At 48.4% G+C, this 56687-nt stretch carries 58 protein-coding genes, 2 pseudogenes and 1 other annotated feature (1 of these 61 running past the window's edge); of the genes and pseudogenes, 8 read left to right on the top strand and 52 right to left on the bottom strand.

What is annotated here, in order from left to right; translation table 11 throughout:
• The 3 genes and pseudogenes from ACKTSF_RS06255 to ACKTSF_RS06245 all read right to left on the bottom strand — a co-directional run.
• A protein-coding gene (locus tag ACKTSF_RS06255) for an FAD:protein FMN transferase (RefSeq protein ID WP_407887651.1) crosses the window boundary here: on the bottom strand, positions 1 to 187 show its beginning. Its footprint begins 572 nt before the window's first position; the window shows 187 of its 759 coding nt (coding positions 1-187); its start codon is at positions 185 to 187; the stop codon falls past the left edge of the window.
• A 3-nt stretch (positions 188 to 190) separates the two neighbouring features.
• Positions 191 to 655, bottom strand: a pseudogene (locus tag ACKTSF_RS06250) (FMN-binding protein).
• Between the two features lie 225 nt (positions 656 to 880).
• Positions 881 to 1453 (bottom strand): TetR/AcrR family transcriptional regulator, encoded by a 573-nt coding sequence (locus ACKTSF_RS06245; protein ID WP_407887649.1) that lies wholly within the window; start codon positions 1451 to 1453, stop codon positions 881 to 883.
• Positions 1454 to 1605: 152 nt separating this feature from the next.
• Between ACKTSF_RS06245 and ACKTSF_RS06240 the strand changes: the two genes are divergently transcribed.
• Positions 1606 to 2265, top strand: coding sequence for an HXXEE domain-containing protein (locus ACKTSF_RS06240; protein WP_407887647.1), 660 nt, complete (start codon positions 1606 to 1608; stop codon positions 2263 to 2265).
• Positions 2266 to 2366: 101 nt separating this feature from the next.
• Here the strand turns inward: ACKTSF_RS06240 and ACKTSF_RS06235 are convergent, their stop codons facing one another.
• The gene (locus ACKTSF_RS06235) at positions 2367 to 3368 is read right to left on the bottom strand and encodes an NADP-dependent oxidoreductase (RefSeq protein WP_407887645.1); all 1002 of its coding nucleotides are present in this window, start codon (positions 3366 to 3368) and stop codon (positions 2367 to 2369) included.
• A 189-nt stretch (positions 3369 to 3557) separates the two neighbouring features.
• Between ACKTSF_RS06235 and ACKTSF_RS06230 the strand changes: the two genes are divergently transcribed.
• Positions 3558 to 4100 carry a TetR/AcrR family transcriptional regulator gene (locus ACKTSF_RS06230; RefSeq protein ID WP_407887643.1) on the top strand — a complete coding sequence of 181 codons (543 nt, stop codon included), beginning with the start codon at positions 3558 to 3560 and terminating at the stop codon, positions 4098 to 4100.
• 170 nt (positions 4101 to 4270) lie between these two features.
• On the opposite strand, the gene ACKTSF_RS06225 is transcribed toward ACKTSF_RS06230, so the two are convergent.
• From ACKTSF_RS06225 to ACKTSF_RS06185, 9 genes and pseudogenes are all read right to left on the bottom strand, one after another.
• A complete protein-coding gene (locus ACKTSF_RS06225; RefSeq protein WP_407887641.1) occupies positions 4271 to 6730 on the bottom strand; it encodes a phosphoketolase family protein in 2460 nt (819 codons plus the stop codon).
• Between the two features lie 700 nt (positions 6731 to 7430).
• The gene (locus tag ACKTSF_RS06220; RefSeq protein ID WP_407887639.1) at positions 7431 to 7895 is read right to left on the bottom strand and encodes an Rrf2 family transcriptional regulator; all 465 of its coding nucleotides are present in this window, start codon (positions 7893 to 7895) and stop codon (positions 7431 to 7433) included.
• Between the two features lie 11 nt (positions 7896 to 7906).
• Positions 7907 to 8482: an NAD-dependent epimerase/dehydratase family protein gene (locus tag ACKTSF_RS06215; protein ID WP_407887637.1), complete on the bottom strand. Its 576-nt coding sequence runs from the start codon at positions 8480 to 8482 to the stop codon at positions 7907 to 7909.
• Between the two features lie 209 nt (positions 8483 to 8691).
• Positions 8692 to 9318 (bottom strand): annotated as a pseudogene (locus ACKTSF_RS06210) (NAD(P)-dependent oxidoreductase).
• A gap of 12 nt (positions 9319 to 9330) precedes the next feature.
• A complete protein-coding gene (locus ACKTSF_RS06205) occupies positions 9331 to 9729 on the bottom strand; it encodes an SRPBCC family protein (protein ID WP_407887635.1) in 399 nt (132 codons plus the stop codon).
• Between the two features lie 14 nt (positions 9730 to 9743).
• Positions 9744 to 10361 (bottom strand): NAD(P)-dependent oxidoreductase, encoded by a 618-nt coding sequence (locus ACKTSF_RS06200; RefSeq protein WP_407887633.1) that lies wholly within the window; start codon positions 10359 to 10361, stop codon positions 9744 to 9746.
• A gap of 191 nt (positions 10362 to 10552) precedes the next feature.
• Positions 10553 to 11134 (bottom strand): TetR/AcrR family transcriptional regulator, encoded by a 582-nt coding sequence (locus ACKTSF_RS06195; RefSeq protein ID WP_407887631.1) that lies wholly within the window; start codon positions 11132 to 11134, stop codon positions 10553 to 10555.
• A 21-nt stretch (positions 11135 to 11155) separates the two neighbouring features.
• Positions 11156 to 11881, bottom strand: a complete 726-nt coding sequence (locus tag ACKTSF_RS06190) for an SIR2 family NAD-dependent protein deacylase (RefSeq protein ID WP_407887629.1) — start codon at positions 11879 to 11881, stop codon at positions 11156 to 11158.
• Positions 11882 to 12238: 357 nt separating this feature from the next.
• A complete protein-coding gene (locus ACKTSF_RS06185; RefSeq protein WP_407887627.1) occupies positions 12239 to 13129 on the bottom strand; it encodes a LysR family transcriptional regulator in 891 nt (296 codons plus the stop codon).
• A 149-nt stretch (positions 13130 to 13278) separates the two neighbouring features.
• Between ACKTSF_RS06185 and ACKTSF_RS06180 the strand changes: the two genes are divergently transcribed.
• Together ACKTSF_RS06180 and ACKTSF_RS06175 are read left to right on the top strand one after the other, a co-directional pair.
• Positions 13279 to 13761, top strand: coding sequence for a GNAT family N-acetyltransferase (locus tag ACKTSF_RS06180; RefSeq protein WP_407887625.1), 483 nt, complete (start codon positions 13279 to 13281; stop codon positions 13759 to 13761).
• Positions 13762 to 13895: 134 nt separating this feature from the next.
• Complete coding sequence (locus tag ACKTSF_RS06175; protein WP_407887623.1) at positions 13896 to 14042, top strand: hypothetical protein; 147 nt, start codon at positions 13896 to 13898, stop codon at positions 14040 to 14042.
• A gap of 122 nt (positions 14043 to 14164) precedes the next feature.
• On the opposite strand, the gene ACKTSF_RS06170 is transcribed toward ACKTSF_RS06175, so the two are convergent.
• From ACKTSF_RS06170 to ACKTSF_RS06110, 13 genes are all read right to left on the bottom strand, one after another.
• Complete coding sequence (locus tag ACKTSF_RS06170) at positions 14165 to 14803, bottom strand: matrixin family metalloprotease (RefSeq protein WP_407887621.1); 639 nt, start codon at positions 14801 to 14803, stop codon at positions 14165 to 14167.
• 327 nt (positions 14804 to 15130) lie between these two features.
• Positions 15131 to 15769: an HAD family hydrolase gene (locus ACKTSF_RS06165; RefSeq protein ID WP_407887619.1), complete on the bottom strand. Its 639-nt coding sequence runs from the start codon at positions 15767 to 15769 to the stop codon at positions 15131 to 15133.
• 30 nt (positions 15770 to 15799) lie between these two features.
• A complete protein-coding gene (locus ACKTSF_RS06160) occupies positions 15800 to 16615 on the bottom strand; it encodes a Cof-type HAD-IIB family hydrolase (RefSeq protein ID WP_407887617.1) in 816 nt (271 codons plus the stop codon).
• 136 nt (positions 16616 to 16751) lie between these two features.
• Positions 16752 to 16943, bottom strand: a complete 192-nt coding sequence (gene rpmF, locus ACKTSF_RS06155) for a 50S ribosomal protein L32 (RefSeq protein ID WP_020090091.1) — start codon at positions 16941 to 16943, stop codon at positions 16752 to 16754.
• Between the two features lie 67 nt (positions 16944 to 17010).
• Positions 17011 to 17565, bottom strand: a complete 555-nt coding sequence (locus tag ACKTSF_RS06150; RefSeq protein WP_407887615.1) for a YceD family protein — start codon at positions 17563 to 17565, stop codon at positions 17011 to 17013.
• Positions 17566 to 17652: 87 nt separating this feature from the next.
• On the bottom strand, positions 17653 to 18786 hold the full coding sequence (locus ACKTSF_RS06145; protein ID WP_407887613.1) for a nucleotidyltransferase: 1134 nt from the start codon (positions 18784 to 18786) through the stop codon (positions 17653 to 17655).
• Between the two features lie 2 nt (positions 18787 to 18788).
• Positions 18789 to 19532, bottom strand: a complete 744-nt coding sequence (locus ACKTSF_RS06140) for a class I SAM-dependent DNA methyltransferase (RefSeq protein ID WP_407887611.1) — start codon at positions 19530 to 19532, stop codon at positions 18789 to 18791.
• Positions 19529 to 19891, bottom strand: coding sequence for a ribosome silencing factor (gene rsfS, locus ACKTSF_RS06135; protein WP_407887609.1), 363 nt, complete (start codon positions 19889 to 19891; stop codon positions 19529 to 19531). The genes ACKTSF_RS06140 and rsfS overlap by 4 nt, the downstream gene beginning before the upstream one ends.
• Before the next feature lie 128 nt (positions 19892 to 20019).
• Complete coding sequence (gene yqeK, locus ACKTSF_RS06130) at positions 20020 to 20622, bottom strand: bis(5'-nucleosyl)-tetraphosphatase (symmetrical) YqeK (RefSeq protein WP_407887607.1); 603 nt, start codon at positions 20620 to 20622, stop codon at positions 20020 to 20022.
• The gene (locus ACKTSF_RS06125; RefSeq protein WP_407887605.1) at positions 20615 to 21247 is read right to left on the bottom strand and encodes a nicotinate-nucleotide adenylyltransferase; all 633 of its coding nucleotides are present in this window, start codon (positions 21245 to 21247) and stop codon (positions 20615 to 20617) included. Before ACKTSF_RS06125 ends, yqeK begins: the two co-directional genes overlap by 8 nt.
• A 14-nt stretch (positions 21248 to 21261) precedes the next feature.
• A complete protein-coding gene (gene yhbY, locus ACKTSF_RS06120; protein WP_407887603.1) occupies positions 21262 to 21585 on the bottom strand; it encodes a ribosome assembly RNA-binding protein YhbY in 324 nt (107 codons plus the stop codon).
• 4 nt (positions 21586 to 21589) lie between these two features.
• Positions 21590 to 22732, bottom strand: coding sequence for a ribosome biogenesis GTPase YqeH (gene yqeH, locus ACKTSF_RS06115; RefSeq protein ID WP_407887601.1), 1143 nt, complete (start codon positions 22730 to 22732; stop codon positions 21590 to 21592).
• Entirely contained in the window at positions 22713 to 23255 is a 543-nt protein-coding gene (locus ACKTSF_RS06110) for a YqeG family HAD IIIA-type phosphatase (protein WP_407887599.1), read from the bottom strand. The genes yqeH and ACKTSF_RS06110 overlap by 20 nt, the downstream gene beginning before the upstream one ends.
• A 153-nt stretch (positions 23256 to 23408) precedes the next feature.
• Here ACKTSF_RS06110 and ACKTSF_RS06105 point away from each other — a divergent pair, with 153 nt between their 5' ends.
• The gene (locus tag ACKTSF_RS06105; protein ID WP_407887597.1) at positions 23409 to 23579 is read left to right on the top strand and encodes a hypothetical protein; all 171 of its coding nucleotides are present in this window, start codon (positions 23409 to 23411) and stop codon (positions 23577 to 23579) included.
• Positions 23580 to 24320: 741 nt separating this feature from the next.
• Here ACKTSF_RS06105 and rplT read toward each other — a convergent pair.
• The 20 genes from rplT to ACKTSF_RS06005 form a co-directional block, all read right to left on the bottom strand.
• Positions 24321 to 24680, bottom strand: coding sequence for a 50S ribosomal protein L20 (rplT, locus tag ACKTSF_RS06100; protein WP_020090101.1), 360 nt, complete (start codon positions 24678 to 24680; stop codon positions 24321 to 24323).
• Positions 24681 to 24749: 69 nt separating this feature from the next.
• On the bottom strand, positions 24750 to 24944 hold the full coding sequence (rpmI, locus tag ACKTSF_RS06095; protein ID WP_045806761.1) for a 50S ribosomal protein L35: 195 nt from the start codon (positions 24942 to 24944) through the stop codon (positions 24750 to 24752).
• Positions 24945 to 24998: 54 nt separating this feature from the next.
• Positions 24999 to 25499 (bottom strand): translation initiation factor IF-3, encoded by a 501-nt coding sequence (gene infC, locus ACKTSF_RS06090; protein ID WP_027826028.1) that lies wholly within the window; start codon positions 25497 to 25499, stop codon positions 24999 to 25001.
• Positions 25500 to 25555: 56 nt separating this feature from the next.
• Positions 25556 to 25696: a sequence feature (ribosomal protein L20 leader region), on the bottom strand.
• A gap of 202 nt (positions 25697 to 25898) precedes the next feature.
• Positions 25899 to 27377 carry an MDR family MFS transporter gene (locus tag ACKTSF_RS06085; protein ID WP_407887595.1) on the bottom strand — a complete coding sequence of 493 codons (1479 nt, stop codon included), beginning with the start codon at positions 27375 to 27377 and terminating at the stop codon, positions 25899 to 25901.
• Positions 27378 to 27601: 224 nt separating this feature from the next.
• Positions 27602 to 29545 carry a threonine--tRNA ligase gene (gene thrS / locus ACKTSF_RS06080; protein ID WP_407887593.1) on the bottom strand — a complete coding sequence of 648 codons (1944 nt, stop codon included), beginning with the start codon at positions 29543 to 29545 and terminating at the stop codon, positions 27602 to 27604.
• A gap of 426 nt (positions 29546 to 29971) precedes the next feature.
• A complete protein-coding gene (gene dnaI, locus ACKTSF_RS06075; RefSeq protein WP_407887591.1) occupies positions 29972 to 30898 on the bottom strand; it encodes a primosomal protein DnaI in 927 nt (308 codons plus the stop codon).
• 3 nt (positions 30899 to 30901) lie between these two features.
• The gene (locus tag ACKTSF_RS06070; protein ID WP_407887589.1) at positions 30902 to 32284 is read right to left on the bottom strand and encodes a replication initiation and membrane attachment family protein; all 1383 of its coding nucleotides are present in this window, start codon (positions 32282 to 32284) and stop codon (positions 30902 to 30904) included.
• A gap of 3 nt (positions 32285 to 32287) precedes the next feature.
• A complete protein-coding gene (gene nrdR, locus ACKTSF_RS06065) occupies positions 32288 to 32788 on the bottom strand; it encodes a transcriptional regulator NrdR (protein WP_407887830.1) in 501 nt (166 codons plus the stop codon).
• Between the two features lie 226 nt (positions 32789 to 33014).
• A complete protein-coding gene (coaE, locus tag ACKTSF_RS06060; RefSeq protein WP_407887587.1) occupies positions 33015 to 33650 on the bottom strand; it encodes a dephospho-CoA kinase in 636 nt (211 codons plus the stop codon).
• On the bottom strand, positions 33643 to 34503 hold the full coding sequence (mutM, locus tag ACKTSF_RS06055) for a bifunctional DNA-formamidopyrimidine glycosylase/DNA-(apurinic or apyrimidinic site) lyase (protein ID WP_407887585.1): 861 nt from the start codon (positions 34501 to 34503) through the stop codon (positions 33643 to 33645). Before mutM ends, coaE begins: the two co-directional genes overlap by 8 nt.
• 21 nt (positions 34504 to 34524) lie before the next feature.
• Positions 34525 to 37188, bottom strand: a complete 2664-nt coding sequence (gene polA / locus ACKTSF_RS06050; protein ID WP_407887583.1) for a DNA polymerase I — start codon at positions 37186 to 37188, stop codon at positions 34525 to 34527.
• Between the two features lie 750 nt (positions 37189 to 37938).
• Positions 37939 to 38643 carry a Bax inhibitor-1/YccA family protein gene (locus ACKTSF_RS06045; protein ID WP_407887581.1) on the bottom strand — a complete coding sequence of 235 codons (705 nt, stop codon included), beginning with the start codon at positions 38641 to 38643 and terminating at the stop codon, positions 37939 to 37941.
• Positions 38644 to 38842: 199 nt separating this feature from the next.
• The gene (gene pnuC, locus ACKTSF_RS06040) at positions 38843 to 39568 is read right to left on the bottom strand and encodes a nicotinamide riboside transporter PnuC (RefSeq protein ID WP_125701633.1); all 726 of its coding nucleotides are present in this window, start codon (positions 39566 to 39568) and stop codon (positions 38843 to 38845) included.
• 46 nt (positions 39569 to 39614) lie between these two features.
• The gene (locus ACKTSF_RS06035) at positions 39615 to 40340 is read right to left on the bottom strand and encodes a nucleoside phosphorylase (protein ID WP_407887579.1); all 726 of its coding nucleotides are present in this window, start codon (positions 40338 to 40340) and stop codon (positions 39615 to 39617) included.
• Positions 40341 to 40342: 2 nt separating this feature from the next.
• A complete protein-coding gene (locus ACKTSF_RS06030; protein ID WP_407887577.1) occupies positions 40343 to 41005 on the bottom strand; it encodes a Crp/Fnr family transcriptional regulator in 663 nt (220 codons plus the stop codon).
• Between the two features lie 789 nt (positions 41006 to 41794).
• The gene (murC, locus tag ACKTSF_RS06025) at positions 41795 to 43126 is read right to left on the bottom strand and encodes a UDP-N-acetylmuramate--L-alanine ligase (RefSeq protein WP_407887575.1); all 1332 of its coding nucleotides are present in this window, start codon (positions 43124 to 43126) and stop codon (positions 41795 to 41797) included.
• 163 nt (positions 43127 to 43289) lie between these two features.
• Positions 43290 to 46325, bottom strand: a complete 3036-nt coding sequence (locus ACKTSF_RS06020; RefSeq protein WP_407887573.1) for a DNA translocase FtsK — start codon at positions 46323 to 46325, stop codon at positions 43290 to 43292.
• Positions 46326 to 46644: 319 nt separating this feature from the next.
• Positions 46645 to 47295, bottom strand: a complete 651-nt coding sequence (gene ytpR, locus ACKTSF_RS06015; RefSeq protein ID WP_407887571.1) for a YtpR family tRNA-binding protein — start codon at positions 47293 to 47295, stop codon at positions 46645 to 46647.
• Positions 47296 to 47315: 20 nt separating this feature from the next.
• The gene (locus ACKTSF_RS06010; RefSeq protein WP_407887569.1) at positions 47316 to 47648 is read right to left on the bottom strand and encodes a thioredoxin family protein; all 333 of its coding nucleotides are present in this window, start codon (positions 47646 to 47648) and stop codon (positions 47316 to 47318) included.
• A gap of 388 nt (positions 47649 to 48036) precedes the next feature.
• Positions 48037 to 49491, bottom strand: coding sequence for a MucBP domain-containing protein (locus tag ACKTSF_RS06005; protein WP_407887567.1), 1455 nt, complete (start codon positions 49489 to 49491; stop codon positions 48037 to 48039).
• Positions 49492 to 49823: 332 nt separating this feature from the next.
• On the opposite strand from ACKTSF_RS06005, the gene ACKTSF_RS06000 reads away from it, so the two are divergent.
• Complete coding sequence (locus tag ACKTSF_RS06000) at positions 49824 to 50150, top strand: hypothetical protein (protein WP_407887565.1); 327 nt, start codon at positions 49824 to 49826, stop codon at positions 50148 to 50150.
• 199 nt (positions 50151 to 50349) lie between these two features.
• Here ACKTSF_RS06000 and ACKTSF_RS05995 read toward each other — a convergent pair whose 3' ends face one another.
• The 4 genes from ACKTSF_RS05995 to pepV form a co-directional block, all read right to left on the bottom strand.
• On the bottom strand, positions 50350 to 50973 hold the full coding sequence (locus ACKTSF_RS05995) for a DUF2812 domain-containing protein (protein ID WP_407887563.1): 624 nt from the start codon (positions 50971 to 50973) through the stop codon (positions 50350 to 50352).
• A gap of 14 nt (positions 50974 to 50987) precedes the next feature.
• Positions 50988 to 51299, bottom strand: a complete 312-nt coding sequence (locus ACKTSF_RS05990; RefSeq protein WP_407887561.1) for a PadR family transcriptional regulator — start codon at positions 51297 to 51299, stop codon at positions 50988 to 50990.
• Between the two features lie 222 nt (positions 51300 to 51521).
• Positions 51522 to 52019 carry a universal stress protein gene (locus tag ACKTSF_RS05985; RefSeq protein ID WP_407887559.1) on the bottom strand — a complete coding sequence of 166 codons (498 nt, stop codon included), beginning with the start codon at positions 52017 to 52019 and terminating at the stop codon, positions 51522 to 51524.
• Positions 52020 to 52052: 33 nt separating this feature from the next.
• Positions 52053 to 53453: a dipeptidase PepV gene (pepV, locus tag ACKTSF_RS05980; protein WP_407887557.1), complete on the bottom strand. Its 1401-nt coding sequence runs from the start codon at positions 53451 to 53453 to the stop codon at positions 52053 to 52055.
• Between the two features lie 149 nt (positions 53454 to 53602).
• Between pepV and ACKTSF_RS05975 the strand changes: the two genes are divergently transcribed.
• Positions 53603 to 54433 (top strand): NAD(P)H-hydrate dehydratase, encoded by an 831-nt coding sequence (locus ACKTSF_RS05975; protein ID WP_407887555.1) that lies wholly within the window; start codon positions 53603 to 53605, stop codon positions 54431 to 54433.
• Positions 54434 to 54603: 170 nt separating this feature from the next.
• Complete coding sequence (locus tag ACKTSF_RS05970) at positions 54604 to 54936, top strand: Cif family virulence factor (protein ID WP_407887553.1); 333 nt, start codon at positions 54604 to 54606, stop codon at positions 54934 to 54936.
• A 487-nt stretch (positions 54937 to 55423) separates the two neighbouring features.
• Here the strand turns inward: ACKTSF_RS05970 and ACKTSF_RS05965 are convergent, their stop codons facing one another.
• Complete coding sequence (locus ACKTSF_RS05965) at positions 55424 to 55990, bottom strand: TetR/AcrR family transcriptional regulator (protein ID WP_407887551.1); 567 nt, start codon at positions 55988 to 55990, stop codon at positions 55424 to 55426.
• Positions 55991 to 56176: 186 nt separating this feature from the next.
• The coding region (locus ACKTSF_RS05960) for an IS3 family transposase (RefSeq protein ID WP_407887549.1) at positions 56177 to 56687 on the bottom strand (511 nt) is incomplete at its 5' end.

Here is a 56687-nt window from a genome sequence, read left to right as displayed (position 1 = left end):
ACAGGATCGATGTCGACTTGAATGGGGAAAAGACTTCATCGACGTGTCTCAATTCACGATTGATCGCCATTACGACCTGATCGAATTGATCCTGAGACCACTGATTCTCTGGTGACAGAACAACTTTGATGGAAAATGGCATCGCCATCGCTTGAATCACACGCGTTTTGATTTGATAGGCTTCCATAGGCTAAGCCTCCGCTTGATCTAATGCGCTCTGTAAGGACCCGGTAAAGCCCTTATAGGTCTCGCTGGCTCCGGACACCAATTGAATCTTAGAACTTTGTTTTTTAATTGCCTCTGACTTATAGACGGGGAGCGCTTGCGCATTGATCTGCTTATCATGGCCATTGTCATTGGGGTATTCGAGAACGTTGACCTGTGTAATCTTTCACGCTTTGATGACAGCCTGCACTTGCACATCCCCCCACTGCGTCGATGTCGCCTTACCGGTAAACGACCCATTTTGATATTTCTGTTTACTGCTTGCTGCAGAACTGATCGACGAACTGTCACTAGACTGACTGGGTGCACTTGAACTGGAACTTGCGGTTTGGGTTACGACCCTCGACTGGCGGAAAAAGAGCAGGTAGCCATCAATAACCATGGCACAGACTATCGCAACCGCTAATAGCCACCGTATGATATGCTTCATTCGAACCACCTCGTTTTGTCTTGAAGTATAGGCAGCAGGCGTGAAGAAAAGATGAAGAACACCTTGTAATGTGTCTACGTTTGTTAAGAAAGTAGGTGAACTTTATTGTCAGGAGGCGGCATAGCAGCAAACCGAGTGGTGTTAGCCCACCGCACGTTTGTTGACTGCGATTGCGACTTTCAAAAAGGCCGATTCCGTCATTGGAATCGGCCTTGCTCGCCTTTCTCACATTGATGTCGTCAGATTATCCGGCACAATCTGCTTGAAGATCACCGCTAACTCTGCTGGTGACTCTCGCTTGCCGGTCGTCAACCACGCCTGCACCACCCCAAAGATAGCACTGGTCCAAAAGATAATGAGGTAGTCGACTACCGTCTCATTAGTCATATCAATGCCGGTCGTATTGAGGTGGGCTAACATCTTTGTTCGAAAGATCTGACGCATCCCCTGCTTGAATTGATTCTGAATTGTCAATGTTCCATTATCCGATAATAAGCGGCCTAGAAGCGCCCCCTCGCTATCCAAAAACGGCATGAGCTGCGAGAGAAAGTACGTTGGATTATAGTCGTTATGACGAACCACCTGAACGATTCGGGTCATGACCCCCTGTTGATAGACCGCGACCAACGCAGTAGTATCCGCAAAATGATGGTAAAACGTGGCCCGGCTAATGTGCGCCGCCTGGGCAATTTCCGAGACACTGATTTGATCAAAACGCTTCTCCACCAGTAGCTCTGCTAAGGCGGAAAATAACTTTTGTCGCGTCTTTACGATCCGTAAATCCTCAAAATCTGCCATGGTTAAACCCTCCTCAAATTTTACTGTACAGTTTTGCCAGATGTGAAGTACAACCTCATAAAGTGATTGCAAGCTCACCTGACACTTGTATACTGAGCTTATCGAAAGAAATTATACACTTTGTACAATAAAAGGAAAAGAGGTCATGACTTATGACATTTCTCAGAAATCATTGGTACGATATTGGTGGCGTGGTCGGTGTCTGCATGGCACTTATTATCTGGCACAACTGGGGGAGCATGTCGACTTTACTTAAAATTGCGGTCCTAAACTTCTTTGTCATTCTCTGGCATGAATTTGAAGAATTCCGCTTTCCTGGCGGCGAACCAGCCATCACCAACCTTGCCATGCAACCGAGCACTGACGGTCCCGCAGACCGATACCCGCTCAACCAGAATAACGCCATGGTCATCAACGTCGTCGCGGCCTACGTCTGTTACCTACTGCCGGTCTTCTTTCCAGAAATAATTTGGCTCAGCTTCATGCCTATTGTCTTCGGACTGACTCAGCTAGTCATGCACGTTATTCTCACACCCATCAAGATTCATGCTCTGTATTCTCCTGGTGAACTCGCGGTCGTCTTTGGCCACCTACCACTAGGCATCTGGTGGTTCGTCTACACCATCAGTAATGGTCTATTGGGATGGTTGGACGTGCTCTTCGGTCTTCTCTATATTGTGGCTTTCATTGGCATCTTCATGTTGAAGATCGGCTACGGTATCCTCCAGTCCACCAGTTCTCCATACGTTTTCCCTAAAGCAGAGTTTGAGCGCGCTGGCTATGCGAAACGGATTCGGAATCAAAAAAAATAATAATTTACGCAAAGAGAATGGCCACGAGCGGATGCTTTCCGTTCACGGCCATTTTTGAAATAATCTTATTTAGGGACTTGCATCACCAAGTGTATGGTTAGCTAAAATCGAATCAATACTTTCCCCTTCGGATGACCAGTTGCGACTAATGCTAGCGCCTGGTTGATGTCGGCTAGTTTGAATGGCGTCGAGTCGATGGCGGGCACGATATTTTCACGTTCCACTAACTGAGTAATCTTGCGGAGTTGATTGCCATCGCTACGGACAAATAGAAACCGGTACTGCGCGCCAATGCGCTTGGTTCGGCGATCTAACCGTGCACCCGCTAGAGAGAAAAGTATCGTCTTCCACCAGGAAAGGTGCTGGTCCTGCGCAAACTGGCGGTTTGGCCCCATTCTTAGTGAGAGCAGCTTACCACCAGGCTTTAAGACTTGGCGTTCGTGGTCCAGTTCCTTGGAACCAATCGTATCGATCACGTAATCTACCGGCGCAAGCGCCTCCCAGTAATTTTCCTGGCGATAGTCAAAATATTGGTCCACGCCGTTTGCCAGGGCAGCACTCTTGCTTCTGGCGTTACCACTCACGCTAACATTTAGACCCATTTCACGCGCGATTGGAATCGCCATTTGACCAAATGATCCAGATCCGCCGGGAATCATCAGTCGTTCCCCGGGTTGGGCGTGAAGTTCCTCGTGCAAGCCCTGGTAGGCCGTTAAACCAGTCAATGGCACCGCCGCACTGTGAGCAAAGTCCAAGTTCTCAGGCTTCAAGGCAACTGCATGCTGATCGATCGCAACAAATTCCGCAAAAGCACCAATCTTACCTAAAGGCAGTCGCGAATAGATGGCATCTCCCACTTGAAAGTCGATGACGTTAGTCCCAACTTCGGTCACGACCCCTGACAGTTCATTGCCCATCGTCGTTGGGAGCTTGTAGTCCTGAATCAACTTGACGCTACCAGTACCAATCAGCATCTCCAAGGGATTGACGGCGGCAAACTTGACTTGTACCAAGACCTCGTCGGCCGTGGGCGTGGGCATCGGAATATCGTTGACCTCGAGTTGAAAATCTTTATCATATTTGTGTAATTGCGCAGCTTGCATAGTGGCTGGTCCTCCTCTAGCAGTGGTCATTAATTTTTCGTCTGTTTGAAACTTCTTCATGAGTTTACCAAATCAGGTTACAAAATACAAATAAAGTTACTTATTGACCATTTGTGGTACAATAATAAAAATAATACCGAAGGAGGCGAACCGCCAGAACCTCTGCTCAGTGAGATTTGGCACCCTAAAATGACATTAACCACTCGCGATAAAATTCTCAGTACGGCTGAACGTTTGATCCAAGAGACTGGCAACGCTGAGGTAACTTTGGCGCAAATTGCCACGGCACTAGGCATGACCCATGCCGCTCTCTATAAACATTTCAAAAACAAGCAGGCTCTCTGGGAGGCGGTAGCGACAGCTTGGTTCCAGCGCGAAATCATCGACCAGATTCACTGCGCACCAGCAACACTAGCGCAGACACAGTTGCACGACTGGTTGTGGGCCTTCGTAACGGCTAAGAAACACGCGTACAATACCGATCCACAGATGTTTGCGCTCAATACCCGCTACGTCGACAACAATCCCAAAGCGTTACGCGCCGTCTTGACCCCTGCTTACCAAGTTGTTTCGCAAATCATGGACTACCATGATCCGCACGACGAAAAGGCCGAGGCTATCCTAGCCGCCTTCGCCATCTTTACCCTTCCGAGCTTCAGGGAAACCTGGAACGATGCGGACTACGCGCAACGTTTCGAACGTATCTGGTACTTGATCAAGGCTGGCGTCTAACCCAGGCTACTTGACTGGCAACGTAAATAACGACTACGTCTCTCACACGGATGTGGTCGTTATTTACGTTCCGCGAACGCTGATGTTGGCGGCGGTACCCTACTTCGTAAAAAAAAGAGGATTGCCCCCACAGTTGGGAGCAATCCTCTTTTGAATTCAGATTGAAGAAATTACTTCTTCAATGGTGACCATTGCCACTTAGTGAATTCTTCGATATCATGACCTTCGTCACGAGTGATCTTCATGTGCTTAGCTAAGATAGTGTCCATCTTGGCGTCAAAGGTCTTACCGGCAGCTTCGTCGATAATGCCCTTAGCAATCAAGGTGTTAACCGCATCCTTGGCTTGGTGGAACCGGTCTAATTCGGAGTATACACGCATGTCGTAAGCAGTCGTGATATCACCATCTTCACGGTAACCATGAACGTGCAAGCCTAAGTGTTGACGTTCGTAGAAGAATGATTCGATCAAGTCTTCGTAACCGTGGAAGCCAAACATAACTGGCGTACCAGATTCGCCGAAGAATGACGTGAATTCAGCATCGCTCAATGCACGTTCGTCGTTCAGAGGGCCGTTCTTCTTTTGAAGACGTTCCAATTCAACAACGTTAACGTAACGCATCTTAACGGCTGGGAAGGCGTCGTTGATCAAGCTAAGAGCAGCAAGCGTTTCGATGGTTGGTTCAACACCGGCAGAAGCAAAGACGATATCAGCATCTTCACCTTCAGCAACAGTGGAAGCCCAGTCGATCGTCTTAAGACCCTTAGTAGCCAATTCTTCAGCTTCGGCAACAGAGAACCATTGTTGACGTGGTTGCTTAGAAGCAACGATATGGTTCAACTTTTGACGGTCAGTGAAGGCACGGTCAAATACAGCCAAGAGTGAGTTGGCATCGGCTGGCAGGTACTGACGGATAAAGTCAGACTTCTTTTCAGCCAAGTGGGTCAACATACCAGGATCTTGGTGGGTGTAACCGTTATGGTCTTGTTGGAATACAGTAGAAGTAGATACCAGGTTCAATGATGGGTAATCATTACGCCAGTCTTCTGCTGCGGCCTGACGGATCCACTTGAAGTGTTGCGTCGTCATTGAGTCGACAACCCGCAAGAATGATTCGTAAGACGTGAACACACCGGTACGACCAGTTAAGGTGTAACCTTCAAGCCAACCTTCAGCTTGGTGTTCTGATAATTGGGCATCCAAGATACGGCCTTCTGGTGCTTCGTATTGGTCATTTGGTTCCTTGACCTTACTCATCCATTGACGGTTCGTAATCTTGAACATTTCCCAGAGACGGTTAGACATCGTTTCGTCAGGTCCGAAGATCCGGAATGACGTTGGGTTCTTTGTGGCAACGCCAGCAAAGAAGGTTGACAGAACGTTCATATCCATGTTGCGGTTGCCATCAGGCAAGTTCGTCCCACGGTTACTTTCGTTGATGTCGTTAGCGTAGTCTTTCCAGTTAGGTAAGGCCAGCGTTTCAGGCTTTTCGCCACGCGCACGACCACCATTAGCAACTGGGTTAGAAGCCATCCGCTTGTCACCCTTAGGGGCGAAGTCGGCAACTTCTGCCTTCAATGAACCATCAGTATTGAATAATTCGGCTGGCTTGTATGAGTTCATCCAGTCTTCAAATTCTGGTAATTCGTCGAAGTTGTTTTGGCTCAAGCCAAGTGGAACTTGGTGAGCACGGAATGAGTTTTCAATTGGTTCGCCGGCTGGGTTATGCGTAGGACCGCCCCAACCCTTTGGCAAACGCGCGATAACAACAGGCCAAGCGGCAACTTCACCGTCTTCGTACTTGCCGTTTTCACGAGCGTCTTTTTGGATTTGTTTGATGTCAGCGATAGCTTGGTCAAATAACTTAGCAGCTTTTTCGTGGTAAGTCATGTAATCATGGATATCGTCGTTTTCGAGGAAGCGAGGTGACCAACCTAAACCTTCGAAGAACTTGGCGATCTTGTCGTCGCTCATCCGTGAGAAGATAGTAGGGTTGGAAATCTTGAAGCCGTTTACGTCAAGAATAGGTAAAACGGCACCATCGTTCTTAGGGTTCAAGAACTTGATGGAATTCCATGCAGTCATGGCAGGACCGGTTTCAACTTCACCATCACCAACGACAGTAAATGCAATTTGGTCTGGGTTGTCTAATACGGCACCAGTAGCATGGGACAGAGAGTAACCAAGTTCCCCACCTTCGTGAAGAGAACCAGGCGTTTGTGCAGTCATGTGAGAACCAATCCCACCTGGGAATGAGAACCGCTTGTACAGACGTGCCATACCTTCAAGATCCTGAGTGATTTCAGGGTAATCTTCAGTGTAGGTACCGTCTAAGTACGCGTTGGTTACCATAACTTGGCCACCATGACCGGGACCACCGATATAGAACATGTTCAAACCGTACTTGTTGATCAAACGGTTGGCGTGGGCATACAGGAAAGTTTGTCCTGAGATAGTACCCCAGTGTCCGATAGGCTTAACCTTAACGTCGTCTTTTTTGATTGGTGTGTTGGTAACTGAGAACAATGGGTTGTCCTTCAGGAAAATCATACCACCGGAAAGATACGTTGTAGCACGCCACCAGGCGTCAACCTTTTCCAAGTATGACTTGGAATCGTAATCTACTGCCATGAATTTTACACTCCTTCGTTGAATAACATCCTTCTAAACAATTAACAGAAATCATTAGAGGTTAATTTTGTACTTCTTCATCATACTAAATTCTGCCGAAAAGTCAACCTTTTTGTAAATTGATACGGTCCAATTTATGAAAAAGCCGATTTTTCTTCGAAATTTGACTGACCCACCATCCAACTAGCAAAGCGCCGTTGGATCTTCGCCGGTTGGATTTTGCGTCATTTGGCAATTGTTTGCGGGCCACAAGTGTTCATAGCCGTGCCAATTACCGGAACCAAGTATACCAGATTTGAGGGATTGTTCGGTTGCGTTTGCTCATGAGATTTAAGCGTTTAACGAGATGTTAATGATTGAAAGTAAAAATTAATTTTTACCACCTCTCACCAAGAATCATGGTTTCAATTCATTTGAGCTTTAGTAACTGAAGGTTAAAAGCGAGCTGGCAGACCGCTTCTCAGGCTGGCGGCGTCCTACCCACAGCGTTCCAGCCTAAATTTGGTGAACGGTAAGCCGGCTGATTTAGACGACGTTGCCTAATTTTAGTCTCAGTATCGTTGTTGCAACAGTCATAATGGATACTTTAGATCTTTCAACCTTCAGTTTAGTAATCCGACTAATTTATGCGTCAAAAAAGGACCCCTTCACATCAGAATTGGCCCTGCAAATTCTCCATAAGTGACGTCAGTTGATCCATTTACAGTTGATGCCAATCCACCACACCGGTTTCGAAGCTGTCAGCTTCCAAGAAATTACTTAACGGCACCCGCTTTAATGATTGACAATACGCATCGTGCGCCGCGGTAAACGCAGCTGTCGCCAACGCTTCACTCTGCCGAATGTGAGCCGCATCCCCCGGAAAAATCTTCGCAGCCAAATGCAATTCTGGCATGACGACTGTTTGAAGCTCATCTACCGCTGCGCAAACATCGTACAGCGTGATGGTCGTGACGTTCTGTTTGATGACAAACCCACCATCTTTACTAGCGACCGATTGAATTAATCCAGCAATGACCAATTTACGCAAAATTTTCTTTAAATACGAATCAGAGACCTCCAGGCGTTGACTTAATAACTGACTCTTCAATGGGGTATGCTCCCGTTGAACTGCCAACATTAAAATCACGTAAATCCCCTGTTCGACACTCTTACTAATTTTCATCATAACCGTCCTTACTTTGCCATCAATTCTGTTAATAATGATGCCACAACCCGGTCAACCTTGACGGGTCTTACCTGGGGCACCACAGCACCTATGACCCGCAACAATGGGACGTACCGTGTCATCTGGTCATGACGACCGGCACCGTAGACCAATGTTGGCTCAACCACCGCCAACGGTGTTGATGCCGTCTGTAATTCCTTAATAATTTCGCGTTTTAACCGTACAAATGGCTTGGGTCCTAACTTACCGCCAATGAAGCCCATTGCCCGTGGCTGGTACTTCTCCGCAAGTGCCATCATCAATTGCGCTGGCACGCGGTTAAATTTTGCCATCTCCTGCGAATCAGCCAGCGGTCCACCAACCAGATCCACAATATAGTCAACCTGTGCTGGCAACGTAACATTTCCAAGCTGAGACTGTGTTAAATCAACCGCTAGTCCATGCACGCCAGCTAGCGCGAGGCCTGAGTCACCCGATCGCGAAAGAATCCAAAATTCCGTATCAGTATTGCGCTGCCGCCATGCCTGAACCAGTTGCCGCCCAATGTAACCACTGCCACCCAGTAAAACAATATTTGTTGTCATAAGTTCACTCTTTTCCCAAGACTTTTATTATCTATGGATAATATACATCCATAGATGTTCAAAAGCAAGGAATATTTATGTCTTGGCTAAAATTCACAGTAGAACAGCATTATTACGCCGTTTCTCCCAAAAAGGCCAGGCTCCTTGTTGAAGGATCCTGGCGCTATTTTTTCTTCTATTCTACTCTGCGTCAATTTTTAACGTACAACTCAGCCTGCAGCCGGTCCCGACACATATACCGATGTATTTTCATAGCGATTCTTAGTTAGATTGGTAACCATAAATTCTGCTAAGTCTGCCCGACTCAATGGATCGTGGACCGATTTTGGTGAAAAATCGCCATAACGGTAAGCTCCCGTCGCCGGTTCATAGGTTAGCCACGATGGCTGAACGTTGGTGTACGTCAGCCCTGAGGATTTTACGATGGCAACTTGCCTTTCTTTGTTAGCCACGCCCTCCGCGTAGTCGGCCTTCACCGCCATAAATTCTGCCAGTTCGACCGGCGTTAAACTTTGACGCGACGACGCATCCGACGCATAGCCCGTAAGGATCTCCACGCGATTGATTCCACTAGCTCGCATGGCTCATGTAATCTGATGGACAGGTTCAACAACGCCGAAGTCGCCGAGGGAAATGATGACGACATCACTTCCAGCCATAGCGGCTTGAATACTCGCTTGCTTATCATAATCCACTAGACGTACCGCAACGTTACCCTGAGGACTGATCCGACCGGCCTGCCGGCTTACTGCAACCACCTGATTGCCTTGTGCTAGTGCTTCAGTAATTAGAAATTGGCCAACACTCCCGCTGGCGCCAAAAATTGCGATTTTCATATCATTTACCTCCTAGAGAACTCTTGTTAAATCATCTAAATACGTCTGTGCTTGCTGCTTTAAGAACACCTGCAATAATTGTTGGGTTGCCGAATCCAAGTGACTCGTAAAGTCTTCATCAAGACTAACGCGTGTTGTTTGCTCACCCAATGCCGCCAGTATAAATAGCCGTGACCCCTTGCCATCAACATGATCTAACTTTAAAGCTAATCGCTGTCCCGGTATTTGATCCACCACCGTATAAGTCATCGGCCAACCAGTTGTTGCGTCCATCTCCGCATAGCTTCCATCCGTGTTACGAGTCACAGCACTCACGTTAGAGCGCCAATGATCATTCTCTGGTTGTGTCATCAGTTGCCAAATTGCCGTTGGTGTTGCTTGAATTACTTTTTCCAAATTAATTTTATGCATGTCTACGCATCCCTTCACTGTTGAACGAAGACCGATTGGTTTTGATAACGCTGTGACGTCAGATTTGTCACCATAAATTCTGTCAAGTCGGCACGACTAATGTGCCCAAGCAGCGATTTCCCCCGGTAATCACCGTGACGATAGGTCCCCGTTGTAGCGTCAAACGTTAACGTTGGCGGCTGAACGATGGTAAAAGTTAAGCCTGAATTGCGAATGATACGGTCCTGTAATTCCTTGTTGTGAAAGCCGCGATAATACGCCAGTCTAGCGGCCCATACGATCACATGCATCACAGGATTCAGTTGCCAGCGGCTCCGTCGACTTCCACCAAAACCAGTTAAAATTTCCACCCGAGTAATGTCTACGGCCTGGAGGGCTTGAATAATCGCCTCAGTTGGTTGGACAACGCCAAGATCACCCAAGGAGATGATGGCGGCATCATCTCCCTTAGCTGCATCTACCAAGTCAGCCGGCTGATTGTAGTCAACCGCTTTGACCGTCACGTGAGCCTGAGGTTGTAAGCTACTAACCTGTCGACCCACCGCAATGACTTCGTGCCCCTGACGAACCGCTTCAGTAATTAAATACCGGCCAACACTGCCGCTAGCACCAAAAATAACAATCTTCATCATTCGTTACCCTCCTAATAAGTAAGCGCTTGGGTTGATTGTGCCTGTGCCTCGTCGACTATGGTAATCAGCATTAACCATAGTGGCAATGAGACGACCGGCTTGGGCTGCGTTTCTACTGGTTGTGTCATCATAATTCTCCTTTTTATTTGACTAAACATTTGTTTAATTAAAGATTAAAAATAAAAATCGCGTTAACGATTTTTAAGAACACCTTGCATTGATAGACGAATGACGGTTTCTAATTCACTCAGCATCACCGGTTGCTTCCCCACGACCCGTTGCTTTAACACCATCATGAACGGTGCGAAGAGTAGGGCATAGAGGGCTTCTCGATTATTAGTGGTCATGAGCTCTGCATCGATCATTTCTTGAAAAACATCATCGATGGGTTGGGCCAAACGATTCCCCTGACGAATGACTTCTGGCGTCACCAATTTGGGATTATCGCGAATCTCGTCTAAATACGTCGACTCTAGTGGGTGGGCGGTCATTTGATCAGCAAAGTGATAGATGCCATTAAACAAACGTTCCTCCTTGGTCTGCCCCTCATCAATAGCGGCCTTTAGTCCCTTATCAATAAGTTCCTTGACCTCTAAATAAATTTTACCCAACATTTCCGTTTTATCCTTGTAGTAAACATACGGTGTCCCCGAACTAACGTGAGCACATTTAGCAATTTTACCAAACGACAATGCCGCAATACCTTCGTCTCGTGTGATTTCAAATACGGCTTGCTTGACACGTTCTTTTTTTCCCTCATCAATTTTTCTCATGCTTTTATATTAAATGATTGATTAATTATTGTCAATCATTTTTCCTACCTTTCCGAAGATTTCATCCGCCGTTGTGCGAATATTCAGATTGGCGCGGTGATCGAAAACGGTTGATTGCGGGTTGATCTGGATCACTTGTGCGTGAGCATTAATGTCGTCATAGTAACCGTTCGATCCTGTGACAATGACCAGATCTGCTTGATCCATCCACTGATTGGCCCGACGAACTGCGACTAGGTCGCGACCAACGTGATTGTGAGCCGGTGCCGGTGAGAGCAAGCCCCCACATTCTGGGCAGTGTGGAGCCTGACCTGCCCGCCAAACACTTATGGGATAAACCCGACCACACTTCAAACATGTATTTACATTGAAACTATTCCAAATATCAGCAACCTGTCGCGAACCGGCCAGTTCATGAAGGTAGTCTACATTAGTCGTCACTACGGCCTGAACTAGCCCTTGCTGTTCTAATCGTGACACTTCACGGTGAGCAATGGTTGGCCCGACATCGAACATCCCATGGAGAAATGTTTTTTGCAATTGCCGATAATAAGCATTAGGGGCCGCCACGAGTGCCTGCTCTGAGGACAACATCGTTCCTGCAATCCCTGGCATGTGGGCCAAGTCAGCAATACCGCTAGCCGTCGAAATACCAGCCCCAGTCAGAACAACTGTAAATTTACTTTGACGTAGTGCATGGACTAACGTGACAAGTGCTGTTTGTTCTTTTTCTGCCGTTAAACTCATCAACTCATTCTCCTTCTGGCCTAATTCTACTTCAGGTCGTGTCCAGCTCGACAGTTAAATATCGCTGTTTAATGAAACAATCGTTTATTTATTATCGAAAAAAATTCATTTACTTCAGTTATACAGTATTGCATCCCTTATATAACTGTTGTGAATAGCTAAATAATAAACGATTGTTTAATTAATGTCAACCTATTTTTAAAAATTTTAGTTTTCAATTGTTGGCCCACCCATCTCAAGCTGTCAAGGGGCTCTTGTTTGACCAGGTGTTGTCTTCTACACTATTGGCTAAGCATCCTAAAAAGCCACTCGATCAGCGAATAGACAATCACGTGGTGTATCACCCTACGATTCGACTCACGCGGACACGAGATTCGCAACCAATGTTTCGATGAATCCGTCTAACACACGAGACCGCAGCTTGTTTTTCCGTTGTATATAAACGGCAGTCACCTGCTGGTCCGCGAATGCTGTCGGCAATATCTGTAACCGCCCGGCAGCCACCTCTGGCTGAACCACGAATTGTGGTAAATAGGCAACTCCCAGATTACTCATCACACTTCGCTTAACTGCTTCGACACTCCCAATTCCCATGAAATGCGTGAAGACAATGTCTCTCGTCGCAATTGCCGCCATAAACTTCTTATGCGTGATGCTTTCCCGATCGTCAGTGATTAGGGGACACGTCAGCTGTTGATGCGGCTTTTGCAGATCGACCGTCTGCGCATCTAGTTGTGAACTGGCCACCAGAACCAAAGGGAATTCTCGTAGCCGGGTAACGGTTAGACTATTACTGTAACCGCCGACATCATAGTGAATCCCCAAATCCACCGTCCCATTTGCTACGCGTTGTGGAATAGTGAAGCAGTTTGCCATTTGTAAGGCTAGTTGGACGGCCGGCGCCTGGTTGTGAAAGGCCTTGAGAACTGGCTGCATCTGGTACGTCAATAGCGTATCGGGAATTGCGATGCGTAGACTCCCAGTTAATTCGGCGTCGGCCTTGCCATAATTTTTCATTTCCGTCACCGTACCAAGAATGCTGTCAATTGCTGGTAAGAGCTGCTTTCCCGCTGATGTGAAGACCATCTTACGACCGACTTTTTCAAATAATTGCAGTGATAATTCCTGCTCCAATTGCTGCACTTGAAAGGTCACGGTCGATTGGGCATAATTCAATTGATTGGCTGCGGCCTGAAAGCTTCCGGTCTCGGCAATGGCGCGAAGTGTTTTTAGTGTTTTAATATCCATTTGGCATCCCCTATTTGTAACTGATTTAACTATCGAATAATTCGAATTATTATATCGAACATTTCAATTAGACTGAATCGTTGCTTTGACTTAGTATATGAAATAACGTCAGTCTTGTCAATTTTACGCATTAGAGAGGATGTCAGTCATTGAAAATCATAAGTTACACGCCAAAATATCGTAATCAGGTTATCGCTCTAATTCTGTATCTACAAAATTTCGACAACAAAGTTAATTTGTCCCTGGAGGAACAGCCTGATATGGCCAATATTACCGATCACTATTTGAAAAAACAGGGTGGCTTCTGGCTAGCCATCAACGACACGGATGATGTTATCGGTACCATCGGTCTACTCCCTGAGGACGGTCACTATGGCATCTTGAAGAAGTTCTTCGTCCACCAAGATTATCGGGGCGCAACAGCCGGTGTCTCACATCAATTATTCACCACATTGCTTGCGGCTGCAAAGGAACGACAGCTTCAGCATATTCTTCTGGATACACCAGCCGCATGCCACCGTGCCCATCACTTTTATCGCAAGAACGGCTTCACCGAGATTAGTCGGGCAGATGTCCCTCTCAGTTATGATTATCCAGACCGAGAATCGCTTTTCTTCGTGAAGGACCTGTAGAAATAACTATTATCATTTGCTGAATTTTTGAAAATGACTATTTAACCGGTGTTCACCTGGCTACGCTTAACCGCTTGGCTCAGACCAATGTGCCCGCTATTGATGCCATGCTAACGAAATACAAAGGTTTTATTGTGAGAACTAAAGATTGCAAGTGGGCTCACTTGGAAAATGGCGACTTTGAAACGCGGGTTGGGCGGTTCAAAGCGAGCTGGCAGACCGCTTCTCAGGCTGGCGGCGTCCTACCCACAGCGTTCCAGCCTAAATTTGGCGAACGGTAAGCCGGCTGATTTAGACACTGTAGCCACCATTTTATCGTTCAACCTTTTAGTGAGAACTTAATTCTTTTAAGATTGGCATAAATGTGTCGAAACAAGTTTAATGTTTCGGCACATTTTTTTGGCTACTTATACAGCACACGTAAGGTCTTCAAATCCGCGGCAGACAGGCGTAAGTGCCCCTGGTCCAGCGGATACATAATCGACTGGTGACTCTTACTGTGATCCAGACCAACCGCGTGTCCCAGTTCATGAATGGCAACCGATGCCCGAATCCCCTCTTGCGGATGTGCCAAGTTTAATCCGGCTCGTGCGCGATTGACGGTGTAGGCGCCCAGTCCCACATAACGGCGAATTTCCGGGCCACCCTCACCAAGTTCCAGAAAATTGGGCTGACTGGTGGTCCCTTTATGATACGTGAAGAAGGTAATGCCATTTTGTTTCTGCTGCGGCTTACCGGCTACTAATTTCACCATCCCCGTCCGATTATAGACACTGACTGCTTCCTCAAAAATAGGCCGCACGTTAACGGGCACGCTTGCTGCAAAGTGATAGTAGTACGTTCTGTACAAGGGGTGTTCAGCGGCAATCTTTTCGACCGGCGTTCCTGACTGCTCCTGTCCATTAGGCATTCGTGTCTCCAACTGATGGACCACACGATTCACACGCATCATTGAAAAGCCAAAATTCTGAGGCATCCCCCACCCCATGAGTCCAATCAGTCCGACCAACATGACCACCAGCAGCAACCGTCGCTTCCCCATGCCTTGATTTCTCCTTTGTTTGTGATTCAATTAGTACCAGTTTAGCCGTATTATACGTAAAAGCCTAGAGGAACTTGAGATTGACGTCAAAAATAACCGAATAGCCGGTTAAAATTGACAATCACAATTATAAACATCGTTATATTTTAATATTTAATGCTATTAAACCGCGATTCCGTTAGTTATCAAACCCACTATGAGAATTTAATTGCAAAATTTCACGCTGCTCTCGTCGTCTATTTTAAAAATTCAAATTCAGCCGTCTCCTCGGCAAAGAATAGGCTAAAAAAATAGCGCCCAAGCCATTTCAGCTCAGACGCCAATCCCTTACAAATCAAGTAATTCTGCCGGCGCATCCAATAGATACGTCGGCTTTTCAGCCTTAACGGATGCCGGATCTGCTGCACCCCACATGGCCCCTGCTGTCGCGACACCCGCGTTGTGGCCCATACGGATGTCATATTTGGCATCCCCAATCATCACGCTATGTTGCGTCTCTAAATTGAACTGCCGAAGTAAGTTCAGGACACCATCAGGCGCCGGTTTATAGTGATCCACCATGTCGGAACCACTAATGGCCGCAAACGATTGGCCCAATCCAACCTGGTCAAGGTTGCGTTGTAAGGGCACGGAGTTCTTACTGGACACCACGTACAAGCGTTTCCCCCGCCGATTGAGTTCGGCAATGGTGGTCGCCATCCCCTCGAATAAGGTGATTCCGGTCGTCTCTGCTCGCCGATACTGCTGACGAAATTCGGTAAACAAATCCTCTAACGCCACATCGTCCAGACTAACCGTCGCCATCTTCGCAAAGGATACTTCGATTGGCACCCCCATGTAGCCGACGATAGCCTCACGTGTGGGCGTCACCAACCCCTTAGCCGCATAAGCCCGCTGGGTGGCAAGCACCGCGACGTTGCTAGGATCGGCTAACGTGTTGTCAAAATCAAAGAAAAAGTTGTCCATCATCACACCTCACTGGCCCTGTCGTCTTAGCTAAAACATCATCAACGCTGACTGAATCGTCGTCAACACACCGTCGTGTTCGTTATCCACGCTCGTTACACGGGTAGCTGCGGCCCGCACACTAGCTGGCGCATTACTCATCGCCCAACTTTGCCTGGCGAATTTTAGCAGCGGCACATCGTTGGCACCATCACCAAAGGCCATGACCTCATCGGCAGCCACGTGCCACCGGTCAGCTAACCATTGCACGGCTGGGAGTTTCCCCACATTGGCCGCAACCACGTCAACCACGCCGTAACCACTGTCATGTGCCTGTAGCTTGTCACCAAAGTAAGTGTTCAGGTCAGCCACCAACGTCGCAGCCTCTCCGGGCGCCGTGGAGATACTGATCTTCTTGATTCGATCCGTGACAGTATTCAAATCAGCCACCTGCTGTAGATTGTCATAAAACTTTTCGGCAGCATCGATCAACACTTGCGGCGCGCCTGTCTCCGTATAAGAACCTTGTTGACCCACCAGAATAATATAAGCGGATTCCAAAAAGTCCTGGCGGCGGTCAACAGTCACAAAGTGTTGCACGTCCTTGGCACTCAGGCTCCCATCGAAGACCTGCTGCCCTTGCAAGTAGATGGACGCGCCGTTTTCGGCTACAATCGCCAAATTATCGGCCATGACGTCGTGAAACAACTTTTCTAAGTGCGTAAACTGATTCCCAGAGGATAATACAAGTCGGATTCCCCGCTGTCCCAGAGCATGTAAGGTCTCCGTGAACAATTGTTGATTGAAAGTCTGGTCGTTATGCAGCAGCGTCCCATTTAAGTCGGTCGCGATTAATTTAATTGCCAAAATTTCACTCCTCAAATTTACGTTAGTGTCGTTATTATACCTTTTTTCACGGTAAGTGCGCAAAACAAACCGCCACCGAAGTACAAAAAAACTCCCAGAAGCCGCGGACTTCATGGGAGTTTCTTCCTAAATTAAATTAGTTGTTACTTGCAGTCTTCGTTGCAACGACCTGACGGCCATCGTAGAAACCGCAACTTGGGCAAACCATGTGTGACTTACGTAATTCACCACAGTTAGGGCAAGCAGTTAAATTGGGCGTGGTTAACTTGATGTGACCACGACGCATAGCTTTTTTCGTCTTAGACGTTTTCCGTGCTGGTACAGCCAAAGAAAACACCTCCTTCAAATAAAATTATATCCACTAGTGAAAAAATTTTTAAGGCTTACAAAGAGGATTATTGATCATCCTGATCAGGGAAGAAATCCTTTAACTTTGCAAGACGTGGATCAACTGATTGATTTTCTTTCTCGACTGCTTCAAGGTTCTCTTCGGAAACGACTTCCCAATCTTTACCAGTGGGCATCGCTTTGCCTTGTTGTTCAGCGTCCGAAAGAATGTGCATCGGAATTCGTAAAATAATGTTATCCCCAACAGCCTTATCTAAATCGATCTGGTCATCGGTTACCACCATCACAACGTCGGTCTTCTCAAACCGTTGCGTTGCAGTCGGGTCGGAAACATAAAATTCCGTCATTTTAAAACTAACGGGTAAATCGACCGGTGCTAATGACCGGCTAGACGGAACCGTTAAGTCCGCCGTTACCTGTGCGACGATGACAACATCACCACCGGCCACCACGGACGCTAGGCCCTTAACGTGGACGGGGGCAACATCAAGTACATCGTTACCGTAACGCTCGATTAAGTCCGCCCTTAAATCCAAGGTGTCATCGAACATCAACGGATCGTTTCGGTGATTTTTTCGCAGTTCGGTCAACGACCATTTCATCGCAATTCCTCCAATGCAACGTGATAAATTATACCTGTCAAAAAATGTGATGTCAAGGTAATTTCCTTGATAGTCACTCTGAAAGCGTTATTTTACCGGAATTCGGCCATAATCTTGAGGAATCCCCGTGATCAACGTGCGCAAAGCGCCTAGCCGATTATCCAATTCACCGGGACCGTGCTGCCAATCTCGATCCGCGCGACTGATCAGTGGCAAGTTTACCTGCTTCTTGATCTGGTGCAGATACTGTTGACCCGCTGCTGAATATCCCAGTACTCGCAGATACTGCGGCTGTGGGTTCATTTCGGTGGGTTTCACCTGCCCCAACAAGTAGACTGCCTGCCGCTGTAGCCGCGTGTAGGTGTATCGCTTGGTCTTCACTGCGTGCATGAAGTCGCCAAACGTTGCACTAGACAATGCCGCCCGTTTCAGCCGATACTCAACACCCTCGGTGATCTGATACATTTGCCGCAAATCAGCGACATCCCCGCTCACCAACTGATAACGCAGGTAGGACCAGAAGTCATCCCAGCTGGTCAGCTGTGCGTCCTTCAGTATCGCGAGTGTCGTTGCCGGCACAACAGTTGCAACCGCGTCCCAGTCGCCTGAGATCGTGGCTGAACGAATCGATGTGGCACTGGCAAAGTTACTAGCCGCTGCAATCGTCGATTCATTGTGCTGGCTGTCCTTACGTGCCAACGCCAAAAGCTTCAGCGGATTTCCCTGCCGATAGTTTGCCAGCGCGTAGAAGAACCCCAGAATATCATTGGCGGCATTCAGGGTAATCCCCGTTTGCTCACGGAGGTAACCTTGAAATAGGGACGCGTAAGTCTGGTCAAAGCGTTTAAACGTGGCCGAATCATTGGGCAAATGTGCCATCAATTGGCCATAGTCCATCTCAGGATGTTCGCTACCAAAGACCAGCCAGCGACAACCCAGAGTTGCCAACAGATTCACGCCACCGCTCGCGAACAGATCTGCTGGTTGCACGGCAGTTGCCGCAGGAAGCTCAACCACGAGATCCACCCCGCCAGCAATGGCGGCCTGAGCGCGTTGCCACTTATCCATGAGCGCAGGTTCTCCGCGTTGAACCCAATTGCCACTCATGGCCGCAACCACGACATCAGCCCCAGTTGCTTGCTTGGCCTGAGCCACCTGATAGGCGTGCCCATTATGAAATGGATTATATTCCGCAATGATGCCCACAGCTTGTAACGCCATGCCTATGCCTCCCGTGTGACCTCGAAGAACCAACGCGTGGTGTCCGCCGCAACTTCAGCCTCGCCAAAATCGGCGCTAACGCGTTGCAACGTTAACCCAGCAGCCTTCAGTGCGGCCTGATAGTCAGACAACACGTAAGTCCGCTCGTGGTGGAGTTCCGTGACCTTATGGTAATCGCCGGTCTCCTCATTTTGCGTGAAGAAGGTCAGGTCGTGTTCGGCCGCATGATCTTCGTCTTCGATGCCATAGCTGGTCCAGATAAAGGCCCGCGTGTCATCGACGTAATTATACATGTACCCCGGATAAACGTCATCCGTTTGGTGTGGGGTAATGACGTCAAATAAGAACTTACCACCCACCGTCAAGTGGTCATGAACCTGGCGAAAGGCCGCCGTAACAGCGTCCAAATCCGGTAAATAACAGAAGGAATCTGCAAAGCAGGTCACCGTCTGGTACGCCCCGATCATCGTCAAGTCCAGCATGTCACCCGCCATGAGTGGCATGGTCACATCGGCCTCCTGAGCGTGCTTAGCGGCCAATGCCAGCATTTCCTCAGAGAGATCCAACCCACTGACTTGGTAGCCGCGTTGGGCCAATAAGACCCCTAAGCGACCGCTGCCACAGGCCAGATCGAGTAGCTCACCGTCTGCGGGACTAACACGTTTGGCGACAAAATCCAGCCATTGATCGTACATGGCTGGATCGAACAATTCGTCGTAAAGCTCAGCAAAAGACTGATAAATCATGCTTCAGCCTCTACCCATTCGGTCAAGTCAACTTCAGGGGCATCGGACCACAACTTTTCTAAGTTGTAGTGACTACGCTGTTCTTTCTGGAAGACGTGAACGATCACGTCACCGAGGTCGATCAAGATCCAGTTCGCACTGTTCTTACCTTCAACATCCTTGATCGTCACACCACTGGCACTCACTTGGTCTTCAACCTCGTCAACGATGGCTTGCACTTGTCGACCTGAATTAGCGTCCACAATCAGGAAGTAATCGGCCATCAGGCTGACCTTCCGCATATCTAAAGCGGTCATGTCTTCTGCCCGCTTGCTTTCTGCAGCCTTGACTGCAATTTCTAAGACTTGTTTGCTATCCATGCAATTGCTCCTCTCGAATTTTGATGCTTCAATTCTCTTTTGTCTTTTCACTTTTAAGCTTGGTTACGCAACATTGTCGCACAAGTTCGCAGTGATCCTAAAAGCGCGTTACTTTAGGGACAAGTCGTTCACTTCTGATACCGTGGCACCCACGCATTGTAGGTTGCCAATGATTTCGGATAAACGGGTAAGCCGTTCTCAACTAAATACTGCAGGGTGTGTTGTGCCTGATAGGCCACGCCGGCCCCTAGATTATTGGACGTGATCTTTCTGGCTTCATCAACCCCCGGAAAGTCCCGTGCGGGTTCCAGATAGTCGGCCATGTAGACCACTTGTTCCAACGGCGTCATGTAGACGTCCCCGGTCGTATGATGGCGCACTGCATTTAAGACATCTTCATCGTAAATGTGCAGTTCACGCTTAATCAATTCTGCGCCCACTAAACCGTGCCAGATGGCATTGCCATAGTTGAGCAGATCCGCATCCAAATGGTAAGTTTTGATGGCGGCAATAAAGTCGGCATCGGGTCGCTGCTTAGCATAGTCGTGAATCAAGCCGCCAATGCTGGCCTTTTCCGCGTCAACACCATTCGTAGCAGCGAGCTCTAGCGCCGTTTGTTCGACCCGCAAGACGTGTTGGAACCGTTTTGGCCGTAACTGTTCTGCAATCCGGTCGATCAGTTCCTGTCGTGTGCCGGGAAAAATGTTTTCTTTATAAGTTAGCTCAGTCACGGTATAACAGATGCTCCTTTATATAGAGATCCACCATGGTCGGCACCAAATAACGAACCGACTGTCCCCGGCGGATTTGATCACGAATCATAGTTGAACTGATACCAATATTTGGTACGTCAACCCACAGGACAGGATACGGTGATTCCCGGGTGAACCCTTGTCGGCAGACACCCACAAACTGCACCATCTTAATCAGCTCATTGATGCGGTACCACTTCGGCAAATAAGCCACCATGTCCCCACCAATGATGAAATAATACTGGTTCTCTGGATGCTGTTGTGTCAACTGCAGCATCGTATCGTAGGAATAACTCTTCCCACCGCGTTGAATCTCAGTGAGTTCCAACGTGAATCGAGGGTTATCCTTGATGGCCGCTTTGACCATTGCAACACGATCGGCCGCAGGAATCGCCAGTTTCGTATCAACATGCGGTGGTTCAGCATCGGGCATAAATAAAACCTTATCAAGTCCTAATTGTGTCGCAACTTGATCGGCAATTACCAGGTGACCCAAGTGTGGCGGATTAAACGTTCCTCCAAGAATACCAATACGGCGTTTCTTAGCGGTCGCCGCCATCTGGGTAGCCACCTGCGTACTCGTTTGTTCTGAGATTTTTACCACGACTGCCAGCCCTCCTACATGTTTTCAACGACTGATGAAATTCTTTGGTTTTCTTCATTCGTTGCGGGACGGTACAAAACCAGAACCCGACCGATCGTTTGAACGACTTGAATGTCCGTTCCCTGTTCGATAAAGTCCTTGGTTTCTTCAACCGTTGCTTCCGCACTCTGTTGGAGATTGATCTTGATTAATTCGCGATTCTCTAAGGCTCCGGTTAATTGTTCCAGCCAAGCCTGCGTTAAACCATTCTTACCCACAGAAAATAAGGGGTGCATGGCGTGTGCGTGAGCACGTAAATATCTCTTTTGTTTCCCTCGTAACACGTTGTTTTCCTCCATCTATTTAAATCATTGCGCGCCGGACCAATACGCCGACGCCTGCAGGTGCCCAACCAGTAACATTGACGCCGGCTGGAACGGTAATCCAACCCAAGCCTTCAAAGACTAGGTCACTCTTCACTGTTGTTTTAAATTCATGTGGAACCAGTGGTGGAAAATCATCCTTATTTTCAGGTTGCGGTGGCGTCAACAGTTGCCCCAATTGGCGCGTGTAGAAGTCATCCGCATTTTCCAGCTTAGTCCGGTGAATATATAAGTTATTTTCAAAATAAGCAATGAAGCCACTCTTAGGCCCATTGGTGTAGTCAAACCGAGCGATCCCACCAAGGAACAACGTTTGTTGGCTGTTCAACTGGTAAGTCTTCGGCTTGATCTGCTTTTGAGGTGTCACAAGCTTGAGGTCTTTACCATCCAAGAAATGTGCCATCTGTTCATTCTGAATAATCCCAGGAGTGTCGACCAGAACGTGGTCATCATCCAAAGGCAATTCAATCTTATCCAGCGTCGTACCAGGGAAACGAGACGTGGTAATCAGGTCCTTAACTCCGGTATTTTGCCGAATAATTTGGTTGATCAACGTGGACTTCCCAACGTTGGTTACCCCAACCACGTAAACGTCCCGGTCGCCGCGGTACTTGTTGATCAATTCCAACAATTGGTCCACGGATTGGTTCGTCTTCGCACTCAATAAAGTCACATCAATTGGCCGCAAGCCTTGTTCGTTGGCCCGTTGCCGAATCCAGTCTTTGAGCTTGCTCCGCTTCAAAGAACTGGGCAAAAGGTCTTCTTTGTTACCGACCAACAAGATCGGGTTTTCACCCACAAACCGGTGCAACCCCGGAATCACACTACCGTTGAAATCAAAGATGTCCACAACGTAGACAATCAGCGCGTTGGCGTCTTGAATTTGGGTCAACAAATTCAGAAAGTCGTCATCAGTTAGGCCAACAGGCACAATTTCATTGTAGTGCCGCAGCCGGAAACACCGTTGACAGTAGACTTCCTCTTTTTCCATACCCTTTTCTAAAGCCGACTGAGGCGTATAGCCTGGTGCCGTCTTTTCCGTTGTTTGAATCTCCGCCCCACACCCAATACAGTGCAAAGCTTCACCGTCGACTAGAACGGGTTCAGTGTGTTTTTCGTTCATTAAGATCCTCCTGCCAAGTTAATTCTGGGTAATCATGTCGCAGACGCCACATGACGACCTTTTCCAATAAGCGGTTGCCCTTCGTGACCCAGGCGTCCGATGTCAAAATCGGCTTCACTAGGACACTGCGAACCCCACTACGATGTGCGGACCAGACATCCGTTAAGAGCTGGTCACCCACCATGATGGCTTCCTCTCGCCGTAAATTCCAGCGGTGAAGTGCCCGGCGAATCCCCCAAGTCAGAGGCTTCAACGCCCGGTGTACGTAAGGTAAGTTAAAAGGTGCTACGGCTCGATCCACCCGCGCGCGGCTATTGTTGGACACCACAATGACCTGAATGCCGGCCAGTTCTAACATCGTTAGCCAATGCCGTAATTCAGGTGTCCCATCGGGGTTATTCCAAGCAATTAAGGTGTTATCCAGATCGGTCATCACGGCTTTAATCCCGTGAGCCCTTAACTGATCCGGTGTCAAATCGTATATATTTGTAACCATCCACGTTGGCTTAAATGCGGAAACCATGCGGGTGACTGCCCCCCTTCATCCGTTTGCCGATATCGGCTGTCTAGCATTTCATTATACGCAATTTTTGCAAAATTTGCTACTCGTAACGACTGAGAATGCGAAACGTTTTTAACGGAAATCTGTAAAGTTAAAGAACGCCAGTCTGGCGCCATGAAAATGATACACCGCCCGATTATTTCCAGTTACGACTGGTCGTTGACGACAACGTTCTGTGGTATCAGTTATCGTGGTCATAGCCAATTGTTAGGCGTCCTGCAACTGGTGGTGATTAGACGTTTGTGCTGGGAGCGATTAGTGCAACGATCACGTTCGGATAGCTAGTTTCTAATAGCTGGACCGGATTGAAGAACTACTTTTCCCCCATTCAGGGATTGAGTCTTAATAGGCACTCTTGCTTGGGAAGCCAAGTCACTCCTACCGCCAAATGTTGCTAATAAGTGCTTTGACCTAGTTCGTCAGACTTGCTCTCGCCAGAGTATCCGGAAACTTGCGGCCTTCGAAACGTGTTCAGTCGGGCAGGTCCCTGCGCTTAGAAAGCTAAGTCCTCCTGTCCGGCATAGGCTGTTAATGGTTATTTCGACTTAGTTCGTCAAACTTGCTCTCGCCAAGATGTCCGGAAACTTGCGGCCTTCGAAACGTGTTCAGTCGGGTAGGTCCCTGCGCTTAACCCAGATAAGCACCGGCTCGGCTCCGCCAAGCGGGCACTTATCTACGTTAATGCTCAGGACCTACCGCCCTTCTTCACACTCTGATTCGAAACGAGTTCCGCAAGGCAGATTCTTCCGCTTAGCAAAATAAGTGACTCCTGTCCGGCGAGGGTTGTTAATAATTACTTTTTCCTAGGGCGTCAATCTTTCTCTCGCCGGTATATCCGGAAACTTGCGGCCTCTGAAACGAGTTCCGCAAGGCAGGTTCCTGCGCTTAGAAAGCTAAGTCCTCCTGTCCGGCATAGCCGAACAGAAGACCTTAGCTCCCTAATGCTCAGAACCTAGACGCCTTGCTCCACTCTCTAATAAAAAAGAACCCCGCAAATTGCGAAGTCCCTTTCTCTCATTAACTGAATTAAGCAGCCAATGCCGTCTTAGCTTGTTCAGCTAAGGCAGTGAATGCAGCAGCATCGTTAACTGCCAAATCAGCTAACATTTTACGGTTAACATCGATGTTGGCTAACTTCAAACCGTGCATCAACTTGCTGTAGCTCAGACCGTTCATCCGTGCTGCGGCGTTGATCCGGGCAATCCAGATCTTACGGAAGTTACGCTTAGTAGCTTTCCGGTCACGGAAGGCGTATTGACGACCCTTCATGACTTGGTCCTTAGCAACCTTGAATAAACGGTGCTTTGAACCACGGTAACCCTTAGCTAACTTTAAAACCTTCTTGCGACGTGCGCGTGTAACAGTACCGCCTTTTACTCGTGGCATAATCTTTTCCTCCTAAATCAATTCAAACATTATGTCGACATTTCGTCGACCCGAAAATCTACGACTTGCTTACTTTTGTAATAATGAACGGTAAGTCTTAATAGTCGTTTCGTTCATCATCCGGGTACCACGAAGGTTCCGGCGTTGCTTCTTGGTCTTACCGTGGAAACGGTGAGACGTGTAAGCATTGGCACTCTTGATACCGCCCTTAGCAGTTACTTTGAAACGCTTAGCTGCGGCGCGGTTAGTCTTCATCTTTGGCATAATACGAAATTTCCTCCTTAAATCGGTAGCTTGAGGCTACCCAATCAATTCACACTATTTCTCTGCGATGGGCGAAAGCATTAAGAACATGCTCCGACCGTCCATCTTTGGCCGTTGTACAACCGTTGCGACATCTGCTGTTTCAGCTGCCATCCGGTTAAGCACTTCGCGACCAATGTCTTTATGGGTAATTGCCCGACCCTTGAACCGAATTGAAACCCGAACTTTTTCACCCTTAGCCAAGAACTTTTTAGCGTTCTTCAGCTTGGTGTTGAAGTCGTTGGTATCAATCGTAGGACTCAGACGAACTTCCTTGACACTGACCACTTTTTGATTCTTACGTGCTTCGCGTTGCTTCTTTTGCAACTCGAAACGGTATTTCCCATAGTCCATGATCCGGGCTACTGGTGGCTTAGCTTTCGGTGCAACCAAAACTAAATCGAGGTTAGCGTCTTCGGCGATCTGCAAGGCTTCGCTCTTGGTCTTAATGCCCAATTGCTCGCCGTCTCCAGCGATAAGCCGTACTTCACGTGCTCGAATTCCCTCGTTGACAATCGTGTCGTTTGCTATGGTAATCCACCTCCAAATTAATCTCGAGAACTGCAGAATCTCACTCACAAAAAATGCGGGAACCTTTGATGATAATCAAACGGCTCCCGCATGAAATCCAACTAAAATAATCGGATTAACGTGCATATCCAGCCTAGCAGCGTTAGCCACAAGGCGAGAAGCGGAAGCCTCTGCTTAATTTCTCAACTTAACCATCATACCAGCTACCCAGTTTCATGTCAACGGTTGTTTGGTAAAAAGCAATCGTTTCCCTTATATGTGTTATATCTGACACTTCTCCGGTGGCCGGCGGGTAACAATTTTTTACCAGACAAGGTTACCCATTGCCTGTATTTTCAGACTCTCGTTTACCAAATCATATCCGACAACTTTAGACAACAATTCCTAATCCGCCCCGTTGCCAAGCACCTCGTCGCTGTGATCCAAGCGATTGATCACGAAGGTCAGGACCACAATCAGGAAACCAATCACATAGACCCAATGCAGCCCATTGTACAGTACCTGACGTAACGCTGGCAAGAGTCGGGTTGGTAAGCCGCTGGCCGTTTGGGGATTGATCAGTCGGTTCATCATCGCCATGCTGGTTCCTGGATGGTGCTGCAGGCTTTGCTGCATCCCCGTATTGAGAATAATGCCGAAAATAGAAACCATCAGCGTTTGCCCAATTGTCCGACCTAACGTGTTGAATGAGGTTGCAACGCCGACATTTTCTGCCGAGACTAATCGTTGGGAGGTCAGCGTAGTGGCCGTTAGTGCGATTCCAAAACCGAATCCGTTGATTGCTGTGATCACGAAGAACCAGCCAAACGATGCCTTCATCGGCAGCAAGGCTAAGGCGAGACCCGCCATCAGAATAAATGAGAGGCTAAAGTAGAGAATCCGCCGCGGCGTCCACCTTGCCAGAAAGTAGCCCGTGGTAAATGCCCCAACAACCCACAACAGGGAGTTCGGTGTTAAGGCCAGTCCAGCTACCGAGGCCGACACCCCATGAATTCCCTGACCCCAGGTTGGGACGTAGACGGTCAAGGCCATCAAGTACCCGTTGATTAAGGCTGCAATCACGTTTTGCACGATAAACGGTCGGTTCTTGAAAAGCTCCAATGAGATGATGGGGTCCACAGCATGTTGCTCACGTCGTATAAACAACCACAGACTCATCCCACTAATGACCAGTCCACCGACAAAGCCCCACCATCTGATGGGTTGACTGCTGAGCACCTGAAAGCCCAGCATCAGGCTCAACAGACACAGCATCAGCCAAAAACTTCCGAGATAATCAATACTTTCCGTTCGTATCCGCTTAGGTTCGTGTAAATATAATTGGAATAATACCATGGTAATTAACCCAACCGGGACGTTGATGAAAAAGATCCAGTGCCAGCTTAGCTTATCGATAATGATGCCACCTAGTAATGGCGCTAGGACTGCGGCGATCCCCCAGGCAGAGTTTGTGATACCAAGAATTTTCGCCCGTTTATCCAGTGAATAAATATCGGCAATGATCGTCATCGATACGGGCAGTAGGGCGCCGGCGCCAATCCCCTGAATCGCCCGCCAGAAGATCAAGACAGGCATGCTATTTGCCAAACCGCTCATTGCGGACCCGACGATAAAGACACCTAAACCAAACTGCATAACTGGCTTACGTCCAATCACGTCAGCTAATTTGCCATAAATTGGGGTCACCATCGCCGTTGCCAGCAGGTAGATTGAAAACACCCAATTCATTAACGCCACGCCATGTAAATTTCCCACAATTGTCGGTAACGCGGTTGACACGATAGTCCCCTCAATCGCGCTCACAAACGTTGCTACGTAAATAGCAATCGTCACGGCAAGCACATTGGTCTTGGGTTGTGACATATCCAAAACATCTCCCAACTTGAATCCGAAAAAAATTCAACGACTTCTATATTATTAACTTATTATTTATACGGCCCAACAACTCGCCTATCGGGCCAGCCTACTTAACACGCTAACACTTTTCTTCCCGTATCGCTAGACCTAAAAACGGGATCACCATTTCTGGTAACCCCGTTCCTTCTATTCTCTAGTTATGCGTCAGAAACACATTTTAAAACTGGCTCTTATTTTTCTTCACGACTGTATGACGCAATGTCACCCAGGATTTCCTTGACGAAGGCATCGCTGCTCATGACATTACTGTCATCTTCCCCATACTTCCGGACTGAGACAGTGCCATTAGCCATTTCGTCTTCACCAACGACCAACGTGTAGGGCACCTTATGCGTTTGGGCGTCCCGAATCAGGTAACCCATCTTTTCACCACGCTTGTCGACGTTAACCCGAACATCGGCGGCCTTTAATTCAGCGGCCAACTTGTCAGCGTATGCACCATGCTTTTCTTCGGAGACAGGAATGATCGTGACTTGCTTAGGAGCCAACCAAGTTGGGAAGGCACCCTTGTAGATTTCAGTCAGGTAAGCGGTGAATCGTTCCATCGTTGAAACCAGGCCACGGTGAATCATAACTGGACGATGTTCTTCCCCATCGGCACCGACATAGTGTAAGTCGAAGCGTTCTGGCAACATGAAGTCCAATTGGATGGTTGACAACGTTTCTTCATTCCCAAGGGCCGTCTTAGTTTGGACGTCCAACTTAGGACCATAGAAGGCAGCTTCCCCTTCAGCTTCAACGTAAGGCAAGCCGAGGTCATCCATGGCACCCTTCAACATCTTTTGCGCGTTGTTCCACATCGCATCGTCGTCAAAGTACTTTTCCGTGTTCTTAGGATCACGGTAGCTCAGACGGAACGTGTAGTCTTTGATATCAAAGTCTTTGTAAACCTTAACCATCAAGTCCAAGATACTCTTGAATTCGTCTTGAATTTGTTCAGGGGCAACAAACGTGTGGCCATCGTTCAAGGTCATTTCACGAACCCGTTGCAAACCACTCAGGGCACCGGACTTTTCGTAACGGTGCATCATCCCTAATTCAGCGATCCGCAATGGGAGCTCACGGTAAGAACGGATGTGGTGGTTGTAAATTTGAATATGACTTGGGCAGTTCATTGGCCGTAATTCAAGTTGTTCGCCATCACCCATGTCCATTGGTGGGAACATGTCGTCACGGTAGTGATCCCAGTGACCGGATTGCTTGTACAGATCCAGGTTAGCGAGGACTGGCGTGTAAACGTGTTGGTACCCGTTGGCAACTTCCTTGTCGATAATGTAGCGTTCAATCGTACGACGAATGGTTGCGCCATTTGGCATCCAGTATGGTAAACCAGCGCCGACCTTAGGATCAACGAAGAACAAGTCCAGTTGATTCCCAATAACCCGGTGATCACGTTCGCGAGCTTCTTGGCGCCGAACTAAGTCAGCATCCAAGTCAGCTTGTTTGTAGAAGGCCGTCCCGTAGATCCGTTGGAGCATTGGGTTTGAGGACTTGCCTTGCCAGTACGCACCAGCAACGGAAAGCAACTTGAACTTCTTCACGTCACCCGTGTTGGTTAATTGGGCGCCATCACTTAAGATCTCGTAGTCGCCAATCTTTAAAAAGTTCACTTGATCGCCGTCAACGGCTTTGATCAGATCAGCCGTGAATGGATCGTCCTTAGCCTTCGCCAAAGCATCGTCCTTGCTAACAACAACGCGTTCGATAGCCGCCTTGTCAGCAATTAATTTTTCAACGATAACCGCAATGGCATCCAATTCGTCAACACTGACTTGTTGGTCATCCTTGTCGGTATCCACGTAGAAGCCATCTTCGTCGGCACTAACTTCGCCCAAACGAATAGCTGGGAATTCCTTCTTCAAGGCGATCCGAACCAAGGCAGCCGTGGTATTGCGCAGAACAGTCAAGCCATCTGCGTCACCCTTCGTTACGATTTCAATGCTCCCATCATGCGCGATTGGGGTCAAGTTGTCGATCAACTCGCCGTCCAACTTGGCTGCAACAGCCTTTTTGCCTAAACTAATTGAAATTGACTTCGCAACGTCTTCTGGTGTCGTGCCAGCTGCGAATTCTTTAACGTTGCCATCTGGAAATTTAAGTGAAATACTTGCCATAATTTTCAATCTCCCTTATTGATTTGGGTCAGACTACGAAAAAATCCCCAGTGCCAAAGAAGGCACTGGGGACGTCATTAACGTGGTTCCACCCGATATTTTTCACGAGACTGATCCCGTGAACTCTAATCGTCGATAACGGAACGGACCGGCCGAAAATTTCCTTCCGACAGCTTAGGAAAGCGGTAATGCTGGCGGGCGCTAAGTCGGCTTCCAAGCTAGGCCAACTCTTCCTGTGAACGTCTCCGCGGGCACCATGTCTTTCGTCATAGCTCGTGTGGTTTCATTGACTATTAAACACTTGCAGCCAAATATTGTCAAGCCGTGTTGCTAAAAATTCATCGTTAGCCACTTGTCTGAAGTCCACTATCGCTCTGGAATGGTGCAAATTGATCGTGACGTTGTGCGCAGACAGCGAACATCATCTTACTGTGGCCGCCGATTGACGCCGACCATCGTAATTTCTCTGGCAAGGAAACGAATTCGTTGCATCAGCCGTTGGGCTTTCAAAGGTTCGTCGTCCCCCCGCGTTGAGATACGCAGGTGTTCCTTTTCCAACTGGGCCATAGAGAAATTGGAGCTGAAGAATGTGGGCAATTCCTCTTGCATCCGATATTCCAGGATAACACCCAGCACGTCGTCCCTGACCCAGGCCGACATGGCATCCGCACCGATATCATCGATCATCAAGACTGGCGACTTCTTCAAGGCATCGAGCTTTTCAGCCACACCGTTTTGGGCAATTGCGTTCTTCATTTCAACTGCGAAGCTTGGGAAATGAACTAGCGTGGTAGAGAACCCATCCGCCGCCAGTTGGTTGGCGACGGCTGCCAACAAGTAAGTCTTTCCCACGCCAAAGCTCCCAGCTAAGTACAGGGCTTGATGGCGCCGTTTGGGGTTGGCCTCGTAGGCATCCACGAAGTCCAAAGCCGCCATCAAGGCCTCAGCCCGATCGGTGTCTTGGTCAAAGTTAGCCAGCGTCGCCTCACGAATACTCTTCGGCATGGCAATCGACTTCACCCGTTGACGAAGCTGTTGTTGGGCCTGCTTCTCCAGTGTATCCGCCGTTGGGACATAGGCCACATCGATCAGGTGATTGGACATGATCAACTGTGGCGCGTAACCGGTGGCAAAGGTTTCCCCACCCTTAGCTAGTTTTTCACGTTCCGAAACGAACTCGTACAATTTCGCCGCCGAACGCGTCATCACATCTTCGGCTAGTTCTGCTTTATTCTCCTGGTAGAACTTATTGACCTCAGGATCATCATAGACTTTGGCCATCAGTTGGCGGTAATTGTCATTTAGATGTTGCTGACTCATGAGTTTTTGCATGGTCTTACTTAAATCTTCCATCTGCTAATCCTCCTTCCCCTTGCTGCGTGCTTCCAGTCGCGCAATACGTTGCTGTAATTGCTTTTGTTGCGCATCAGTGAGCTTAGCGGTCGTTGGTGCCTGCGCCGCACCACTCGGCTTCTTAGCCCAGTCTGGTAGCGTCTCCTTGACCGTCGGCTGTTGACGTCGAGATCGCCGTGGCTTGGTCATCGCCTGCTGACGCTCCTTGATCTTCTGAATCGCTAGCTCGGGCGTCTTGACCTTGGACTTGCTCCAATCGTTAGCAATCGTATCTAGTAAATTCTTATTCAATGTCGGCTTATCCTCGTCCACCAAGACGTGATAGATCATCAGGTTCAGGACGGACGCGGGAAATAGTTGCCGACTCACCAAGTCCCGAACAATTCGTTGCTCACCATCCGTCACGAACCCACCCGTATTCTGCTTGATTCCTTGCAGAAATTTAACGGGTGCAGTCGTGCTGGCAACCTTAAGCAACGCTTGTTCTGCACTGGAAACCCCTGTCGCAGTGGACGCGGTGGCCGACGAGGCATTTGCTACTGAATCAGCCGGGGTGCCAACTGTCGCCTCGCTACGATACTGATACCCAAAGGCCTGCGCGACGATACGTTTGAACTGCTCAGGATTAAAAATATTGGTTGCCAGATCCGTCGCCTCACCGATGTAACGGGCCATAGTCGGCTCATCCAAGCCATAGGTGGCGTGCTCCGTCAACAATAATTGACGGTACTTGCTGACAGCTCGAGTGTCCACGAAGGATCGTTCCAGCAGCTCACCCAACAACTTAAAATCAAATTGAACCTTGTCTGGGGACAGATCCGGTGCACGTCTAGTTGATGCCAAATTCTGCCGATTGCTCGAAACCACTGCAGGAATCTCCCGCAACTCATCGCCATCCACGTGGAAGACGTCCAGAAAGTTCTTGGTAATATTTTGTTCATCGTCGCTAGACCTTGCCACCACAGTATTCGCTGTAACCAACGACTGATACAGGTCCTCTCCTACGACACCTAGTAATTGAACGCTCAACAGGTCATCTTTGAAGAAATCCTGTGGCGTAAGTGGCGCGTGCAGTTCATAAACGAAGCTGGAGAGATCCCCCTCTGTCTTGAACCGCGTCGTCAGTAGTCCGGTCGCCTCTAAGCGCAGTCGTGCTGCGTATAGGTGAGCCAAGTCTAAGCCCAGCTCCGCTAATAAAATAGCGTGACGCTTATAAGTCTCACGCTGTGGGAGCCAAAAAAGGGCCGAGAAGAGCCCCGTGGCACTCGGTCCAATGATCGGTTGGTAGAGCTGCGTTAAGGTTTGCCAACTTTGGTCGGTCAACCGATCCGCCAACCGAACCAAAAAGCCCGTCTTTGGCTGCAATTGGTGCCAGGAATCCTCCATGCCTTATTTCGCCTCGCTTTGCCGGTCTGTCCGGTCCTTAGCTTTCGCTTTGTCTTTATCCATCATGTCTTTCAATTCGTTGAAGAAGACCCCTGTATCCTTGAACTGCCGGTAAACACTGGCAAACCGGATGTAGGCAATCTCATCAACATCGACCAATCGGTTCATCACGTATTCCCCAATCAGCTGACTGGAAATTTCGTTGACGCCGAGTGCCCGAATCTTATTTTCAACGTCATCGACGATCTTCGTCATGACGTCCATCCCCACCGGCCGCTTTTCAGCCGAGCGAATGATCCCGCGTAAGATCTTTTCGCGATTGAATTCCTCACGCGTGCCGTTCTTTTTAATTACCAACAGCGGGGTCGCTTCGACCCGCTCAAACGTCGTGAACCGAAAGCCACAGCTCTCACACTCACGACGCCGGCGGATGACACGCCCATCGTCGGTCGGTCGACTGTCGACGACCCGCGATCCATTATGATGACAGTGCGGACACTGCATTTTGGTCACCTCATTTTTTCATTGGTTACTTGATTATCTATGCTTGACGTTCGTAAAGATTGTTGTCTGCGGCTAACACAGTGTTTAAACCACAACGATTAGTCACAGCTTTTTACTGACTAAACCAGAACCATACGACAATTGCGAACTCGCACAGCTATCGCCACAATTTCCACAGGAAACAACGTTGTCTTAATGATTGCTTCGTCAGCTAACATATCACTACCTAATCCAAGCCTTCAGCCAAAATTGCTGCCGACGAGCCTAAATTAGTGGTGTCAAGCCATTCTACCACTTGTTGACGCGTTTGGGCAATCGTTCCCGCGTTATCGATGACCACATCAGCTAGTGCTACCTTCTTAGCGATGGGCCATTGTTGGTCCATTCGAGCCTGAGCCGCTGCTTCATCGAGGGTGTTACGGGCCATCAAACGCTGTCGTTGGGTCGCTGCCGGGACTGCGACCACCATCACGTGATCCACCAGATGTACCAGATACCCAACTTCGTAAAAAGTTGGCGCATCAATGACGATACCAGCCACCTTTTGAGCCCGATACAGCGCCAACTGGCGGTGAATCTCCACCTGAATCAGTGGGGTCGTAATGGCCTCCAACTGGTGTAACTTCTCTGGATGGCTAAAGACTAGCTGCCCCAGCTTTTGACGGTCGAGGCTCCCATTTCTTTGACGAAAGTCTTCACCGAAGGTTGCACAAATCTGTTGGATCCCCGGTGTTCCCGGTGCCACCACCTGACGTGCAATGACATCTGCGTCAATGATCTTCAAACCAGCCAAGTCTAGCCAGTGGCTGACGGTCGACTTACCAGTGGCGATCCCACCAGTTAGTCCCCACACCTCAGTCATCGTTGCGTTCCTCCAATGCTTCGGGCGGATAAGGCTGGCAGTGGGGGCAGAGATGCGTTCCCCGCTGTGCCACCTTGATCTTCACAATCTCGGTACCACAGCGTTCACAAGGTTCTCCCTCATGACCGTAGACGTGCAAATGATTTTGGAAGTTACCCGCCTCGCCAAACGCCGTCGAAAAGGTGTGGACTGTCGTTCCGTGCCCTTTAATGGCCACAGCTATCTCGGCAATGATGTTTTGCCGTAACGTCTCCAATTGCTTCTTTGTCAACGTATCGGCCGGCGTTAACGGATTAATTTTGGACAACCAGAGAACCTCATCCACGTAGATGTTGCCCAGCCCGGCAATCCGCGATTGGTCCAACAAAAATGGTTTGACGACCTTATGAGACTTGCCGAAGGCCTGCTGCATGTAGGCCAACGTCAACGTCTCTGCCGTGGGCTCCGGTCCTAACTTCCCCAGCGATGGCAGTTCGGTGTCTTCTGTGCCCGTCTCGACCAGACGCATCCGGCCAAATTTACGGGTATCGTTGTACCGCAGCTCGCGGTTATCGGTCAAATGGAAAATAACGTGGGTGTGCTTGGGAATTGGACTTCCCTCCGGCTGTACATCATACTTGCCCTCCATCCGGAGGTGTGACACCATCGTCAGGTTGCCGCTGAACCGAAAGAGTAGGTACTTGCCACGTCGGTCGATTCTTTCAATTTTGCGTCCAATCAGATCAGCCGTAAAAATCTCGGCGTCGGGGCGCACCATCTTCGCGTAATAGACATCTACGTGATCAATGGTGGCCCCTTGCACTAAGCGGGTCAGTCCGCGCCGGACCGTTTCAACTTCTGGTAATTCAGGCATACTGATTTCTCTCCTTTGCGGCTACTTGGCGTCGTACCAAGTCGGGCCGTAGTGGCTTTCGACCTTCAACGGAATCTCAAGGTCGATGGCGGAGTCCATGACGCTTGGTACTAATTTAGCTAACGTGGCGATCTCCTCGGCGGGTGCCTCGAAGATCAGCTCATCGTGGACCTGCAACAGCATCGTCGCCTGCATGTCCTTGATAGCATCTTCCATGCGAATCATTGCAATCTTAATAATATCAGCGGCACTCCCTTGAATCGGCGTGTTCATCGCCGTGCGTTCAGCAAAGGACCGTTGGTTGAAGTTCCGTGAATTGATATCCGGCAAATACCGACGGCGGTGCGCAATCGTTTCGACGTAGCCCAACTCGTGGGCTTGCTGAACCATTCGCTCTGTGTAAGCCTTGACGCCAGGATACTCCTCGAAGTAGGTGTCAATAAAGTTCTTGGCCTGCTTGCGAGGTATGCCAATGTTCTGAGACAGCCCAAAGTCACTGATCCCGTAGACAATTCCAAAATTCACGGCCTTAGCCTGTCGCCGAATGTTCGGCGTGACCTCGGCATCCGGAGCCATCTTGAAGATTCGCCGGGCAGTGGCCGCGTGAATGTCTTGGCCTTCTCTGAAAGCTTCCTGCATATTGGCATCGTGGCTCATGTGCGCGAGCACCCGCAACTCAATCTGGGAGTAGTCAGACGAGAAGATCTGCCAACCTTCATGCCGTGGCACAAAGGCCTTACGAATCGCACGACCTTCTTCACTTCGAACGGGGATGTTTTGCAGGTTAGGATCGACTGAAGACAGTCGCCCAGTCTGCGTCAACGTCTGTAGATAGCGTGTGTGAACCTTCTGATCCTCAGGATGAATCACCTTCAGGAGACCTTCCACGTAAGTCGATTGAATCTTGGCAATCTTCCGGTAGCGCAAAATGTTCTCCGCAATCGGAGCATCGGCCGCAAGCTTTTCGAGCACACCAACAGCCGTCGAATAACCGGTCTTGGTCTTCTTGATGACGGGTAACCCCATCTTTTCAAAGAGAATGTGACCCAGCTGTTTCGGAGAGCCAATGTTAAATTCTTCGCCAGCTTCCTGATAAATCGTCTGTTCGATTTCAGCTAATTGTTCAGTAAACTTGCTCCCCATAGCTTCCAGCTCACTTGCATCCACGGTGATCCCGGCAATTTCCATCCGGGCGAGGACGAAGCTCATAGGCAATTCAATTTCGCGGTAAAGTTGTGTCTGTTCATTTTCGTCCAAGCCTTCAAATAACTTCGGCCGCAACTGTTCGATGGCACGAGCTTTCCGTGCCAAATGCTTGAAGAAGACCTCGTCATCATCAGGAATGGCCCGCTTAGCACCCTTCCCATAGATATCTTCATCGGTGGCAACCTGGTCGTAGCCGTGTTCCATGGCAACGCGGCCCAGATCGTTACTATTGTCGTAAGTGTTCAGCAAATAAGAGCAAAGTAGAAGGTCGCAGTCAACGCCGGCCAGCGTGAGGCCTAAGCGATTCAAGCCCACGTAAGTCCGTTTGGCGTCAAAGACTTGTTTAGCCACGTCTGCGGACGTCAGAATGTTCTTCAAGGGTGCCTGTTGTAAGAGGGCATCGTCGCGGCTGACCCACCACTGATCATCATCGCCGATAGCAAACCCAGCGAACTCGGATGTATGGTAATTCTCATCCGGCATCTCCAAGTAGAATTCGCAACCATCAGCCGAAAAGTCTGGCAAAGCGGCCACATTTTCGGCAGTCAGCACCGTGTAGTCGATGTCCTTGAGGCCCGGCGTCGCGGTTGGCGTTTCGCCTTCAAAGTCCATCTTGTTAAGAAATGTCCGGAACTCCATCCGTTGGTAAAGGGCAATTAAGTCTTCACGGTTCGGTCCATCGTAGACCAGATCCTCAACTTTTTTCTCAACGGGGGCATCGCGATTGATCGTAGCTAACTTTTTGGCCAATAAAGCTTGATCGTGATCAGCTACCAAATGCTCCTTGAGTTTCTTAGCAGTGATATCATCAATATTGTCATAGATACCCTCGACGCTACCATATTTGCCGACTAGGTCAACCGCACGCTTAGGACCCACGCCGGTTACACCGGGGTAGTTATCGGAATTATCACCCTGTAACCCCTTAATATCAATGATCTGTTCAGGCGTCACGCCCATCTTTTCTTTGACGTAAGCCGGGGTGTAGCGTTCAATCTCGCTGACCCCTTTCTTGGAAATGGCAACCGTCGTGTGATCGTTAGCTAACTGCGTGAGGTCCCGGTCACCAGTCACAATGGTCGTCGTAAAGCCATTTGCCTCGGCCTGTTTGGCCAGCGTTCCAATGATATCGTCAGCCTCGTAGTTGGGAAGCTCGTAAGTCTGAATCCCCCGCGCGGCCAAAAGTTCCTTGACGTAAGGAAATTGTTCGGAAAGTTCGGGTGCAGTCTTAGCCCGGCCACCCTTGTAGTTGTCATACATCTTCGTCCGGAACGTAACCTTGCCGGCATCAAACGCCACGAGGACGTGTGTTGGGTCCACATTCTTCAACATGGTTTCCAACATCGTGTTGAACCCATAAATGGCGTTGGTGTGCAGCCCTTCACTGTTGGTGAAACGCCCTAACGACGTGTATAACGCGTAAAAGGCCTTGAAGGTCACACTGTTGCCGTCGATCAATAATAATCGTTTGTCCGCCATAATTCGCTCCTCCCGAGTGGCGCTATTAGCAGCCATTCGCGTATTCTGTTTATATTTTACCAAAGATAGCTTAAAATCCGAAATGAAAAACTGCTTTACAACCTTATTTATGGCTACTTTTTTGAGTTCCTGCTAAGTAGTGGGGAAAGCTGAGAGACTGCTTCTCAGGCTGGCGGCGTCCTGCCCGCAGCGTTCCAGCCTAAATTTGGCGAACAGTAAGCCGGCTGTTTCAAACAACGTTATCTAATTTAAGTCTCGGTATCGTTGGTGCAACAGTCACAATAGGTATTTTAGATCTTTCAATCTTCAAGCTTATATCGATTCCTCACCAAAGACTTCGCTGTGCTTCGAGATTAGGTATATTGTGTGTCCACAGTTTTCCATAATCAAATTCCACACTGAATCTAAGCGATCATCGGTAATGCTCTGCAAATTAAATCGCACAACCCAGTTTCACTTATGTTTAAATTAGCAGTCAAAACACTTCAAGAGCTTGTATGATACATTAAGTTGTCACATCAGCATTCAGCTCAACGATAGCGCTGGTCGAATAGTAATCGCCAATCCGTCAGTAAGACCAACGCTGACTATCTCGATTCTCCCAAGTGCCATCAAATAAGGCTTTCACCAGCACCTTCTCAAAATCAGTCAAAACTTACCGTTGTCTCTCAATTATCAATTGTGAGATACAAAAAGCGAAGCACCAACAATATCAGGCGCTTCGCTTTTCGTTTTTGACCCCATTGGCGATTAGTCTCTGCCGCCGAACAAGCCGAAGATTTGTAACAGTTGTAAGAATAAGTTGACGAAGTCCAAGTAGAGTTGCAGTGCCCCGTTGATGGCAAGACCGGTCGTTGAGACTTGGTCACCATACTTGAGGTACATCTTCTTCATCCGTTGGGTATCCCAAGCGGTCAGTGCTGCGAAGATAATCACAGCGACGAAGGAGAAGATCATGGCAATCAGTGAGCTCCGTAAGAAGAGGTTGATCACCATGGCCACAATCAGGCCAATCAAGGCTGCTGAGGCTTGTGTCCCAATCTTGGTCAGGTCACGCTTGGTCGTTACCCCAATCGTAGCCATCGTCAGGAAGACGGCGGCACTGGAGACGAACGCTGCGGCAATCGATTCATTGCTGTAGATCAACGTGTAGATGGAGAAGACCGCACCGGTGACGACCGCGTAGACCATGAGGCCCACAAAGGCCACCGTTGGGCGTTTCATAGATTGTCCGCTAATCACGAATGGTAAGACAAACCACACGATAAGCGGTAAAATCATCATTCCACCGTTGAGGTTTTGTAAGGCACCGCTGAACTGGGTTGCCATGAGAAAAGCCGTCACAGCAGATACCAGCACAGACAAGCCCATCCACCCGAACATCTTAGTCATGAAACCATTGAGTCCGACCTCGGTATTAATCGTTTGACGGGGTTGCTGTTCATAGTTGTTCATTGAAACGCTCCTTTTTTGTCAAAACTTTCCCAGCTGAGTGCCACCCAATTGCAGCACAACTTCTGGGTTTATTAGTATACATTTTATCAAATTCACCCCTAAATACAAGTAATCTGTTGCGGACAAACCCAATAAAAAAGGGAACGACCCGCGCCGTTCCCCCTTAGAATCCGAATTATTAAATTTATATTGCGAACAACTATTTACCGGCGCCACCTTCGTTATCGGCTTCGCCTCTCGCCCAAACCCGGTTCGCGTAAATCGAGTTGAATAACAGCGCTGCTTGGAGGGCAACTTGTGACAGGTTCGCACCTAGTGTCCCAATGCTCGTCGCCCCAATCAGTATTTGAACCGTCAGAATCCCCCAGTATAAAACGTTGGCGATGTTGACGACGATCCACAGTGACCAATTTTCCTTGTATTTCAGAATGTAGAGCAGTTGGGCAATGATGCTGACCACGAAGTTCACGGAGTCAAAGTATGGCAGCTGACCGTTCAAAGCGGCCAAAACGACCCAGCCAATGGCCCATGCCACGAAAGCGCCGATAAAGATCCAACGCCGTGTGTTCTTCTTGAACGAATGTGTGGCTTCGTCATGACCCCACATGTACCAGCCGATGGGTTGAGAAATAACATAAATAATATCCATAGCAAAGGACCCATAAGCGTGGCTGATCCAGGCAACGTAGGTCATGGCCAGACACTGGATTAGGCCGAAGATAAATGAAATCTTCCGTCCTTTCATCCCGTAGACCAGGCACAGCACCCCGCCGACCCCGGAAATCATCCCAATGAAGCTATCTGGCACGATAGCGTAGACGACCATTTGGAGCAAAATTAAAATTGTGACGTAGATGACCTCGAACTTTTTCCAATTCGTGAAAAGCTGGTTAAACCACCAGCCGTGTTGTTTGGCATTATCCATCATACATTCCCCTTTTCACTTGTTCTATGTGGTTGACACGTCTTGCTTATAATGAATCGTCACTTAAGATATTTAACGCCAGCTTGATTGAATCCGTCTCGCCTTGGGCCATCAGGTCATCCCCGTTCGTTAAGTCACTGACACCCGCGGCCAAATCACCCTCATACAGAACCACGTTATTTAGAACTGACAACGTCTCCAATCCTCGTTGCCGCCCGATTACCATCATAGCACCGGATTCCATATCTGCCCCTAATATGCCCTTAGATGACCAGAACGCCTCGTTTTGTGCATTATCATCCATGTAGAAGCCGTCATGAGACCGAATGATCCCGTAGCAGGCTTCGGGGGCGTAGTAGTGTGCCAGGGCCATCAGCCGAAATGACGGCACGGCGGGATAAATGTTTGGCACATATTTACCGGTCAGACCATCATCACGGACGACCCCCTCGCCAATGATCAGCTTGCCCAAATCGATACCGGACTGCATGGCGCCAGCGGACCCCACACGGATGACCTTCTTCACACCAACATTGTTGAGTTCCTCGATGGCGATTCCCGTCGATGGGGCACCGATCCCAGTGGACATGACCAGAATGCGTTTTCCCTGATACGTCCCGAGAATCGACTTGTACTCACGGTTAAAGGCCCAGTCCTCGACATCGTTCAAGAATTTCTTGGTCCGCTCCACTCGAGCGGGATCCCCCATAATAATGGCACTATCCGTATTGATGGTTGGCAATAATTGCGTATGTGGTTCTGGTTCTGTCATATCTATCCCTCATTTCTTAGAATTGTGATCAACTGTGGTAAATCCGTGACGATGATTTGGGACTTATCGACCCTGATGACGTCCAAGTCCCGTAGCTGTTTGATAATGCGATTGAGATTTCGACTGGATGTATCGATCTCATTGAGCAGGTTTGTTCGAGTCACAACCTGATTACGCCGCGTCGCCCAGATGAGATACGAGATGGCTTGATCTAGCGCCGAATGTAGGCTATAGCGTTCCGTCCGGTTAGTTAAGGTATAGATCTGCGAAGACAAATTGACAATCAATTTCTGCGAAAAGTGCTGATCTTCCTTCAACCAAGTCTTGAACAAATCATTGGGAATCTTGAGAACCGTTACCGGCGTTAGATTCACGACAGACGCGCTGTACGGCTTATCCAGCAGGGCTTCCTGCTCACCAATAAATGCGCCTTTTTCGTAAATATCCAACGCTACGGCCTTCCCACCGGCCGACATCAGATAAATTTTGACCTTGCCAGCGGCTAGAATATACGTATTGTCATATTGAGTTCCCTGATCAAACTGAAAGTCATCCACCGCGTAATACTCGATTTGAAACGCGTTGATAATATGTAACGGGCAAGTCCGCAACAACTGCTGCAGCGCCGGCTCCTGATTCACCAACGTAAACAAGTCATTCATCATTACTCAAGCAGCTCCTTACAAGATAAGATTAGCAAAAATATTCGGAAACCCCAATGACGTGATTCTCCGAATGTATCCGCTTTCACGTGAAAATTATGTATTTTTGTGGCTTTTCCGGGACGGATGTCCTCGACAAACCAACCCAATTCTGAACCCATATTCAAGAGTTGCCATTCTAGCAGTCAGCCGCCTAGCCGTTGCTTAAATCTGTGGGTTGCTCGCTAACACCACAATAATATGAATCGCATCCCGCGGTGTCAATGACGACCACCCATTTGAAGGCGCATCCCTCTACGACAAAATCACCTGCTGAATCACCACAACTACTTTTAGCTTAAAACGATTTTCCAATTTATTTTACCAAAACATGAGACAAAATCCTCGAAAATTACATTAGTACTAGTATAGGGCCAAATGTGAACGAGACAGAATAGCGAACACAATCCATGCCATTCACACATTCATTTCAGGCATAATGCCTAGATTGCCATCCAAAATTTTTGTAAAAAAAAGCTCCCGGATTTTACAATCCGAGAGCCATTACCCAACAACGCGAATTGCCAGGATTTTCGAAAGTACCCGACCATGGGTACGCATCTACGTTTCTAATACTACCATGAACGGAAACAATTTGAAAGCTAATCATAGACATTAGCACAATTAGGACAAAATTAGTCGCTCAGCAGGCAGAATCCGGGCAGCCGCCCCCACCACATAATGGCTGTCGCAAAAGGCCAAAAAAGGCACCCGCCCAAAACAGGCGGATACCTCAACGTGAAATAATTTGATTTAGTTGTTCTTTAAGGATAAATGGCTCAGTAATTCTTCGTAGGACCGTTCGTACTTTTGCACGTCACCGGCACCCATGAAGACCACGACAGCATCGTGGAAATCCAATAATGGTGACATGTTGTCCACCGTCAGAATTTCGCCACCCTTAACGATCTTAGCAGCTAAGTCCTTACTGGAGACGGCGCCTTGTGTTTCACGCGCAGAACTGAAGATATTGGTCAAGAAGACCTTATCAGCAAGGTTTAAACTCTTGGCGAAGTCGTCCATCAGAGCAATCGTCCGGCTAAAGGTGTGGGGCTGGAAGACCGCAATGATCTCCTTGTCCGGGTACTTTTGTCGAGCAGCGTCTAACGTGGCTTTGATTTCGGATGGATGGTGCGCATAGTCATCAATAATGGTCATGTCAGCAAGCTTACGTTCCGTAAACCGGCGCTTGACACCTTTGAAATCAGCCAATTCGCGCTTGATTTCGTCCATGTCAACCTTTTCAAAGTAGGAAACGGCGATAACGGCCAAACTGTTCAGCACGTTGTGTTCCCCGTACAAGTGAATTTCAAAATTGCCGAGATTCTTGCCTTCATGGTAAACGTCAAAGGTTGACCCAGTCGTCGACCGCTTGATATTCTTGGCTTGGAAGTCGTCACGATCGCTAGTCCCGTAGTAGTAGACCGGCACGTCCGTCTTTAATTTCCGTAGTTCAGGATCATCGCCCCAGGCAAAGATCCCCTTCTTCACTTGGTTCGCCCAAGTCTCAAAAGCACTGTAAACGTCATCGATTCCCGTGTAATAGTCCGGGTGATCGAAGTCGATGTTGGTCATGATTGCGTAATCTGGGTTTGTAGCTAGGAAGTGACGCCGGTATTCGTCGGCTTCATAAACGAAGAAGCGGGCGTTAGGCGTCCCCTTACCAGTCCCATCACCAATCAGGTATGAGGTTGGGGCCACACCACTGAGAACGTGTGACAGCAGGCCAGTCGTGCTGGTCTTACCGTGGGCACCAGCGACGCCGATACTGGTATAGCCTTCGATCAAGTGACCCAAGAATTCATGGTAACGGTAAACGGGTAAGCCCATAGCGCGGGCCTTCTTGATTTCTGGATGGTCATCCGTGAAGGAGTTCCCGGCAATCACCGTTAACCCTTCGTGAATGTTGGCTTCGTCAAAGCCCATGACATCGATACCAGCCTGTTCCAAACCACGCTGTGTAAACGTGTACTGGGTGATATCTGACCCCTGAACCTTGAATCCCTTATCATGTAAGATCAGGGCAAGGGCACTCATCCCTGATCCTTTAATTCCGACAAAATGATAAACCGTTGCGTTATCCATTAAATGATCCTCTTTTCTACTCTGTGCGGTAAAGGCCACTGGCCTTGATAAACCCGTGCAAGTGACTCTCTTTCCATTTTAGCATATCCCCCCACCCCTTAAAAGGCGGAGACCGATTAAAGGGCAGTGAGGACTATTCACCTTACAATGAAAACACGACACCTTAATCGTGAGGTTCAGGTAAATCTTTCCCCAAATCATCCGGCGTGAGGTAAACCTCGCGCGGTTTCGACCCGTGCTGTGGTGAGACATAGTGGCGCTGCTCCAAGTCATCAATCAGATTGGCAGCGCGATTGTAGCCAATCGAGAAGACCCGTTGCAATTTTGACGTCGACACAGTCTTCTCCTGAGCAATGTATTCGAGTACCTTAGGCAACAAGTCATCTTGATTTTCTTCAGCCGTTTCGCGCTGGAGTAAGCCCTTCGGTTCAAAAGCATAGTGTGGCTTACCCTGTGTCCGAACAAAATCAGTGATTGCATCGACCTCGGACTCGACGAAGGCCCCCTGCAATCGCATCGGTTGGCTGGCCCCGTTACCCAGATACAGCATGTCCCCGCGACCTAACAGATTCTCAGCGCCAGCGGTATCCAGAATCGTCCGCGAGTCGATCTGACTGGAGACCATGAAGGCAATTCGCGTCGGGATGTTGTTCTTGATGGTCCCAGTCACAATATCAACACTCGGTCGTTGCGTAGCGACCAGGAGATGAATCCCGGCGGCCCGCGCCTTCTGCGTGATTCGGACGATGTAGTCTTGAACCTCGCTGGCGGCCATCATCATCAAATCAGCCAATTCGTCGATAATAATCACGATGTATGGCATCTTCAAGGATGGTTCGTCGTTGGCATCGGCGCGATCGTTAAACTGTTCGATGTTGCGAACCCCCGCGGCGGCCAACTTCTCGTAACGCTGGTCCATCTCAATGACGACCCATTTGAGGGCTGCCGCAGCGGCCTTCGGATCGGAGATGACCGGTGACAGCAAGTGTGGCAAAGCATCGTACGGTGCCATTTCCACGGCCTTCGGATCGATCAACAGGAGCTTGACCTGTGCTGGCGTGGCCTTATAGAGAATCGAGAGCAGCAGGGAGTTGATAAACACACTCTTCCCGGATCCGGTGGCCCCGGCAATCAGGCCATGCGGCATCTTCCGCAGATCGGTAACCTGTGGTTGACCAAACAAATCGACCCCGAGGGCCACCGTTAACGGCGATTCGCTCTTTTTGAAGGCCGGTGAATTCAGAATTTCGGAGAGCATCACGGGTCGTGACTTTAGGTTCGGAATTTCGATACCGACCGTACTCTTCCCAGGAATTGGCGCTTCGATTCGAATATCCTTAGCAGCCAACGCCAGCTTCAAATCATCGTTTAAATTCGTAATCTTATTGACCTTGACCCCCAGTGCCAGACTAATCTGGAACTGAGTGACGGTTGGTCCAACCGTCCAGTCGGTGACGTGGGCGTCGACATGAAAGGCGCTCAAGGTCTCGTCGAGAACTTCAGCTTGGTGTTCAATCCATTCATCGAGGGCTTCCTCGTCAGGCACGACCGGCTTGGGTAAGAGATCCACATCGGGGAAGTGATACCCGCGTTCGGCTTGCTCAATTTCCTCGGTATTTGACGGTGTAACGGATGTCTCTGGCCGATCAAATAAGGCCAGATTGCGCTGGTCGTTGCCCTCTTCTTGCATGATATCGCCGAGTGAATGGCCGAGTCCGCGCGTTGCTTTGACCTTCGGTTGGACTGGTCGTGATGCTGCGACACTAGTTGGCGTGGCCTCGTCATCCGTTGCTCGGTCAAGGAGTTGATTGACCTCGGTGGGACGGTTGGCGGTATCCTTGATAGTCGTCGCGGTCGAAGCTGCTGATGTTGAATCAGCGGACGTATCCACCCCCGTAGGTGCAACGTTAGTCGGCGTCTGCACGACTGGTTTTGTCGTGGCACTGTCTGGTGTCGTGGCACTGTCTGGTGTCGTGGCTACCGTAGCGTCAGGAATCACCGCCGGATGATTGCTGTTAGCTGCCACACTCGCCGGCACGCCTGCCGCCGAGCTCACGACTAAATGAGCCGTAGACCGCACGATTGCGGCATGGCTGGCGGTACTTTCTGGTTGGCTTGTTTCGGAATTATCGGTAGGTGCTTCAGTTGTAGCAGATTCGTTTGTGACCGTTGCGTTTGTGGGCGCTTCGGCTGTAGCCATTTCACTAGACAATGAATTGGCCGGTGATGCGTCGGAAGTTGTAGCAGAAACTGCTGAGCTGGACGCGTTCTTGATTGTACCCACCGGCAGATAGTCCCCTACCCCATTGACGGTAGCACTGGCTGCCTGGCTGGTAGACGTGGTTGCTTCAGCATTGGCAGTTGGCACCGTTGGGTAGAAGATTTCGGTTGGCGCTGTTTCGCAGGTGACCGTTGCGTCGGCTTCAGAATCGGCTACATTGTTGGCGCTCACGTCATCTGACGTTATCTCAGCATCAGCAACCGAATGATCATCAGCCTCGGTATCAGAAGTTATCGCATGGTCAGACGATGTCTCCATCACAGCTTCACTATCAGAAGCCAAGTTGTCTGATTCGTCCTCGACAGGTTCACTATCGCTATTTGCTTGTTCATCATTGCTTTCAGTCGTTTCGGCTAGTGTGCTCGAAACAGACATTGCATCGTCCCGGGCGTCGGTTGAAACGTCAGTATTGTCAGATTTAGTATCAGCCACCGCAGTCGTATCAGAAACCGACACTTCACTAGCCGTCAGGTCAGGGGCGGACGCACGATCTACGTCAGCCGAATCCACAGCCAAGCCAAACAATAGGAAACTGCTATCGTCCTTATGCAGTTCCGTAACTAACCGCCGGTAACGTCGCCGCGACTCAGAAGTTGGGTGCGCCCAGTGTAATTGCTTGGGAATCGGCGTCATCTGAAATGGCCGATAATTCTCATCATCACTGGATTTAGGCGCTGCCGTCTGTGACACAGGCGTCGAGTTGGCAACGGACGCGTTCCGCGGCTTAGCTGGTCCATCCTGTTTAACCGTTTGTTCGCGCCTAACTGTCCGTTCTTCACGTAGACGCAACCGGTCATTACGTTCCTGTCGTTGCTTAACGGAGCGCTGGGCGCGTTCATTTGTGGTATCTTCTAATTGTTCGGGACTTGGCTTAACCGCAAATTTTCGGTAAAAAGCTGGTCCATCATAGTGCTCCATGTTTCTTCCTCCTTGACGGGTGCACACCGCACCTGCCGAATTTCAAGACTTTGGGAGGAGACGCCGCCTAAGTTGGCAGTTGAAAAACTCATTCCCTGATTTTTGTCTAGCAAAAAGCTAGTTTTATAATTTATTTGATAGTATTTGTCACTATATCTCATTCGGACCACCTCACAAGATAACGTGAAGCGGTGAACTTCTTTAATTGCGCATCATATTTTTTCTGACCGCCCTTTGCAAATTGGCTAAAGGCAATCTTCTCTATTGTACACAAAAAAGCAGGTTGCCGACAAGGGCAAACCCGCTTTCGTAATGTTTCTTAAGCATTTTCTTGGGCCATGAAGATTGTTTGACCCCGTTCAAAATCGAACGGTTCCCCAACCTCATAGTCATCAGGAAGAATCAAGGCCCCTGGCCGTTGCGGCGCATTAGCTAAACGCAACTCACGACCGGAACAGATCATCCCGTCACTTTCGACACCTCGTAAGGCTCCTGGCCAAATGATCAGGCCGTTGGGCATCATGGCCCCAACCTTCGCAACAACGACTTTAATGTCGGCTTGCATGTTCGGGGAACCACTGACGATTTGAACGGATTGGTCATTGTCCACGACTGTTTCCGTAACCAACAAGTGGTCGGAATCTGGGTGTGGCGTTGCCGTCTTAACGTAACCGACAATGAATTTTGATGCCGTTTGGGCAACCAACTCACCATTGAAGCCGGCATCTTCCAATGCAACGTTCAAAGCGGCAACATCTTCAACACTCAACTTCATTTGACCATTGCCAGTGATATTAGGCAAAATCTTGGAGATTGCCAAGAAATTGTAGCCTAAGGTCTTTTCAGTTGCAGCATCGTAAATCCGCGCGATGTTGTCTCGGACGGTGTGGGCCTGTTCAGGTGTATCTTGCGCAACAATGACAATCAAAGTGTCCCCTAATTCTTGGGGATTATAACTAGCAATTAACATGTGGGATCCTTTCCAACGGTTTAATCGGCATTAGTTGCTAATGAATTAATAAATTCTTCAACTTCAGCCTTGGTCTTGCGGTCCTTGTTGACTAATCGACCAATTTCATCACCATTTGAGAAGGCGATAAAGCTTGGAATGCCAAATACGTTCAATTCGACAGCCAAATCGATGTTTTCGTCGCGATCGACCGCGATAAACTTAAAATCGGGATATTCAGCTTCAATGTCGGGCATTGCTGGCTTAATAAAAGCGCAATCCGGGCACCAAGTCGCGGAGAAGAATAACATGGTCTTGCCGTCTTTAACGACGTCTTTCAGATCAGCGGCTGACATTTTGGGTAATTGTTCCATGAGTAAGCACTCCTTTATTTAAGTTTTAAAAAATACACAAACATCATTATAGCAATGTGGCCGGGAGATTACAAAATTTTAGCTTAATCTGCTTACTTTTCGTCATTAAATTCGATCAACCTTACGATTCTAGAAACTTTCTATATTCACTGACCGAAAAACGCATCATTACAGTTTAAAAGGATGCCAAATCCGTCTTTCGCGCAACGATACCTCGCTTTAACTATTTTTTTCTTAATACATATACTCTCCCAAAGAAAGCGCATGATAGTCTCAAATCTTTAAACTTGATAATCAACTTCATTCTGAAAATTACTTTGTGACTTTCACTATTCCCACAAACTCTAAATCAAAAGAACTGGGCTTCACTTACTAATACTAACAGCGCCTACAGTCGTTTCTCTCGTTTGATAACTAGACCAATAATGCTCGAAAATAGTAACCCGACATAGCCTAACACCGCATCATTTGTCTTCTTCTCACCGGTCTGCGGCAAGCTCTGGGACGTTACTGAATTGCCGTCAGTTTCGAATTTCTTAGCTGCTCGTGTCTTTGAAGCGACTGCATTTCCCGTCTTCTGACTATATAACGCGTTGTTTTGTCGACTGCTAGCCATTAACTTATGCCAAAAGTTGATGAAGTCTGCGCGTTGGTCAATCCCAAACTCTTGGGCAATTGTCGCCGCTCCAAGTTGTGAAGCTTTTAGCGACTTATTTTGAACCGACACCTGACCAGTCTCGATATTTATTTTCAAGATTTTCACGGTATTCCCGCCATCCGACCTTTCAAGAATATAGCTGTAGCGCTCTGCATTAAACAGACCAAAGTACTCCCCATGATCACGAATACCCTTACTGGAGAGAAGCCTGCTTTTCCCCGCAGGTACCGTGTTCAGCGACCGAACAGATGCTACTGGTTCCCCTTGGGCATTCTTAGCAAAGTCGATTTCGAAATCCCCATCATAAATCTGAACATCTTTTAAGCTGCCATCCCCATAAGTCACCGTGTTAATTCCCATACCATTTTTTGAAGAATAGCGAACGTGAGGAACCCGATAGACAAAAGTCACGGTTTGCGCCTGAGCACTGTAAATACCACTGATTTGTGAGGCACCCTTTAACATGTAGTCCTTATCGTCGCCACTCGTAAAGTCTAAACTTTCAGCCGTGAATTTGTCTCCGACGTGACCAGTCATAACCTTTTTGAGCAGTTTACCCCCGATGTCGGTCACGTACTGAACGTAAACCTTGCCCATCGCTGCTTTCTTTGGTGCCGCAGCCATTGTTGCTGGTTGTGTCACACTTGTAGCCTGAGTTGTCCGATATGTAGATTTATTCAGATTAGATGTCCCATCATTCAATTGCGTTGAATCCGCGTCGCCCTTGTCAGCTATCGAGTCGCGAGCCGTTATCTCATTGGAAGTGACACGACTCCTCACTTCATTCGGTTTAATAAGATCAGTTTTAGATGTAGACCTATCTTTCTGTGAGGCCTGGTTTACCTCCATACTACCGGCTGCAAACTTTTGATTGGATTCATTTGAACCTGCCGGCGGTGTTTGTTCTGACGATTGTTGCTCATCCTTCAGTGCATGCTCGTTAGCCAAATTAGAAGAGCCAGACTTTTCCACCGGTTCTAATGGTGAAGCTTTACTATCCTGACTAACGCGACTAACAACCGGTTCTGCCTGCTCACCTGATATGGCCGCATACACATTGTCTGGTTTTGCTTGAACTAACGCCATTGCGGACAAGGAGATTCCTAATAGGACGAGACATTGACAACGTTTCTTAGTGCCAATCGCTGTCCTCGTTTTCCTTGGTACATGTGCTTGCTTAATCATCTCAATCAATTCCCCTCGTTCGTGATCGGCTATCCACACCATCGAAGCTGTAACAACCCTATGCTTATAGATTATGCTTAATTATTAACAAGATCAATCTAAAGATTGACTAGATGTTATTAAGCAATCGTTCGAAAACAGTCTCCCAAGTAAATGCTTCCTTTTCAAAAAATTCAAGCTTTACACCTCGCGAAAGTCTGCGTATACTGGCGATAACATTATTTTCGCAATTTTTCTACCTTTTTACGGGAACTTCCCCGAAAACATTGCTATACTAGGGGCAGATAGAACGTTTACACGTCCCATAAATAAACTGCTAAGGAGGCGGTAGGATGACTGCTAGAAACGGACAATTGTATCAACTCAGCCTTACCGGGGTAGTCGGAGGCTTAATGGGCATTTTCATCACGCGCTTCTTTGGTGGTGGCTCGCGCTTGAACCCCGACAACATTTTGGAGCAGGTCAAGCACCAGTTCCGCCAAGAATCTCCAATTGAAGGTGCCTGGATTGAAAAGCATGCGGTACCTTTCCAGAAATTCGCGGTCAAGTCACGCGTCTACTATGGTGGTATTACCCGTTACGAAGATGACAAGTTGGTTCAATACCAATTCGTCGCCGATGCCAACACTGGAAGTATCCTCGACATTCACCGTCTTTAAGTCTAAATTCGATTTGATCTTAGAGCCTGGGGCAAACCCCAGACTCTTTTTTGGCTCTCCAAAGCCATATTGCTGAAACGTGGGACAGAAGGCAAATCCCTGCGCTTAACCCCATAAGGAGAATAATCCAAACCCGGGATTTTTCTCCTTATGACGTTAATGCTCAGGATCTAAACACCTTCTGCCCCACTCTTTTTTGTTAGTCTCCCTTACGCCGCAAGCCGTAGCCATTATGAATCACTCGGCTAAAATAATAGATGCCCAGGATCAAAAATAAGAAGGCTGGAATCATTCGCAATAGAACAAACGGCGTTTCAAACGCAAATGCTTTCCAGAACCATTCCCCCTGCATATGCCACAGCCCTTCAGTCAAATACCAGCTCCTAGGATCTAAAAGGTTGATGCTACCGGAATGCATAAAAAAATAAAAATACGACAAGAAGAAGACGCCGTTGATGTAGCCACGCTTACTATCCCGGTTGCGACTCCTCTGCTTAGAACGCTCATCCGAGAAAATATCGTGAGCCGATGCTGGACTCATCTGCTGAAAGTATTGAATGCCACCGTGCCGACTTCCCGTGACCAAACGCCACCCGCTATCGTTAAAAAGTTGTTGGTAATCCTGATAGTGCTGTCGACTCAGACCACGATCTCGAAAATCCAATCGTGTATATGGGTTAAAGTCTTCTGCCGATGCCAATTTTTGAAAGCTATAGCGGTGAAGAAACGGGTTCACCCCCGTAAACCGATAGCCCCCTGCTTGAACGCCATTGATCCAATCTTCTTCAGTGTTGAGATCCAAAAACAACTTGAACTTTTTCATCATTTGCCTCTCCCCTAATAGCCAAACTCTGCAGCCAGTGTCCCCAATTGACGCAATCGTGCCGTCTCCAATGTTAAAATTTTCTGCCCCGCCATGGTAATCTGATAGACGCGTCGTCGCTTATCGGTGCTAGGAACCTCCTTGATCCATTTCAGTTTCAATAGATTTTCGGTAGCCCCATACATCGTGCCCGCGGCCACCTTGACTGTATTCTGGCTAATACGCGCAATCTCCTGAATGGCCGCATAACCGTGAAGCGGCCGGGTCAGCACTAACAGAACATAGTAAGTAGTCTCTGTTAGTGGCAAATTTTTATCTCGTGCCATAGTCTCATTTGGCCTCCTCTTCATACAGTTTTGCTTTATACAGTTTTACTATACACAGTCTAACTGTATACTTGTGATTTTGCAAGTCCCACTTGCCAGCGATTATCTCGCAACCGCAGTCTCGACAGTTTGAGATAAGACTCAAAAAAGGCCACCCAAACGGGCAGCCTTTCCTTAATGCTAATTCACCGTCGCCGACCAAATCGTTGGTCGGCAGACAGCCTAAACGTGCTTGAACTTGGTAGAATGATTCTGCATATCGGTGCGGACAATCAGCACGTCAGTAACAGCGTTCGTCACGACAGCACTGGCAGTGGAGCCCATCAGCATCCGTTCAACCACATTGGAGCCAATGGCCCCGATCATGATCAAATCGGCATTGTATTCCTGCGGCAAGGTCTTGGCCAGGTCAATGTTGGGGTGCCCGTAAAATACGGACGTTTCAACGTGTTTGACGCCGGCCTCCTCAGCTTGCTTGCGGTACGCGTCGACGGTCTGTTCCGAACGCTGGCGGGCCTCATCCATGACTTCTTGATCCACAAAACCGAAACCGACTTTGGTATTGTTGCCGATTCCAACGTAATCGCCACCCGTCATGATTGTAACGATAATTAAATCAGCTTCGTTTCTGACAGCAACCGCGATGGCTTTTTCAACCGCGCGTTTGGCTTGCCGGGAACCGTCCACCCCAACTAGAATTCGCTCGTAGCGTTCGGACATCTTTACCACTCCCTTGTGGGTGCTCCTCACACCCTATTTCGTCAACTCATAGGTCGCCTGCCCGTAAATGGACATCGCCTTGATTAAATCATCTTCTGGTTGGAACTCATCGGCTTGATGCATCGTGTCTTGTGTGCCGGGGAATAATGCCCCAAAGGCCACACCACGCTTCATCAGTCGACCATAAGTCCCCCCACCGACGACTTCTGGCTGTGCGTCAGTGTCGCCGGTCTGTTGCCGGTAAACGTCCATCAACGTGGTGACGATTGGGTCACTTGGATCGACGTAATGGGGAACCATTTCGCGTCCTTGCTTGATTTCAGCATTCATCATGGCCGTTGCCTTTTGAAGTGCAACTAAGATTTCCGCAGCACCAATGCCAGTTGGGTAACGGAAGTTGGTATTGATGAGACCACCCTTGTCAGCCGTAAACGTCATGATACCGACGTTCATGGTCAGGTCGCCCATCACTTCATCGGTGAAAGCCAAGCCCAATTTGTGAGCCCGGGAATCGTCGTGTAGGTCGTGAGCTAATAGGCTCAAGAAGTCATCGGCATCACCACCGAAATCGTAGGTTGTCAGGAAGCTAGCCAGATAAGTCCCGGCATTGATTCCGTTCTTGGGTTCCATCCCATGAGCGGCCTTTCCGATAACTTCGACATGTAAGCCATTGGCATCCTGTTTTGTCGTCCCGGTAACCGGTGCGTCAGCCAAGAACGCTTTGAAATCGGCTGCCATTTGGTCGGCATCGGCCGTTTCAACCGTGGCCTCTGCATCCCGTGGCACCATGTTCTCTCGCAGACCAGCTTGGAAATCGCGCAAGGTTACGCTACCGCCGTTAGCCCCAGCGAAGTGACTTTCGAACGTGACGTTCCCTTTTTCACCGTTGATCAGTGGAAATTCAGCATCCGGTGAGAAGCCTAACGTTGGTGCGGGTTCCAGGTCGAGGTAGTGGTGCATCCCCGTCCAGTCACTCTCTTCATCGGTCCCGATGATGAACCGAATCTTCTTGGTTGGCATGATACCTTGATCCTTCATCATTTTTAAACCGTAGTATGCAGCCAAAGCCGGGCCCTTGTCATCAGAGGTCCCACGACCGTATAAGTTGCCATCCTTTTTGGTCAGCGTAAAGGGATCAGTGTGCCAGCCCTTACCACCGGGCATGGTGTCGGCGTGACCCAGAATGGCCAACGTCTCGTCACCTTCACCGAATTCAACGTAACCAACTAAATTATCGAGGTTCTTGACGGTAAAGCCGTCACGTTCAGCTAATCCTAAAAATGCGATCAGAGCTTTCGCTGGACCAGGTCCGAGTGGGTAGTCTGCGGTAGCCTTAGAATCATCTCGTGCACTGTCGATGCCGACTAAAGTCGTCAGGTCAGCGACGTAATCCTCGCGATACTGTTCAGATAACTGTTGCCAATCAATTGCCATGATTGGACCTCCTTTAATTTTTTCGGACCACAACGACGTCCAAAAATATACTTAGTCCTAATTTTAGCATAACCGCGTCGAATTGTAAGCCGTTTTCCAGTACTAAAATGCTATACTGAAAGCGAAACCAATTTTGAGGAGGAATTCACATGGAAACGCTCTCGCAATCCATCTTAACCAAAACGATTCGGCAACGCCCAGCCGACAGCTATAAGGGCACTTATGGGCGAGTTACCCTGGTTGGTGGCAATCGTAACTTCGGCGGAGCCATTTTGATGGCTAGCGCAGCAGCCGTATACGCCGGTGCCGGGTTGGTTACGACCATTACCGATGCTAGCAATCAGACCAGCTTGCACGCCCGATTACCGGAAGCCATGTTCGCCGACATGACCAATCATGAGCAAATGAAAAGTTTAGTGGTTTCGGCCGATGTTGTGGTGATTGGCCCAGGATTGGGCACCGATGAAGCCGGCTTAATGGCCTTGAACACGACCTTTGCCGCGCTCAAGCCAACGCAAACGGTGATCATCGACGGCTCAGCCATCACACTGATTGCCCAACACAACCTAACCTTGCCAAAGGCCCACTTGATCTTTACGCCCCACCAGATGGAATGGCAACGGCTCAGTGGCATTCCGATTGCGGATCAGACGGTGGCCAACAATCAGCCGGCCGTGGTCAAACTCAACGCAACGGTCATCGTCAAATCCCATCGCACACAGATCTACACGCCAACGGCCGTCTACGAAAATCCACTTGGTACGCCGGCGCAGGCGACCGGTGGCATGGGAGACACTTTGGCCGGCATGGTCGGTGGCTTTGTTGCCCAGTTTACGGATCATACCAATGCAGTGCTAGCAGCCGTTTACAGCCACAGCGCCATCGCCGAAGAACTGGCGGAGAAGCAGTACGTGGTCTTACCTCACCAAATCATCGATGTCCTACCGCAATTTATGAAGGCCCATGAGGCCCTGGTCTGAGGTCGTGCAAATTCCAGCCAGTTCAATGAGAATCGCCAACAATTAAGCGTCCACTATCGCAAATGATTGACAATGATTTTTGATTATCAGCGTCCGCTCAGTCACACACACTAGAGACAATTTCGGGCAATCGTATCACTTCACCGGGCCCACATCAAAGGAGTACACCTATGAATGAATTAATCTTACCAGCCGCAATTACTGCCTTTATCACCGCAACCAACGCCGCCGACAGCAACCAATTTATCGCCCAGTTCACGTCCGACGCCGTCCTTGACGACTGGGGCACCACTTACAACGGCCCGACTGAAATTGCCAAATGGAATCAAACTGACAATATTGGCAAACAAGCTCACTTTGAATTGGAAGACTTCACGCAGGACAGCACCACGACTTGGACGGTGCAACTCAACGTGACGGGTAACGGCTTTAATGGCACTAGCCCCTTCCAAATGACGATTGCGAACAACCTGCTTGCTCGCGTGGCAATCTTACCGGACTAAATTGTAGGTATCGCCTGTGGTTACGTTGCCTCTTGCCCAGACAGCCCTGGTACCAATGAGTCTTTATGCCTAGATTTCATTATCAAGATAGCGATGTAAAGCCTGGAATCCTAGACCTACGACATACTCATAGGTCTAACCACTTTAGACCGGATTCAAAAAATGGCGACAAACTCGATTAGGAGCTTGTCGCCGTTTGGTTTAAGTACGAATTAAATTAATCAAGATTGAAAGTATCAAAACAAGCCGCAAACATTGACATTACTGAATTGCATGGACTTAAACAAGTATTTCTCTTTTCTTGATTACTAAAGCATCTCCCCATCAATTTTCTCATATTGCGGTACCGTCCGTAAGATACCTATCGCCAAATGAATTCACAGGCCATCATAGCTTTTGACTTGTACTTAATCGAATCTCAGAGTATTGCGTGGCAATTTTTAAATAACATTCTATTTGCCGAGAACGACCGTACATCTGAATAACATTAGCCTCTGTTTAGGATACTGGACAGAGGACTTTGAGATGACATTGTTTGCAACAATTCGGCTAATTCTGTAATTGACATATCATTTTGATTTCTTAACCAGTGACTAATGGTAGCAAGCATCGCTGATAAATAAAAATTAAGCTGATACTTAACCGTTACATCGTCTTTAGGTAATTCCAATTTTTCAATCCAGTACTCTATTAGATAAGTTTTTACCTGAGTTACAAAGTGTTGACTATAGGGATTACGAAAAATTACTTCTAGGGATGCTTTATACTGAAATGCTAGTGAAGTAAAATTTTCGATATAAACATACCGATCATCAGCATTGCGCATGTTGTCTTCAATCTTTGCACGCATTTTATCAAAAACATCTAATTCGACATCTTCATAAAGTTGGTAGACATCCGTAAAATAGTTATAAAAAGTCGCACGATTGTAACCCGCTCTATCTGAGAGAGCTTTAACCGTGATCTTTTCAATCGGAGTCTTTCGGTTCAATTCGATAAAACCATTGATAAAATTTTGTTTAGTTTGTTCTGTAACTGCCGGTTGTTTATGCATACTGTCCCTCTTCGTTCGACACTTGCTGCACGATTGTTGATTGATGAAGCCTCGCAAGTATCATACCATAATCATACAACATGAGTTGCTTAATGAAGAAGAGGAGGAGAATTATACAATGATCAAAAAAACAAGGTTACAAAAATGGGTAAATCTGAAGTGAACCCTTAAAGTTGGACACAGAACTTACGCTGCTTGCTGGATGGCGAGTTCCCGGTATTTTTCCGGGGACTTGCCATCCAGTTTTGTTTTGATTCGACGCTTGTTGTAGAAGTTAATCCAGTCAGTCATGGCTTGAATCAAGTCTTCCTTATTCTCAAAATGTTCATCCATGACTTCGACTTTCATGATGTGGAAGAATGATTCAACCGCCGCGTTATCTAGGCAAGTTGCTTTGCGCGACATACTCTGAAATACGCCATGCTCTTTGAGTGTTTCTCGCCAAAATTTGTGTTGGTACTGGAAGCCTTGATCTGTATGGACCGTCGTTCGATACCTTAACTTTGGCAGTCCTTCTAAAACTTCTCTAAGCGGTTTTAAGGCGAATTCTACTGTCGGATGGTCACTGATGTTGAACGCTAATACTTCGCCTGAGAAGAGGTCAATGACTGGTTCTAAATAGACACGTTCACTTTGACTCATGCCACCGTATCGAAATTCACTGACATCCGTGACGAGTTTTTGATAAGGTCGGTCC

Source organism: Levilactobacillus muriae, from assembly GCF_045862015.1.
GTDB lineage: Bacteria > Bacillota > Bacilli > Lactobacillales > Lactobacillaceae > Levilactobacillus > Levilactobacillus muriae.
Note: the sequence above shows the minus strand (reverse complement) of the source record. Positions and strands in the feature narration are given on the sequence as shown.

What these genes read in the sequence shown, in the direction of transcription:
- ACKTSF_RS06165 (WP_407887619.1), bottom strand. Translation starts at nt 15,769, where the DNA reads ATGGACAACTTTTTCTTTGATTTTGACAACACGTTAGCCGATCCTAGC.
- ACKTSF_RS05990 (WP_407887561.1), bottom strand. Translation starts at nt 51,299, where the DNA reads ATGGCACGAGATAAAAATTTGCCACTAACAGAGACTACTTACTATGTT.
- ACKTSF_RS06200 (WP_407887633.1), bottom strand. Translation starts at nt 10,361, where the DNA reads ATGATGAAGATTGTTATTTTTGGTGCTAGCGGCAGTGTTGGCCGGTAT.
- ACKTSF_RS06070 (WP_407887589.1), bottom strand. Translation starts at nt 32,284, where the DNA reads ATGGAGGATTCCTGGCACCAATTGCAGCCAAAGACGGGCTTTTTGGTT.
- pnuC (WP_125701633.1), bottom strand. Translation starts at nt 39,568, where the DNA reads ATGGATAATGCCAAACAACACGGCTGGTGGTTTAACCAGCTTTTCACG.
- ACKTSF_RS06185 (WP_407887627.1), bottom strand. Translation starts at nt 13,129, where the DNA reads ATGGATATTAAAACACTAAAAACACTTCGCGCCATTGCCGAGACCGGA.
- ACKTSF_RS06225 (WP_407887641.1), bottom strand. Translation starts at nt 6,730, where the DNA reads ATGGCAGTAGATTACGATTCCAAGTCATACTTGGAAAAGGTTGACGCC.
- ACKTSF_RS06190 (WP_407887629.1), bottom strand. Translation starts at nt 11,881, where the DNA reads ATGAGTTTAACGGCAGAAAAAGAACAAACAGCACTTGTCACGTTAGTC.
- rplT (WP_020090101.1), bottom strand. Translation starts at nt 24,680, where the DNA reads ATGCCACGAGTAAAAGGCGGTACTGTTACACGCGCACGTCGCAAGAAG.
- ACKTSF_RS05985 (WP_407887559.1), bottom strand. Translation starts at nt 52,019, where the DNA reads ATGTCCGAACGCTACGAGCGAATTCTAGTTGGGGTGGACGGTTCCCGG.
- rpmI (WP_045806761.1), bottom strand. Translation starts at nt 24,944, where the DNA reads ATGCCAAAGATGAAGACTAACCGCGCCGCAGCTAAGCGTTTCAAAGTA.
- ACKTSF_RS06035 (WP_407887579.1), bottom strand. Translation starts at nt 40,340, where the DNA reads ATGACAGAACCAGAACCACATACGCAATTATTGCCAACCATCAATACG.
- ACKTSF_RS06235 (WP_407887645.1), bottom strand. Translation starts at nt 3,368, where the DNA reads ATGCAAGCTGCGCAATTACACAAATATGATAAAGATTTTCAACTCGAG.
- ACKTSF_RS06220 (WP_407887639.1), bottom strand. Translation starts at nt 7,895, where the DNA reads ATGAAAATTAGTAAGAGTGTCGAACAGGGGATTTACGTGATTTTAATG.
- ACKTSF_RS06085 (WP_407887595.1), bottom strand. Translation starts at nt 27,377, where the DNA reads ATGTCACAACCCAAGACCAATGTGCTTGCCGTGACGATTGCTATTTAC.
- ACKTSF_RS06045 (WP_407887581.1), bottom strand. Translation starts at nt 38,643, where the DNA reads ATGAACAACTATGAACAGCAACCCCGTCAAACGATTAATACCGAGGTC.
- ACKTSF_RS05965 (WP_407887551.1), bottom strand. Translation starts at nt 55,990, where the DNA reads ATGCATAAACAACCGGCAGTTACAGAACAAACTAAACAAAATTTTATC.
- ACKTSF_RS06140 (WP_407887611.1), bottom strand. Translation starts at nt 19,532, where the DNA reads ATGATTTATCAGTCTTTTGCTGAGCTTTACGACGAATTGTTCGATCCA.
- ACKTSF_RS05975 (WP_407887555.1), top strand. Translation starts at nt 53,603, where the DNA reads ATGGAAACGCTCTCGCAATCCATCTTAACCAAAACGATTCGGCAACGC.
- ACKTSF_RS06145 (WP_407887613.1), bottom strand. Translation starts at nt 18,786, where the DNA reads ATGGCGTTACAAGCTGTGGGCATCATTGCGGAATATAATCCATTTCAT.
- ACKTSF_RS05970 (WP_407887553.1), top strand. Translation starts at nt 54,604, where the DNA reads ATGAATGAATTAATCTTACCAGCCGCAATTACTGCCTTTATCACCGCA.
- rsfS (WP_407887609.1), bottom strand. Translation starts at nt 19,891, where the DNA reads ATGGATAGCAAACAAGTCTTAGAAATTGCAGTCAAGGCTGCAGAAAGC.
- ACKTSF_RS06240 (WP_407887647.1), top strand. Translation starts at nt 1,606, where the DNA reads ATGACATTTCTCAGAAATCATTGGTACGATATTGGTGGCGTGGTCGGT.
- ACKTSF_RS06195 (WP_407887631.1), bottom strand. Translation starts at nt 11,134, where the DNA reads ATGAGAAAAATTGATGAGGGAAAAAAAGAACGTGTCAAGCAAGCCGTA.
- yqeH (WP_407887601.1), bottom strand. Translation starts at nt 22,732, where the DNA reads ATGAACGAAAAACACACTGAACCCGTTCTAGTCGACGGTGAAGCTTTG.
- ACKTSF_RS06230 (WP_407887643.1), top strand. Translation starts at nt 3,558, where the DNA reads ATGACATTAACCACTCGCGATAAAATTCTCAGTACGGCTGAACGTTTG.
- ACKTSF_RS06215 (WP_407887637.1), bottom strand. Translation starts at nt 8,482, where the DNA reads ATGACAACAAATATTGTTTTACTGGGTGGCAGTGGTTACATTGGGCGG.
- ACKTSF_RS06020 (WP_407887573.1), bottom strand. Translation starts at nt 46,325, where the DNA reads ATGGAGCACTATGATGGACCAGCTTTTTACCGAAAATTTGCGGTTAAG.
- ACKTSF_RS06110 (WP_407887599.1), bottom strand. Translation starts at nt 23,255, where the DNA reads ATGGTTTCCGCATTTAAGCCAACGTGGATGGTTACAAATATATACGAT.
- murC (WP_407887575.1), bottom strand. Translation starts at nt 43,126, where the DNA reads ATGGATAACGCAACGGTTTATCATTTTGTCGGAATTAAAGGATCAGGG.
- thrS (WP_407887593.1), bottom strand. Translation starts at nt 29,545, where the DNA reads ATGGCAAGTATTTCACTTAAATTTCCAGATGGCAACGTTAAAGAATTC.
- ACKTSF_RS06005 (WP_407887567.1), bottom strand. Translation starts at nt 49,491, where the DNA reads ATGATTAAGCAAGCACATGTACCAAGGAAAACGAGGACAGCGATTGGC.
- polA (WP_407887583.1), bottom strand. Translation starts at nt 37,188, where the DNA reads ATGGCGGACAAACGATTATTATTGATCGACGGCAACAGTGTGACCTTC.
- ACKTSF_RS06010 (WP_407887569.1), bottom strand. Translation starts at nt 47,648, where the DNA reads ATGGAACAATTACCCAAAATGTCAGCCGCTGATCTGAAAGACGTCGTT.
- dnaI (WP_407887591.1), bottom strand. Translation starts at nt 30,898, where the DNA reads ATGGAAGATTTAAGTAAGACCATGCAAAAACTCATGAGTCAGCAACAT.
- ACKTSF_RS05995 (WP_407887563.1), bottom strand. Translation starts at nt 50,973, where the DNA reads ATGAAAAAGTTCAAGTTGTTTTTGGATCTCAACACTGAAGAAGATTGG.
- ACKTSF_RS06245 (WP_407887649.1), bottom strand. Translation starts at nt 1,453, where the DNA reads ATGGCAGATTTTGAGGATTTACGGATCGTAAAGACGCGACAAAAGTTA.
- ACKTSF_RS06150 (WP_407887615.1), bottom strand. Translation starts at nt 17,565, where the DNA reads ATGAAATGGTCGTTGACCGAACTGCGAAAAAATCACCGAAACGATCCG.
- ACKTSF_RS06205 (WP_407887635.1), bottom strand. Translation starts at nt 9,729, where the DNA reads ATGCATAAAATTAATTTGGAAAAAGTAATTCAAGCAACACCAACGGCA.
- coaE (WP_407887587.1), bottom strand. Translation starts at nt 33,650, where the DNA reads ATGACTGAGGTGTGGGGACTAACTGGTGGGATCGCCACTGGTAAGTCG.
- yhbY (WP_407887603.1), bottom strand. Translation starts at nt 21,585, where the DNA reads ATGGAGGAAAACAACGTGTTACGAGGGAAACAAAAGAGATATTTACGT.
- nrdR (WP_407887830.1), bottom strand. Translation starts at nt 32,788, where the DNA reads ATGCAGTGTCCGCACTGTCATCATAATGGATCGCGGGTCGTCGACAGT.
- ACKTSF_RS06030 (WP_407887577.1), bottom strand. Translation starts at nt 41,005, where the DNA reads ATGATGAATGACTTGTTTACGTTGGTGAATCAGGAGCCGGCGCTGCAG.
- mutM (WP_407887585.1), bottom strand. Translation starts at nt 34,503, where the DNA reads ATGCCTGAATTACCAGAAGTTGAAACGGTCCGGCGCGGACTGACCCGC.
- ACKTSF_RS06170 (WP_407887621.1), bottom strand. Translation starts at nt 14,803, where the DNA reads ATGGGGAAGCGACGGTTGCTGCTGGTGGTCATGTTGGTCGGACTGATT.
- ACKTSF_RS06105 (WP_407887597.1), top strand. Translation starts at nt 23,409, where the DNA reads ATGAAAATGATACACCGCCCGATTATTTCCAGTTACGACTGGTCGTTG.
- ytpR (WP_407887571.1), bottom strand. Translation starts at nt 47,295, where the DNA reads ATGTTAATTGCTAGTTATAATCCCCAAGAATTAGGGGACACTTTGATT.
- pepV (WP_407887557.1), bottom strand. Translation starts at nt 53,453, where the DNA reads ATGGCAATTGATTGGCAACAGTTATCTGAACAGTATCGCGAGGATTAC.
- ACKTSF_RS06000 (WP_407887565.1), top strand. Translation starts at nt 49,824, where the DNA reads ATGACTGCTAGAAACGGACAATTGTATCAACTCAGCCTTACCGGGGTA.